At 73.0% G+C, this 46,190-nt stretch carries 39 protein-coding genes and 1 pseudogene; 3 read left to right on the top strand and 37 right to left on the bottom strand.

The features are described from left to right. The 33 genes from GVV75_RS08585 to GVV75_RS08425 form a co-directional block, all read right to left on the bottom strand. A partial coding sequence (locus GVV75_RS08585; RefSeq protein ID WP_159814341.1) for an acetyl-CoA carboxylase biotin carboxylase subunit occupies positions 1 to 1,623 on the bottom strand: 1,623 nt, incomplete at its 3' end. 452 nt (positions 1,624 to 2,075) lie between these two features. Continuing rightward, positions 2,076 to 2,753 (bottom strand): ribulose-phosphate 3-epimerase, encoded by a 678-nt coding sequence (gene rpe, locus GVV75_RS08580; protein WP_159625273.1) that lies wholly within the window; start codon positions 2,751 to 2,753, stop codon positions 2,076 to 2,078. A gap of 54 nt (positions 2,754 to 2,807) precedes the next feature. Beyond that, positions 2,808 to 4,439 (bottom strand): RsmB/NOP family class I SAM-dependent RNA methyltransferase, encoded by a 1,632-nt coding sequence (locus tag GVV75_RS08575; RefSeq protein WP_235905314.1) that lies wholly within the window; start codon positions 4,437 to 4,439, stop codon positions 2,808 to 2,810. Next, a complete protein-coding gene (gene fmt, locus GVV75_RS08570) occupies positions 4,439 to 5,422 on the bottom strand; it encodes a methionyl-tRNA formyltransferase (RefSeq protein WP_159523790.1) in 984 nt (327 codons plus the stop codon). The genes GVV75_RS08575 and fmt overlap by 1 nt, the downstream gene beginning before the upstream one ends. Before the next feature lie 10 nt (positions 5,423 to 5,432). Beyond that, positions 5,433 to 6,173 (bottom strand): HAD family hydrolase, encoded by a 741-nt coding sequence (locus GVV75_RS08565; RefSeq protein WP_328703545.1) that lies wholly within the window; start codon positions 6,171 to 6,173, stop codon positions 5,433 to 5,435. Between the two features lie 486 nt (positions 6,174 to 6,659). Continuing rightward, positions 6,660 to 7,235 carry an excalibur calcium-binding domain-containing protein gene (locus tag GVV75_RS10145; protein ID WP_236266113.1) on the bottom strand — a complete coding sequence of 192 codons (576 nt, stop codon included), beginning with the start codon at positions 7,233 to 7,235 and terminating at the stop codon, positions 6,660 to 6,662. A 120-nt stretch (positions 7,236 to 7,355) separates the two neighbouring features. Then, entirely contained in the window at positions 7,356 to 9,413 is a 2,058-nt protein-coding gene (locus GVV75_RS08555) for a primosomal protein N' (protein ID WP_159814337.1), read from the bottom strand. A gap of 39 nt (positions 9,414 to 9,452) precedes the next feature. Beyond that, the gene (gene metK / locus GVV75_RS08550) at positions 9,453 to 10,655 is read right to left on the bottom strand and encodes a methionine adenosyltransferase (RefSeq protein ID WP_159523794.1); all 1,203 of its coding nucleotides are present in this window, start codon (positions 10,653 to 10,655) and stop codon (positions 9,453 to 9,455) included. 97 nt (positions 10,656 to 10,752) lie between these two features. Continuing rightward, positions 10,753 to 12,138, bottom strand: coding sequence for a bifunctional phosphopantothenoylcysteine decarboxylase/phosphopantothenate--cysteine ligase CoaBC (gene coaBC / locus GVV75_RS08545; protein ID WP_159716878.1), 1,386 nt, complete (start codon positions 12,136 to 12,138; stop codon positions 10,753 to 10,755). 13 nt (positions 12,139 to 12,151) lie between these two features. Then, on the bottom strand, positions 12,152 to 12,553 hold the full coding sequence (rpoZ, locus tag GVV75_RS08540; RefSeq protein WP_159523798.1) for a DNA-directed RNA polymerase subunit omega: 402 nt from the start codon (positions 12,551 to 12,553) through the stop codon (positions 12,152 to 12,154). Between the two features lie 189 nt (positions 12,554 to 12,742). Next, positions 12,743 to 13,282, bottom strand: a complete 540-nt coding sequence (locus GVV75_RS08535; protein ID WP_159716881.1) for a rhodanese-like domain-containing protein — start codon at positions 13,280 to 13,282, stop codon at positions 12,743 to 12,745. Between the two features lie 9 nt (positions 13,283 to 13,291). Beyond that, positions 13,292 to 13,906 carry a guanylate kinase gene (gene gmk / locus GVV75_RS08530; protein ID WP_235905320.1) on the bottom strand — a complete coding sequence of 205 codons (615 nt, stop codon included), beginning with the start codon at positions 13,904 to 13,906 and terminating at the stop codon, positions 13,292 to 13,294. A 279-nt stretch (positions 13,907 to 14,185) separates the two neighbouring features. Further along, entirely contained in the window at positions 14,186 to 14,497 is a 312-nt protein-coding gene (mihF, locus tag GVV75_RS08525; protein ID WP_159523802.1) for an integration host factor, actinobacterial type, read from the bottom strand. A gap of 208 nt (positions 14,498 to 14,705) precedes the next feature. Beyond that, a complete protein-coding gene (gene pyrF / locus GVV75_RS08520; protein WP_159814335.1) occupies positions 14,706 to 15,656 on the bottom strand; it encodes an orotidine-5'-phosphate decarboxylase in 951 nt (316 codons plus the stop codon). A gap of 9 nt (positions 15,657 to 15,665) precedes the next feature. After that, positions 15,666 to 19,004: a carbamoyl-phosphate synthase large subunit gene (carB, locus tag GVV75_RS08515; protein ID WP_159814333.1), complete on the bottom strand. Its 3,339-nt coding sequence runs from the start codon at positions 19,002 to 19,004 to the stop codon at positions 15,666 to 15,668. 1 nt (position 19,005) lies between these two features. After that, positions 19,006 to 20,322, bottom strand: coding sequence for a glutamine-hydrolyzing carbamoyl-phosphate synthase small subunit (gene carA / locus GVV75_RS08510; protein WP_159523808.1), 1,317 nt, complete (start codon positions 20,320 to 20,322; stop codon positions 19,006 to 19,008). Between the two features lie 143 nt (positions 20,323 to 20,465). Beyond that, positions 20,466 to 21,770: a dihydroorotase gene (locus GVV75_RS08505; protein ID WP_159523810.1), complete on the bottom strand. Its 1,305-nt coding sequence runs from the start codon at positions 21,768 to 21,770 to the stop codon at positions 20,466 to 20,468. Further along, positions 21,767 to 22,771 carry an aspartate carbamoyltransferase catalytic subunit gene (locus GVV75_RS08500; RefSeq protein WP_159523812.1) on the bottom strand — a complete coding sequence of 335 codons (1,005 nt, stop codon included), beginning with the start codon at positions 22,769 to 22,771 and terminating at the stop codon, positions 21,767 to 21,769. Before GVV75_RS08500 ends, GVV75_RS08505 begins: the two co-directional genes overlap by 4 nt. Next, positions 22,768 to 23,403 (bottom strand): bifunctional pyr operon transcriptional regulator/uracil phosphoribosyltransferase PyrR, encoded by a 636-nt coding sequence (gene pyrR, locus GVV75_RS08495; protein ID WP_159523814.1) that lies wholly within the window; start codon positions 23,401 to 23,403, stop codon positions 22,768 to 22,770. Before pyrR ends, GVV75_RS08500 begins: the two co-directional genes overlap by 4 nt. A gap of 172 nt (positions 23,404 to 23,575) precedes the next feature. Further along, entirely contained in the window at positions 23,576 to 24,433 is an 858-nt protein-coding gene (locus GVV75_RS08490; RefSeq protein WP_159814331.1) for an SDR family oxidoreductase, read from the bottom strand. A gap of 55 nt (positions 24,434 to 24,488) precedes the next feature. Next, complete coding sequence (gene nusB, locus GVV75_RS08485) at positions 24,489 to 25,019, bottom strand: transcription antitermination factor NusB (protein ID WP_235905335.1); 531 nt, start codon at positions 25,017 to 25,019, stop codon at positions 24,489 to 24,491. 56 nt (positions 25,020 to 25,075) lie between these two features. Continuing rightward, positions 25,076 to 25,639: an elongation factor P gene (gene efp / locus GVV75_RS08480; RefSeq protein ID WP_159523818.1), complete on the bottom strand. Its 564-nt coding sequence runs from the start codon at positions 25,637 to 25,639 to the stop codon at positions 25,076 to 25,078. Between the two features lie 81 nt (positions 25,640 to 25,720). Further along, a complete protein-coding gene (locus tag GVV75_RS08475) occupies positions 25,721 to 26,401 on the bottom strand; it encodes an FMN-binding negative transcriptional regulator (protein WP_159625250.1) in 681 nt (226 codons plus the stop codon). A gap of 10 nt (positions 26,402 to 26,411) precedes the next feature. Then, positions 26,412 to 26,960, bottom strand: a complete 549-nt coding sequence (locus GVV75_RS08470) for a shikimate kinase (protein ID WP_159625248.1) — start codon at positions 26,958 to 26,960, stop codon at positions 26,412 to 26,414. Then, entirely contained in the window at positions 26,957 to 28,834 is a 1,878-nt protein-coding gene (aroB, locus tag GVV75_RS08465) for a 3-dehydroquinate synthase (RefSeq protein ID WP_159814329.1), read from the bottom strand. Before aroB ends, GVV75_RS08470 begins: the two co-directional genes overlap by 4 nt. A 64-nt stretch (positions 28,835 to 28,898) precedes the next feature. Beyond that, complete coding sequence (gene aroC, locus GVV75_RS08460; RefSeq protein ID WP_159814327.1) at positions 28,899 to 30,125, bottom strand: chorismate synthase; 1,227 nt, start codon at positions 30,123 to 30,125, stop codon at positions 28,899 to 28,901. Between the two features lie 37 nt (positions 30,126 to 30,162). Continuing rightward, on the bottom strand, positions 30,163 to 31,152 hold the full coding sequence (locus GVV75_RS08455; protein WP_159523828.1) for a shikimate dehydrogenase: 990 nt from the start codon (positions 31,150 to 31,152) through the stop codon (positions 30,163 to 30,165). Between the two features lie 51 nt (positions 31,153 to 31,203). Further along, positions 31,204 to 32,430, bottom strand: coding sequence for an endolytic transglycosylase MltG (gene mltG / locus GVV75_RS08450; RefSeq protein ID WP_159523830.1), 1,227 nt, complete (start codon positions 32,428 to 32,430; stop codon positions 31,204 to 31,206). Then, complete coding sequence (gene ruvX / locus GVV75_RS08445; protein ID WP_159523832.1) at positions 32,427 to 32,903, bottom strand: Holliday junction resolvase RuvX; 477 nt, start codon at positions 32,901 to 32,903, stop codon at positions 32,427 to 32,429. The genes mltG and ruvX overlap by 4 nt, the downstream gene beginning before the upstream one ends. 14 nt (positions 32,904 to 32,917) lie before the next feature. Beyond that, complete coding sequence (gene alaS / locus GVV75_RS08440; RefSeq protein ID WP_159523834.1) at positions 32,918 to 35,632, bottom strand: alanine--tRNA ligase; 2,715 nt, start codon at positions 35,630 to 35,632, stop codon at positions 32,918 to 32,920. A 217-nt stretch (positions 35,633 to 35,849) separates the two neighbouring features. Then, positions 35,850 to 36,473, bottom strand: a complete 624-nt coding sequence (rpsD, locus tag GVV75_RS08435; protein ID WP_159523836.1) for a 30S ribosomal protein S4 — start codon at positions 36,471 to 36,473, stop codon at positions 35,850 to 35,852. Between the two features lie 191 nt (positions 36,474 to 36,664). Continuing rightward, positions 36,665 to 37,495 (bottom strand): sulfite exporter TauE/SafE family protein, encoded by an 831-nt coding sequence (locus GVV75_RS08430; protein ID WP_159814325.1) that lies wholly within the window; start codon positions 37,493 to 37,495, stop codon positions 36,665 to 36,667. Then, positions 37,492 to 38,886: a replication-associated recombination protein A gene (locus GVV75_RS08425; RefSeq protein ID WP_159814323.1), complete on the bottom strand. Its 1,395-nt coding sequence runs from the start codon at positions 38,884 to 38,886 to the stop codon at positions 37,492 to 37,494. Before GVV75_RS08425 ends, GVV75_RS08430 begins: the two co-directional genes overlap by 4 nt. A 73-nt stretch (positions 38,887 to 38,959) precedes the next feature. On the opposite strand from GVV75_RS08425, the gene GVV75_RS08420 reads away from it, so the two are divergent. Beyond that, on the top strand, positions 38,960 to 41,371 hold the full coding sequence (locus GVV75_RS08420; RefSeq protein ID WP_159814321.1) for an MMPL family transporter: 2,412 nt from the start codon (positions 38,960 to 38,962) through the stop codon (positions 41,369 to 41,371). 43 nt (positions 41,372 to 41,414) lie between these two features. On the opposite strand, the gene GVV75_RS08415 is transcribed toward GVV75_RS08420, so the two are convergent. After that, the gene (locus tag GVV75_RS08415) at positions 41,415 to 42,032 is read right to left on the bottom strand and encodes an L-threonylcarbamoyladenylate synthase (RefSeq protein WP_159523844.1); all 618 of its coding nucleotides are present in this window, start codon (positions 42,030 to 42,032) and stop codon (positions 41,415 to 41,417) included. 115 nt (positions 42,033 to 42,147) lie between these two features. On the opposite strand from GVV75_RS08415, the gene GVV75_RS08410 reads away from it, so the two are divergent. Further along, positions 42,148 to 42,462: an ArsR/SmtB family transcription factor gene (locus GVV75_RS08410; RefSeq protein WP_159625229.1), complete on the top strand. Its 315-nt coding sequence runs from the start codon at positions 42,148 to 42,150 to the stop codon at positions 42,460 to 42,462. Further along, positions 42,446 to 42,769, top strand: a complete 324-nt coding sequence (locus GVV75_RS08405; protein WP_159523848.1) for a hypothetical protein — start codon at positions 42,446 to 42,448, stop codon at positions 42,767 to 42,769. Before GVV75_RS08410 ends, GVV75_RS08405 begins: the two co-directional genes overlap by 17 nt. A 93-nt stretch (positions 42,770 to 42,862) precedes the next feature. Here GVV75_RS08405 and aspS read toward each other — a convergent pair whose 3' ends face one another. The 3 genes and pseudogenes from aspS to GVV75_RS08390 form a co-directional block, all read right to left on the bottom strand. Continuing rightward, the gene (aspS, locus tag GVV75_RS08400) at positions 42,863 to 44,638 is read right to left on the bottom strand and encodes an aspartate--tRNA ligase (RefSeq protein ID WP_159625227.1); all 1,776 of its coding nucleotides are present in this window, start codon (positions 44,636 to 44,638) and stop codon (positions 42,863 to 42,865) included. Positions 44,639 to 44,741: 103 nt separating this feature from the next. Then, complete coding sequence (locus GVV75_RS08395; RefSeq protein ID WP_175994033.1) at positions 44,742 to 45,542, bottom strand: DNA-directed RNA polymerase II; 801 nt, start codon at positions 45,540 to 45,542, stop codon at positions 44,742 to 44,744. 11 nt (positions 45,543 to 45,553) lie between these two features. Beyond that, positions 45,554 to 46,190, bottom strand: a pseudogene (locus GVV75_RS08390) (hypothetical protein); the annotation flags it as partial.

The following is a 46,190-nucleotide window of genomic DNA, read 5'->3' as shown; positions in this document are numbered from 1 at the left end:
CTCCGCGCCGACGCGGGCGGCGCGCGCACCGCGGCCGCGCAGGGGCTGGCCCCGGTGGGCGCGGTGCGAGCCCCCGCCGGGGCCCGCCAGGCCCCCGCGGTGGCCGTGCCCGCCGAAAACGCCGTCGGGGATCGTCAGGGAGACCCGCTGGCCGTTGACCTCGATGATGTAGGTGGAGCGGGTGCGGGTGGAGGCCGCGGCCGGGGCGGGGGCCTGGCTGCCCGCGGCGACGGGGCCGGCGGTCGCGCTGCCGTCCCCCTGGGCGCCGGTGGCCAGTCCCGGCAGGACATCGTTCTCGATCCAGCGGGTGGTGACCCCGAGGAGGCCGGAGGCGTTCGGCTGGGTGAAGGCGGGCAGGCCCAGGACGGCCTCGTGCAGGGCCGTGCACACGGTGACGCCCTCGACGACCGTCTCGGCCAGGGCGCGGCGCGCGCGGGCGAGGGCCTGCTCGCGCGTGGCGCCGGTGACGACGATCTTGGCGAGCATGGGGTCGAACATGGGGGTGACGACGTCGCCCTCGACCACCCCGGACTCGATGCGGATGCCGGGGCCGGCGGGCCAGCGCAGGCGGGTGATCGTGCCGGTGGAGGGGGCGAGCCCGGCGGCGGGGTCCTCGCAGGTGATGCGCAGCTCGATGGAGTGCCCGCGCACCGGCGGGACCTCGCCGAGCTCGCCGCCGGCGGCGATGCGCAGCTGGGTCTCGACGAGGTCGGTGCCGGTGACCTCCTCGCTCACGCAGTGCTCGACCTGCAGGCGGGGGTTGACCTCGAGGAACCACAGGTCACCCTCGGGGGTGAGCAGGAACTCGCAGGTGGCCACGCCCACGTAACCGACGGTCTCCAGGAGGCGCCGGGAGGAGTCGACGAGGGCCTCATGGATGCCCTCGGGCAGGAAGGGGGCGGGCGCCTCCTCGAGGAGCTTCTGGTTGCGGCGCTGGAGGGTGCAGTCGCGGGTCGACACGACGGCGAAGTCGCCGTGGGAGTCGCGCGCGCACTGGGTCTCGATGTGGCGGGCCGCGGTGACGAAGCGCTCGAGGATGAGGGTGCCGCCCCCGGCGCTGGCCGACTCGAACGCGGGGGTGCTGCGGGCCTCGTCGTCGTTGGATAAAACCGTGATGCCGCGGCCGCCCCCGCCGTCGGTGCGCTTGAGGGCGACCGGGTAGCCGTGCTCGGCGGCGAAGCCGATGACGGTGGAGGCGGAGGTGACGGGCTCGGTGATCCCGGGCACGGGGGCGACGCCGGCGCGCTCGGCGGTGGCGCGGGCGCTCATCTTGTCCCCCAGGGCGTCCATGGCCTCGGGGCTGGGGCCGACCCAGGTGATGCCGGCGTCGACGACGGCGCGGGCGAATTCGGCGTTCTCGGACAGGAAGCCGTAGCCGGGGTGGATGGCATCGGCGCCGGTGGCGCGGGCCAGGGCGAGGATGGCGTCGGCGTGCGTGTAGCCGGATCCTTCGGGAAGGGCGTGGGCCTCGTCGGCGAGCTCGGCGGCGGGGCTCATGAGGTCCTCGGGCGTGTACGGCAGGATCGAGGTCCCTCCCAGGTCCCTGACGGTGCGGATGACTCTCAGGGCGATCTCGCCGCGATTGGCGATGAGGACGCGGGAGGGGTACTGACCGTGTGTCACCAATGGCTCCTTGGGGCCGTCGCTGGTCGGGCCGATCGCCGCCGCCCCTCCCCTGGTGGGCGCGGGAGGCGGCGGGCTCGGGCCGGGCTGCCGGCGGTGTCTGCGTCGCATCCCGGCGGGTGTCGGGCGCGGACCGCGCGGGAGGCCTGTCGAAACAGACAGCCCCTGCGGTCATGCCCCACGCTACGTCCCAGGCCCGCCGAGAACCGATTGTGGAATCCTCACAAACACGCTCGGAGGCCTTGAAGCAGCGTGATCGTCCCGAGACATTCCGCGCCAGGACAGGGAAAAGTCATCCTGAGACGCGCGTCTCACGGGCGGGGCGAGGCGCCCGTCACGGCGTGTCGGGCTGCGGCACCGGGCGGCCGCCTGAGAGGAATCCCCTACGAGAAGGGCTCTCGGGCCGATCTGCCCAGTCCCGCGCGACCACGCCGGGCATCCCCCGACGCGCCTCAGCGCATGTGGGCGGCGGCCAGCGCGCGCAGCTCGCCGATGGCGGCCAGCGCGTCGTCGGCGCCGTAGACGGCCGACCCGGCGACGAAGACATCGGCGCCCGCCTCGGCGGCGCGCTCGATCGTGGCCGCGGAGACCCCGCCGTCGATCTGGATGCTCACCTCCAGGCCGCGCTGGCCCACCAGGCGCCGGGCGCTCTGGATCTTGGGCAACATCGACTCGATGAAGGACTGACCGCCGAAACCGGGCTCGACGGTCATGATCAGGAGCATTTCGAAATCGCCGAGCACGTCGGCCACCGCCGCCAACGGGGTGGCCGGGCGCAGGGCGATGCCGGCGCGGGCCCCGAGGCGGTGCAGTTCCGCGGCCAGGCGGACAGGCGCCGTCGTGGCCTCGGCGTGAGCGGTGACGGTGGCGCACCCGGCCTCCGCGTAGGCGGGGGCCCAGCGGTCGGCGTCCTCGATCATGAGATGGGCGTCGATAGGCAGGCCCGTGCAGCCCAGGACGGCTTCGACCACCGGCAGCCCCCAGGACAGGTTGGGCACGAAGTGATTGTCCATGACATCGACATGGACGCCGTCGGCTCCCCCGGGCCCGCCGATGCGGGCGATCTCATCGGCCAGGCGCGAGACGTCGGCGTTGAGGATCGAGGGGTGGATCGCGGGCGTTGCGGTCATGACGGGGTCTCCTCAGTGAGGTATCAGGGCTGGTGGTGCGCGATCGGCCCGCTATCAGCGGTCGCGGCGCAGGAGGGCGCAGAACATGGCGTCGGTGCCGTCCAGGTGGGGCCAGAGCTGGAGCTGGGCGCGGTCCGCTCCGGCGGGCGGTCGCGGCGCGATGCGGGTGGCGGCGTCGCCGGCGTGGAGCGTCTCGATGCTCATGCCGCCGCGCGTGGCGCGGCTCAGGGCGTCCTTGACGACGAGGCTGGTCTCCAGGGCGTGGGGCGAGCAGGTCACATAGGCGACCAATCCCCCGCGCCGCACGGCGGCAAGGGCTGACAGGAGCAGCTCGCGCTGAAGGGCGGCGAGCTCGGTGACGTCCTTGGGATCGCGGCGCCAGCGGGCCTCTGGGCGGCGGCGCAGGGAGCCCAGGCCCGTGCAGGGCGCGTCGACGAGGACGCGGTCGTAGCGCCCGGGCTCGTCCCGCCCGATCTGGCGCCCGTCCCCGCAGCGGATCTCGACGACGCCGTCGGGGATGGCGCGCACGGCGGCCTCGACGAGCCTGGCGCGGTGGGGCGCGACCTCGTTGGCGACGAGGCGGGCGCCCCTCTGCGCGGCCCGGGCGCCCAGGAGCGCCGCCTTGCCGCCGGGGCCGGCGCACATGTCGAGCCAGCGCTCGTCGCGCCCGGTGATCGCCGGCTCGCTGGCCATGAGGGCGACGAGCTGGGAGCCCTCGTCCTCCACGCCCGCGCGGCTGTCGCGCACCGCGGGGATGCGGCCGGGGTCGCCTCCGGCCAGAACCACGGCGCAAGGGCTGGTGTCCCCCAGGCGCGGCTCGTCGCCGACGGCGCGGCGGGCCTCGGCGGCCAGTCGCTCGGTCTCGACGAGGCCGGGACGGGCGCAGAGCACCACCTCGGGATCGGCGTTGTCCGCAGCGAGGAGATCTTCGAGCTCACTGGGATCGCGCCCGCTCACCACGAGGGCCTGGCGCAGAGCCTTGACGATCCACACGGGGTGGGACTCGATGGCCGCCAAGGCGGCCAACTCATCGGGGGCGGCGGCCCGCAACTCGGCCAGCCAGGCATCGAGGTCCTTGGCGGAGACCTTCCGCAGGACGGCGTTGACGAAGCTGGAGGCGCCGCGCCCCGCGGCGTGGGCGGCGAGTTCCACCGTGGCCGACACGGCGGCGTGGGCGGGCACGCGCATGCCGAGGAGCTGGTGGGCGCCCAGGCGCAGCGCGTCGAGGACGACGCCGTCGAGTTGGGCCAGGGGGCGGTCGACGCACAGGGCGAGGATCGCGTCATAGCGGCCCGCCAGGCGCAGAGCCCCATAGGTCAGCGCGGTGGCGAAACCGGCGTCGCGGCGGTCGAGGCTCGCGGCGGCGAGGATTGGCGGGAGCACGAGGTTGGCATAGGCGCCGTCCTCGCGGACCCTCGTCAGGGCCTCAAGGGCCGCCAGGCGCGCGGCGTCGGGATTGGGGCGCGACCGCTGCGAGCCGCCGTCGTCCCGCGGGCCGCGCCCCCGCTGGGAGCCCTGGCGGGCCGGGTGATGGCGGCCGCCCTCGTTGCCGTGGCCGCGCTCGCGGCCCTGGCCTCGGCGCTGGGAGGCGGCATGGCCCCGCTGCTGGCCGCGACGGCCGCCTCCCCGGCCTTCTTGGCCGCTGCCGCTCCGTCCTTGGCCGCTGCCGCCCGCCCGCCCGGCCATCAGCGCTCGCCTCCCGGCATCGCCGTCGAGGCGGCCTGCTCGCCGAGGCGGGCGCCGGGAGCGGGCCTGGCGCCGCGGGCCCAGGCGGCCGCGTCCATCCAGTTCTTGCCGGCCGGCGCCACTTGTCCCAGGCGCAGCGTGCCGGCGCCCGTGCCCACGAGGACCTCCCGCTTGGTGACGCGCAGCTCACCGGGCGCGAGGGCGCCGGCGCCCGCATCGGAGGCCCCGGGAACGGGGGCGGCGGGCCCGAGGCGGAAACGGGCCCCACGATAGGTGCTGTAAGCGCCGGGCGCGGGGGTGACGCCGCGGATCTGGCGGTCGATCTCAGCGGCCGAGCGCTCCCAGTCGATGCGCCCGTCGTCGGGGGTGAGCATCGGGGCCAGGCTCACGCCCTCATCGGGCTGGGGGGCGGGCCGCGCGCCGCCGGCGGCGAGACGGGCGAGGACGTCGAGGACGAGGGGCGCTCCGGCGTGAGCGAGGCGGGCCAGGAGGTCCCCGGCGGTGTCAGTGGGGCCGATGGGCTCGGCCAGGCTCGCGTGGACGGGCCCGGTGTCCATGCCCGCCTCGAGGCGGAAGACGCAGGCGCCGGTGACGTCGTCGCCGTGGATGATCGCGTGCTGAACGGGGGCCGCTCCGCGCCAGGCGGGCAGGAGGGAGAAGTGGAGATTGAGCCAGCCGTGGGCGGGGACGTCCAGGAGGGCGGGAGGGACGAGCCGGCCGTAGGCGACGACGACGGCCGCGTCAACGCCCAGTTTGCGTACCCAGTCCTGGGTCTCGGGGTCCTTGAGGTTCACCGGGGTGCGCGTGTCAATGCCGGCCTCGCGAGCGACGGCTGCCACGGGCGAGGGGCGCAGGGCCCGGCCGCGGCCGGAGCGGGCGTCCGCCCGGGTGAGGACTCCGACGATCTCGTGCTCGGGAGAATCCATGAGTGCCCGCAGCACGGGGAGGGCCGGCTCGGGTGTCCCGGCGAAGAGTATGCGCATGGGCGCCAGTCTAGGGGCGGGTGGCGCGGGCCGGCAGAACGCCGCGCTCGACGAGCTCGGCGCGCAGGGCGCCGGCGCCTGTGAAGGTGTGAGTGAGGATGCCCATGGCGGCGGCACTGGCGGTGTTCGCCGGGGAGTCGTCGATGAAGAGGACGCGGGTGGGCTCGAGGCCGAAGCGCTCCAGGGTGAGGCGGAAGATGGCGGGATCGGGCTTGATGAGGTGCTCCTTGCCGGAGACGACGATCCCGGAGAAGCGGTCGAGCTGCGGGACCAGGTCGCGGGTGGCGTCGAAGGTGGGGCCGTCATAGTTGGTCAGGCAGTACAGCGGAAGCCCTGTGGCGAGGAACTCGTCAACGAGGTCCGCCATCCCCGGCACGGGGCCGGTGAGGGAATCGCGGAAGCAGGCCCGATAGGTGCGCAGGATGTCCGTCCAGTCGGGCCTCTCGGGGTGGGCGGCGGCGAGGTCGGCGACGATGACGTCGAAGTCTTCCCCGAGGTCGGAGCGGCGGTTGAGGGCGGTGAAGTCGGCACCCGCGCAGAACTCCTCCCAGGCGGGCAGGCTCACGCGCCCGGCGACGGCGGCGACGGCCTCCCAGGCGTAGAGCACGTTGCCCAGGTCGAGGATGATCGCGTCGACCCCGCCCATGGCGCCGGCGGCGCTCGCGCCGGCGGGGCCAGCGGTGCTCACGCCGGCGGGGCCGGCGGATCGCTGGGATGGCGGGCGCCGCGACCACGCGGGATCAGCGCTCATAGGAGTCATGGGGGGCATAGGACTCGTAGGGCTAATAGGACTCATGGGGGTCATACGGTTCTCAATGCTCATGACGTGACGGGGCGGGTGGGACGAGCCCGAGGCGCTTCCGGCGCTCACAGGCCTCGCGGTGATCACGGTTATCGCAGTGATCGCAGTGCTTACGCCCCGACTGTAGCGGCCGCCCTCAGCCCCGTCGTACGGTCTGAGCCCGCCGTTACCGTCTGAGCCCCGTCATACCGTCTCGGCCCGCCGATACCGTCTCAGCCCCGTCTTACGGTCTGAGCCCGCCGTTACCGTCTCAGCCCCCTCTTACGGTCTCAGCCCGCCGTTACCGTCTCATCCTCGCAGTATGAGGGCGCAGGAGCGGGACGAGACGGTATCTGCGGGCCGAGGGCGCAGGAGCGGGCCGAGACGGTATCTGCGGGCCGAGGCCGCAGGAGCGGGCCGAGACGGTATCTGCGGGCCGAGGCCGCAGGGGCGTCCTCACTTCTCGCAGGCGATGCCGTCACCGTCTCGATCGAGCTTGGACCGGTACCCAGGATCGCCTCGGTGGAGCGGTGCGGCTCCGGCGGCCTTGGCCTCCTTGCAACTGGAGTAGTAGGCGGGGCCGCCCTTGCTGGATGACGAGGAGCCGCCAGTGCCGGCGAGCGGGGCGATCCGCTGATCGGCCTTTCCCCGACCGGAGGACGGCTCCTGCTCCGATTGTTCAGTGGCCTCCGCTTGGCGTGCCTCCTCAGCCGCAGCCGCCACGCGGTCGGCCTCTTCCTTGGCGGCTCGACTCGCCTCGGCGGCTGCCTGGCTCGCCTCCGCCTGCCTCGTGGCCTCGGCAGCTGCCTGGCTCGCCTCCGCCTGCCTCGTGGCCTCGGCCTGCCGGGAGGCCTCAGCCTCAGCCGCGGCGCGACTCTCCTCCTCCGAGGCGACATGAGAATCGGTGGTCGAGACCGCTCTCGATGTCGGCCTCGTCGAGGAGGACTCGCGATCGGTGCCGCAGGCGCCGAGCATGGGAAGGATGAGCGCCGCGGACACGGCGATGGCAAGGGAACGGCGGGGGATCAGCACGATGGCTCCTTGGGGAGGCAGGGGCGCCGCGCGGGGCAGGGCGCCATGAGGGGGAGTGGATGGGCCCACCGTTGGAAAGTAGCACCGGGAACGAGGCGATCCGCCGCTGAGATCGAATCGCTACCAGAGTCGAGTCGGGTCGAGCTCGACCCGGATGGGGTCCTCGCGGCGGGCGGAGCGGTCCCGCAGGCGATGACGCAGCCACGCGGCAAGCTCGCGGCCCCGGGGCGCCGGCGCGCGCAGCAGTCCTCGGTGAGTCGCCTGGGAGGCCTGCGCGGAGTCCGTGGCCCGCCCGCCTCCCGCGCGCGGAGCCTCGACGGGCCCCAGCGCCTCGTAGCCCTCGTCCTGCCCCGCCATGAGCAGGTCCTCGACGGCGCGGCGGGGCCCGTCAAGGCAGGCGGTCCGCCATGCCGGCGGCAGGTGCAACTCCATGCGCTCGGCCAGCTCCCTGCGGGCGAAGCCCTCGTGGTCCCAGCGCAGGAAGTGCTGCGCGGCCACGGGCTCGGGGCCCCCCAGCACGATGACCCGCGCGCCGGGCGCCGCCAGCGCGGCCGCGTTCGTCCAACGGCGCACCGCCTCCACGGTGGCGCCCATGTCCACCCGTGAGGACAGGGCCCCGGCATCCATGAGGATGACCGCCCGGTAGCCCCCCTGGGCGACCGGCTCCGCCCCCGGGGTGGCCACGACGAGCCGAGGCGAGTCATCGACCTCGGCGATAACGCCGTGATCCTCCCTCGCCCCGGAGACAACGACGCCGACTCCGGGGAATGCCCGGCCCAGCTCCTCCCCCGTGCGCGCCGAGCCGACGGAGCGCATCCGCAGGCGCTCGGAGCCACAACTCTCGCAGCGCCATCCGTGAGGGGACCTCCCGCACCACCGGCAGGACGTCATTCCCCCGCGCTCCATGGTCATGGGCCCGCCGCAGGTGGCGCAGCGCGCCGGCGCCCGGCAGCGATCGCAGGCCACGAGCGGGGCGTAGCCCCCGCGTGGCACCTGGATGAGGACCGGCCCGGCCTCGACGGCCGCGCGCACCGCCCGGTGGGCGAAGGAGGGGAAACGGGCGGCCCCGGAGGCCCCCTCGGCCTCCAACTCCACGCCCGGAACCTCCACGCGCGGGGCCGCGGCGCGCACGACGCTCCTGGGGGCGGCCAGGCTCGCGGCCCACCCGCGCTCCACATAGGCCTGGGCCTCGACGCTGCGCGCGTGGGAGGCGATGAGCAGGCCGCAGCGCTCCAGGCTGGAGCGCAGGGCGAGCACGGTGCGAGCGTGCGCGTAGGGGGCGTGGCGCTCGGCGAGGCGGTCATCGCCATCATCCCAGATGACTGCCAGGCCGAGATCGGCCACAGGCGCGAAAGCGGCGCCGCGCGTGCCCACGACGACGCGGGCGCGGCCCAGGAGCAGGCGGGTGAAGGCCCGATAGCGCCGCGCGGGACCGCGGTCCGCCGCGAGGGTGACCACGGGCTCGCCCGGCAGGAGCGCCGTGAGAGCGCTCGCGAGATCCTCGGTCATCTCGGCGGTGGCGACAAGCACGAGCACGCCCCTGCCTGCGCTGAGCGCCGCCTGGGCGGCGTCAGCCAGGAGCTCGGGCCAGGACGCGGTCACGCCCTCCCGCCCGGGCAGCACGGTGACCACGCTCCGGGGGGCGCCGCCGTCGGCGAGCGAGCGCAGCATCTCCGCGCCGCCCTCATACGCCGCCCAGCCGCCGCTGCCGGGGGCGGGCCACCGGGGCAGGACGGGAGCGGGCCCCTCCCGCGCGGAGGCCTCGGCGCGGGCGTGACGTGGCGGAACGGCCACGCGCAGCACATCGGGGCGGGACCCCGCGCCGCGCTCGGCCACGGACTCGGCTAAGCGCATGGTGGCAGGCGTGAGGACCGGCAGATCGGAGATGACCCTGCGCACGGGTGTGAGCGCGCCCGGGTGGGTGGTGGTCGAGTCGCGCTCCCAGACCCATCCGTGCGCCTCCTGGCCGCCGAAGCGCACGGCCACGCGCGTGCCCACTCGGGCGTCGGCGTCGAGCGCGGCGGGGACGCGGTAGTCGAAGAGCCGGTCGAGGTGGGACACGGGGGTGTCCAGAAGCACCCTGGCCACCGGGTCGATGACGCCGTCGGGCGCGGTGATCGTGCGCTCGGGGCGCGCGGGCGCGGCGATGAGCTCGCCCTGCTGGGCGGTGCGTGTCATCGGCCCGTCATCGGCTCGCCCATCGCGCGTCCCCCGGGCTCAGATCGCCGCGCGCAGAGCCTCGACGCGATCCGTTGCCTCCCAGCTGAATCCCGGACGGCCGAAGTGGCCGTAGGCGCTCGTGCCCGCGTAGATGGGGCGCAGGAGGTCGAGGTCGCGGATGATGGCGGCGGGACGCAGGTCGAAGACCTCGTCGATGGCGGCTTGGATGCGATCGACGGGGACGGTGTGAGTGCCGAAGGTCTCCACGTAGAGGCCCACGGGGCGGGCGGCGCCGATGGCGTAGGCCACCTGGATCTCGCAGCGGGTGGCGAGCCCGGCGGCGACGACGTTCTTGGCCACCCAGCGCATGGCATAGGCGGCGGAGCGGTCCACCTTGGAGGGGTCCTTGCCGGAGAAGGCACCGCCCCCGTGGCGCGCCATGCCCCCGTAGGTGTCGACGATGATCTTGCGGCCGGTCAGGCCCGCGTCCCCGGTGGGCCCGCCGATGACGAACTGGCCGGAGGGGTTGATGAGCAGGTCGATGCCGCCGACCGCCACGTCCATCCCCGCCGCCTGCTCCGCCGCGATGACGGGCTCGATGACCTCGGCCGCCAGGGCATCGGTGAGCCATGCGCGGCTGCGGTCCTCATCATGCTGGGTGGAGATGACGACGCTCTCGATGCTCACGGCGCGATCGCCGTCGTAGCCGATGGTCACCTGGGTCTTGCCGTCGGGGCGCAGGCCGGGCACGATCCCCTGCTTGCGCACGGCCGCCAGGCGCTCGGCGAGCCGGTGGGCGAGGTGGATGGGCAGGGGCATAAGGGCGGCGGTGTCCGTGCAGGCGTAGCCGAACATGAGGCCCTGGTCCCCCGCGCCCTGGAAGTCGAGGGGGTCGAGGTCAGAGGAGTCATCGCGCACCTCGAGGGCCTTGACGACGCCGGCGTTGATATCCGGGGACTGCTGGCCGATAGAGATGGACACGCCGCAGGAGCGGCCGTCGAAGCAGACGTCCGAGGAGTCGTAGCCGATGCGCACGATCTCATCGCGCACGATCTGCGGGATCTCCACGTAGGCCGAAGTGGTGACCTCCCCCGCCACATGCACCAGCCCCGTGGTCACCATGGTCTCGACGGCCACATGCGCATCGGGGTCCTGGGCGAGGATGGCGTCGAGGATGGAGTCCGAGATGCGGTCGCAGACCTTGTCCGGGTGGCCCTCGGTGACCGACTCGGAGGTGAAGAGGCGCGGTTGGGAAGTCACGGCCGCATCTTAACCACGGCCCCCGACAGGAATGACCGCCCGTTCCGCCCTCGCGCCCCGCACCTATCCCCGCGGTACGCGCCAAGGAGGGCTCCGCTCAGCGGGGAAGCCGCTCGGCAATGAGGTCCAGGAGCAGCCCGGCGACCTCCGCCTTCGTGCCCTCGCCCCGGGCCACCTCAACGCCCTGGGGATCCAGCACGACGACGGCGTTGGGCACGTCCCCGAATCCCCTGCCGTCGCCGACGGCGTTGACGGCGAGCAGGTGCGCGCCCTTGCGGCGGGCCTTGGCCGCGCCATGCGCGAGGGCGTCGCCCTCCTCGTCCCCGGTCTCCGCGGCGAAGCCGACGATGAGCTGCCCCGGCCGGGGGGGATCGGCGACGAGGCCGGCGAGGATGTCGGGATTGGTCACCAACTCGATGGGCGCCGGCACCCGCGCGGGCCGGGCGCCCTCGTCCGCGCCGCCCGCGGCCGGGCCGGCACCGTCGGCCAGGCGTTGCTTCTTGATCTTGGAGATCCCGGGGTGGGCCGGCCGGAAGTCGGCGACGGCGGCCGCCATGACAACGGCGTCGGCGCTGGAGGCTTCCGAGCGGACGGCGGCCTCCATGTCCAGGGCCGTGGGGGCCTCGACGATCCGGGCGGTTCCGGAGCCCGGCGCGGCTGTCGCCCCTCCCAGGGGGGCGAGGACCTCGGGCGAGATGTTGGCGGCGATGAGGACGACGTCGGCGCCCCGCGCGGCGGCGGCGCTGGCGATGGCCACCCCCTGACGGCCGGAGGACCGGTTGCCGATGAAGCGCACGGGGTCGATGGGCTCTTGGGTGCCGCCCGCGGAGACGACGAGGCGCCGGCCGGACAGCGGACCAGGGGAGGCCGCCTCCTGGCCGCCGGCGCGACGCGCGGCGGCGGTCGCCCCGGTCAGCGCGGCCAGCGCCTCGGCGACGATCCGCTCCGGGGCGGGCAGGCGCCCCGCGCCGGAGTCCCCGCTCGTGAGGGGCCCGACATCGGGCTCGATGATGGTCAGCCCGCGGCGGCGCAGGGTGGCGACGTTCTCGACCGTCGCGGCGTTGGCCCACATCTGCGTGTGCATGGCCGGCGCGAGGACGACGGGCGCCGTGGTGGTCAGGATCGTGGCGGTGAGCAGGTCGTCCGCGCGGCCGGCCGCGACGCGGGCGAGCAGGTCGGCCGAGGCGGGGGCGACGAGGACGAGTTCGGCCCACTCCCCCAGCCCCACGTGCTCGACGGCGGCCGGGTCGTCGAAGACTCCCGCGCCCACCGGCCCGCCGCTGACGGCCGCCAGGGCGGAGGCGCCGATGAAGCGCAGGGCGGCCTGGGTCGCCACGGCGCGCGTCTCGTGGCCCTGGGCGCGCAGGAGCCGGATGACGGTGGGCGCCTTGTAGGCGGCGATGGAGCCTGCGACGCCGACGACGACGCGCCGCGGCCCCGCGGGGGGCGCGGCGCGATGAGCGGCCTCGCTGCGCTGCGGCACGGGCGTGCTCGTGTCAGAACTCGATGTTGTCGACGCCGGGGCCGGTCGTCTCGGTCTCGTCGAAGGTGACCGCGGTGTCCAGCGAGATGTCGGCGAACATGTCCTCCTCGGCGGCGCGGCGGGCGGCGTCAGCCTCGGCGCGGCGGGCGCGGGCCTCCTCACCGCTGATCACCTGGAGCTTGTCCTCGGCGATCTCACGCAGGGCGATGCCCAGGGGCTTCTCCTCTGGGGCCACCTCGACGAGCGGGCCGAAGTACTCGAACTGGTTGGACTCCAGCTGCTGGGTGTAGGTGTTGATCTGACGGGCGCGCTTGGCGGCCTCCACCACGAGCCCGTACTTCGAGTCGACCTTCTCCAGGAGGTCGTCGATCGGCGGGTTCGTGATGCCCTCGGGCTGGGGGGAGGTTCCGAGCATGAGCTCCTCTTTCGGATCGATCGGGTATCAACGGGCCCGGCAGGCCCCGCTCCGACGAGCGGGGGCGAGGGCCCGGATACGTCCGTGGTGCTGGCCGGTGCTGGCCAACGGGCCGAGCCAGGACATCCTAGCGCCTCAGGGGGCGGGGAATCACCACCCACCCGGCCCCGAGGCGCCGTGGTGCCCGTCTCAGCCCGTGACGACGGGGACGCCGAGCGCCAGTGAGGCCTGCTGGTAGCCGCCGAGGTCCCGCACGCTGGTGAACCCCTTGTCCCTCATAGCCCGGGCGGCCCTGGCCGAGCGGTCGCCCGAGCGGCAGTAGACGGCGTAGGCGGCACCGCGGTCGAGGCGATCGATGGCGGCATCGAAGTCGGCGGAGTCGGCATCGATGTTAATCGCGCCCTCGAGGTGCCCCTGGGCGTACTCCTCGCTGGAGCGCACGTCGATGACCGTGCCGCCTGGCGGAAGACTCGCTGAGACCGTGCCGCCCGGCGGGAGGCTCGCTGAGACCGTTCCGCCCGGGGTGAGGCCCGCCGACGGCTGGAGGGGGGCGGGCTGGGAGGGAGTCGTCGCCGAGACCCGGGAAGGGCTGGCCTCTAAGGAGCAGGCGGCGAGCAGGCCCGCCATCGCCGCGGCGGGAACGAGGCAAAGGACGCGGCGCCTGCCCGGATGAGCATCGGCGCCGCTGCTGGCCCCAGCCGGGCGCGGGCGGAGCGTGGGGAGAGCCATGAACCGATCCTAGGAGCGGGCGGGAAGCAGTCCGAGGAGGCGCTCGAGCTCGGCGGCGGCGCGCTCCACCGTGTCATTGACCACGACGACGTCGAACTCCTCGGCCGCCGCCATCTCGGTGCGGGCGGTGGCCAGGCGGCGCTCCCGCTCGGCGGCGCCCTCCGTGCCCCGGCCCACGAGCCTGTTGACGAGGGCCTCCCAACTGGGTGGGGCGATGAAGACGAAGAGGGCGCCTGGCATGGACTCGCGCACCTGCCGGGCCCCGGCGAGGTCGATCTCGAGGAGGGCGGGGCGCCCCTGGGCGAGGGCATCGGCCACCGGCCCCCGGGGGGTGCCGTAGCGGTGGGCCCCGTGGACGAGCGCCCACTCCAGCATGTCTCCCCGCTCGACCAGGGCGTCGAACTCGGCGTCGTCGACGAAGCGGTAGTGGAAGCCGTCCTCCTCGCCCGGGCGCGGCGCTCGGGTGGTGCAGGACACGGAGACGAAGAGCTCGGGGTGGCGGTCACGCAGCTCGGCGACGATCGTCCCCTTGCCGACGGCGGTCGGCCCGGCGACCACGGTGAGTCGGGCCGGCGGCCGCGCTGGCGGTGTCACTGGGGAGGGCGCGGGGATCGCGGGCATCATGGCCCCAATCATGGGCCATCCGGAGCCGTCTCCAGAAAATCCTGTGGGGGCGGGGATGTTGACAGGGAGTTCTCCGCTGGTCGTGGTCGTCCTCGACCGGGCCCGCCCTCCCCCGCGCGCCGCGCCGGCCCCCGCGCGGCGGGTGGGCGCTGGCGATCCCCGAGCGCGTCCACGATGCCCGCGAGGCCGACGCGGGGAAGAGGGCTCCCCGCGTCGCCGATGGCGATCGCGGGGAGCCTTCAGGGTGCTGAGTTCGTCAGGGAGGGAACCCGGGGAAGCTCAGTGGAAGCGGCGCAGGAGGGCAGCGCGCTGCTGCGCCCCCAGGCCTCGAACGCGGCGGGACTCGGAGATCCCGATCTCCTCGATGAGGTTGTGAGCCGTCGTCGAGCCAACACGAGGGAGCGACTGGAGAAGGTCGAGGACCTTCATCTTGCCGATAGCCTCGTCGGTCGCAGCGAGGTCGAAGAGCTCTGACAGGCTCATCGCACCACGCTTGAGTGCGATCTTCACCTCCGCGCGGCGGGTGCGCGCGACGGCGGCCTTAGCGAGGGCCTCGGCCCGCTGCTCGGGGGTGAGGGTGGGAAGCGCCATGACCTGTAATCTCCTTCATATCGGTCACTTTGTGCGGTGATGAAAGGTTATGACCCGAAACCCCCCATTACGGGCAGCTTTGCTAAGACGTTACGCGGTATCGTTCCGGACACCGTAACGCTCCGGATACCCGCGCAGGTCAGGGGCGTTACAACGTCACAACACCCTCACACAAGTGATGAGCGACACATGTCGATGGCGTGTCGTTTTACCTTCTCAGGGCCCTTCCGGCCTCCAAAACCGCTCGTCCGGCCGCCTCACGGAGGGCCTCCGGATCCGGGCCCGCGCCGAGCACGCCCCTCGACGTCGAGGCGAGGACCTGGGAGCGCGCCGGGCCGAAGACCCGCGCCAGTTCGGCCTCCCCGGCGCCCTGGGCGCCGACCCCGGGGGCGAGCAGGGGCGCGTTGGTCGCCGCAAGGTCGATTCCCAGATCCCGCGCCGCATCCCCGATCGTGGCGCCGACGACGAGGCCGATGCTCCCCAGGACGCCCTGGGCGCGCGCGGCCGCGTTGGAGGCGGCGGCGCCGTCGGCGATCATCGCGGCGACGGCCCGGCCCGAGGAGGCCGTGGCATGCTGCACAGTGGCGCCCTCCGGGTTGGAGGTCAGTCCCAGCACGAACAGGCCGCGCCCGGTGGCGCTGGCGGCCTCGAGCGCGGGGGCGAGCGAGCCGTAGCCGAGGTAGGGGGACACGGTGATCGCGTCGGCGGCCAGGGGGGCGGCGTCGAGGAGGTAGGCCTGGGCGTAGCCGTCCATGGTCGAGCCGATGTCCCCGCGCTTGACGTCGAGGATCGACAGGGATCCCACGTCCCTCAGCGCCGCCAGGGTCTCCTCCAGGACGGCGATGCCGGCGCTGCCGTGCCTCTCGAAGAAGGCGGACTGCGGCTTGACGGCGGCCACCCGGCCCCCGACGGCCTCGACGACGCGCAGGCTGAACTCGCGCAGGCCCGCGACGTCGTCGGTCAGGCCCCAGGACGCCAGGAGCGCGCTGTGCGGATCGATGCCCACGCACAGGGGGCCATGGTCGTCCATGGCGGCGGCCAGACGGGCGCCGAAGGGGAGGCGGCCGGAAAAGCCGTTCCCCTCGGCCTCCCGGGGGGCTCCCTCCGACCGGGCGGGGGCGCCGCTGGCAGTAGTGCCGGCGCTGGGATCGTGGCTCATCGTGTCTCCTCAGTCATCGTGATGCTCGGTGGCGGGGGCGCTGGCGGGGCTCGGGGCGCGCATCTCCTGGAGGCTGCGCACCCAGAAGGCGCCCCGCAGCTGCGCCTCAAGCGCCTGGACGGTGGCCTGCAACTGGTGGACGGTGGTGATGATCGGCTTGTCCGCGCTGGTGGTGGCCTCGCGGATCGCGTAGCCGTCGGCGCGGGCGCCCTGGCCCTGCGGGATGTTGACGACCATGTCGATGGCGCCGGCCTCGATGAGGCCGACGATCGTGTCCTCCCCGTGCTCGCCGACGCCCTCGCTGAGCTTGCGCACGGGCGTCGCGCTGATCCCGTTGCGCCGCAGTACCTGGGCGGTGCCGCTCGTGGCGTAGACCTGGAAGCCGAGCTCGGCGAGCCTGGCCACGGGCAGGATCATCGCCCTCTTGTCGCGGTCGGCCACGGAGACGAACAGCGCGCCCTCGGTGGGCAGGCCGCCGTAGGCCGCGGTCTGGGACTTGGCAAAGGCCTTGGGGAAGTCCACGTCGCAGCCCATGACCTCGCCGGTGGAGCGCATCTCGGGGCCCAGGATCGGGTCGACGACGCGTCCGGAGCGGGTTCGGAAGCGCTTGAAGGGCAGCACGGCCTCCTTGACGGCGATGACGCTGGGGATGCCGGGCGTCGAGGCGTCCTCGGCGGGCAGCGCCCCGCGCTCGCGCAACTGGGCGATCGACTCCCCCGCCATGAGCCGGGCGGCCGCCTTGGCCAGGGCGACGCCGGTGGCCTTGGAGACGAAGGGCACGGTGCGCGAAGCCCGCGGGTTGGCCTCGATGACGTAGAGCGCGCCGCCCATGAGGGCGAACTGGATGTTGATGAGGCCGCGCACGCCCACACCGGCGGCGATGGCCTCTGTGGCGGAGCGGATGCGGGCGATCTCGGCGTCGGACAGGGTCATCGGGGGGAGCACGCAGGAGGAGTCCCCGGAGTGGATACCGGCCTCCTCGATGTGCTCCATGACGCCGCCCAGGAACAGCTCCTCGCCGTCGTAGAGGGCGTCGACGTCGATCTCGATGGCATCGTCGAGGAAGCGGTCCACGAGCAGCGGGCCGGCGGAGTACACCGCCTCCGCTCCCCCGGCCTCCTGCTCCGCGCGGGCGAGGTAGTCGACCAGTCCGGAGCGCTCGTAGATGATCTCCATGCCGCGCCCGCCGAGCACGTAGCTGGGGCGCACGAGCACCGGGTAGCCGATCTCCTCGGCCACCGCCAGGGCGCGCTCGTGGGAGCGGGCGGTGCCGTGGGCGGGGGCGGCGAGGCCGGCCCGCTCGAGGACCCCGCCGAAGACCTGGCGGTCCTCCGCGGCATCGATCGCCTCGGGGCTGGTTCCCAGGATCGGCACGCCCGCGGCCTTGAGGCGGGCGGCCAGCGCCAGGGGCGTCTGCCCGCCGAGCTGAACGATGACGCCGGCGATGGGGCCCGCGGCGAGCTCGGCCTCGTAGACTTCCATGACGTCCTCGAAGGTGAGGGGCTCGAAGTAGAGGCGGTCGGAGATGTCGTAGTCAGTGGAGACCGTCTCGGGGTTGCAGTTGACCATGATGGTCTCGTAGCGCTCGGCCAGCGCCATGGTGGCGTGCACGCACGAGTAGTCGAACTCGATGCCCTGCCCGATGCGGTTGGGCCCCGAGCCCAGGATGATGACGGCCTCGCGCTCGCGGGGGGCCACCTCCGTGGACAGGTCGTAACTGGAGTACAGGTAGGGGGTGCGGGCGGCGAACTCGGCGGCGCAGGTGTCCACGGTCTTGTAGACGGGCCGCAGGCCGTAGGCGTGGCGGATCTCGCGCACGGTCCCCTCGCCCAGGCCCCGCAGGACGGCGATCTGCTGATCAGACAGGCCATGGCGCTTGGCCTCGCCCAGGAGCCCGGGGGTCAGGGCGGGCGCCTGGCGCACCGCCGCGGCAATCTCCTCCAGCGCCATGAGCTGGTCGAGGAACCAGGGGTCGATGCCGGTGGCCTCGTGGAGCTCCTCGATGGTGGCGCCGCCACGGATGGCCTGCTGGACCTCGATGAGCCGGCCCTCGGTGGGGGTGCGGATCGCCTTCAGGAGCGCGGCCGTGGCCTCGGCGTCGGGGGCGGGGCCCTCCCAGTGGAACACCGAGCCGCGCTTGTCAATCGATCGCATGGCCTTGAGCAGGGCTTCGGTGAAGCAGCGCCCAATGGCCATGGCCTCGCCGACGGACTTCATGGTGGTCGTCAGGGTCGGGTCGGCGCCCCGGAACTTCTCGAAGGCGAAGCGCGGCACCTTGACGACGACGTAGTCGATGGCCGGCTCGAAGGAGGCGGGCGTGGAGCCGGTGATGTCGTTGGGGATCTCGTCGAGCGTGTAGCCCACGGCTAGGCGCGCGGCGATCTTGGCGATCGGGAAGCCGGTGGCCTTGGAGGCCAGGGCGGAGGAGCGCGAGACCCTGGGGTTCATCTCGATGACGATGACGCGGCCGGTGGCCGGGTCGACGGCGAACTGGATGTTGCAGCCGCCGGTGTCCACGCCGACCTCACGGATGACGGCCATGCCGATGTCGCGCAGGCGCTGGAGCTCGCGGTCGGTCAGGGTCAGGGCGGGGGCGACGGTGATCGAGTCGCCGGTGTGGACGCCCACAGGATCAACGTTCTCGATGGAGCACACGACCACGACGTTGTCCGCGGTGTCGCGCATGAGCTCGAGCTCGTACTCCTTCCAGCCCAGGATCGATTCCTCCAGGAGCACCTCGGTGGTGCGCGAGGCGGCCAGGCCCGCGCCGGCGATGCGCTCAAGGTCCTCGGCACTGTGGGCCACGCCCGAGCCGAGCCCGCCCATGGTGAAGGAGGGGCGCACGACGACAGGGTAGCCGCCCAGGGCCTCGACCCCAGCGTGGCACTCGTCGAGCGTGTGGGCGATAACGCTGCGGGCCACCTCGGCGCCGCAGCGCTCGACGACGGCCTTGAAGGCGTCGCGGTCCTCGCCGGCGTTGATGGCCTCGGCACTGGCCCCGATGAGCTTGACGCCGTAGCGCTCCAGCACGCCGGCCTCGACGAGCGCCATGGCGGCGTTGAGGGCGGTCTGCCCGCCGAGCGTTGGCAGCAGGGCGTCGGGCCGCTCCCGAGCAATGATGGTGGTCAGGGCCTCAGTGGTGATGGGCTCGATGTAGGTGGCGTCAGCCATCCCCGGGTCGGTCATGATGGTGGCCGGATTGGAGTTGACCAGGATGACCCTGATGCCCTCGGCGCGCAGGACTCGGCAGGCCTGGGTGCCCGAGTAGTCGAACTCGCAGGCCTGCCCGATGACGATCGGGCCGGAACCGATGACGAGCACGGAGCGAATGTCGTCGCGCAATGGCATCTCAGGCCTCCTTGATGGGGTTGACGGGCATGACGGGGCCGCTCGGATGGGCGGGGGCCGCAGCTCCGGCGCCCGGGGCGCCGCGATGGGCGCGCATGAGGGCGATGAACCGGTCGAAGAGGTGCTCGCCGTCGTGGGGGCCGGCGGCGGCCTCGGGGTGGTACTGGACGGAGAAGGCGGGGATGTCGAGGGCGCGCAGGCCCTCGACGACGCCGTCGTTGAGTCCCACGTGGCTGACCTCGACGCGCCCGTAGCGCCCGGAGTCGAAGGGCGCCGTGGTGGGGGCGCCCGTGGGGGCGTCCACGGCGAACCCATGGTTGTGGGAGGTGATCTCCACTCTCCCGGTGGCGCGGTCGAGGACGGGTTGGTTGATGCCACGGTGCCCGTAGTCGAGCTTGTAGGTGCCGTAGCCCAGGGCCCGCCCGAGCAGCTGGTTGCCCAGGCAGATCCCGAAGAAGGGGATGCCGGCGTCCAGGACGCCGCGCAGGAGTTCGACCTCAGCGGTGGCGGTGGCGGGGTCGCCGGGGCCGTTGGAGAAGAAGACGCCGTCAGGGCCCAGGGCGAGGACCTCGGCCAGGGTGGTGGATTGCGGCAGGACGTGGACGCGCGCGCCGCGCTCGGCGAGTTGGGCGGGAGTGCGGCTCTTGATCCCCAGGTCGATGGCGGCCACGGTCACGACGGGCTCGCGCCCGGCGAAGGCACCGCTGGGCTCGACGACGTAGCCGGCCGACGTGGTGACCTCCCCGGCGAGGGCCCGGCCGGCCATGGTGGGGCTCCTGCGGACGATGTCCAGGCAGATGTCGATGGCGGCGGCCGAGCCCGGCCCCTCGTGGGCGGCGCCGATGGGCAGGGCGTCGCCGGAGAAGATGCCGGCGCGCATGGCGCCGCGCTCGCGCAGGTGGCGGGTGAGCGCCCGGGTGTCCACGTGGGATAGGCCGACGACACCGGAGTCGATGAGCGCGTCCTCTAGCTCGCCGCGCGAGCGCCAGCTCGAGGCCCGCCTGGCCGGGTCACGGACGATGAAACCGGCCGCCCAGATGCGCGAGGACTCGGAGTCCTCGTCGTTGATGCCCGTGTTGCCGATGTGCGGCGCGGTCATTGTGATGATCTGGCGGTGGTAGGAGGGGTCGGTGAGGGTCTCCTGGTAGCCGGTCATGCCGGTGTTGAAGACGATCTCGCCGAGCGCGCGGCCCTGAGCGCCGTAGGCGCGCCCGCGCAGGACGTAGCCGTCCTCCAGGACGAGGATCGCGGGGGGCCGGGCGGCGGCGCCCGTCGAGCCGGGGGCTGTGGCGGCCCCGGCGCTTCCATTGGTTGCCATGTGCGGCTCCTGAGGGGTGAGTGGTGGAGCGGGTGAGAGGGGCCCTGGGCCCAGGGAGCGTCCGGGGTGTGGGAGGGAGTGGGCAGGGCGCGCCGGACCGGCGGGCGGCGCGTGGGGGCGCCGCCCGCCGGAGGGGCGCTGGATCAGGCGGCCTCGACGGGCCTGCCGTCAAGGACCGTGGGGCGGCCGTGGAGGAAGGTGGCCATCACCTGGCCGGGCAGTTCCATGCCCGCGAAGGGGCTGTTGGCCGAGCGCGTCCACTGGGCGGCTGGGTCGACGACCCTCCTGACCGACGGGTCGACGAGGCAGAGGTTCGCGGGCGCTCCGGCATCGAGCCCCTGGCCCTGGTCCTCGGCGCGCCCGATGAGGGCAGGCGTGGTGGACAGGACGCGGGCGACGTCGCGCCAGGTCATGCGACCAGGCTCGACCATCGTGGCGATGATGATCGGCAGGGCCGTCTCCAGGCCCGTCATGCCGAAGGCGCCGGCGGCCCACTCGCAGTCCTTGTCCTCCACAGGGTGGGGGGCGTGGTCGGTGCCGACGACGTCGATGGTGCCATCGGCGAGCGCCTCGCGGACGGCCTCGACGTCCTCCGCTGTGCGCAGCGGCGGGTTGACCTTGTACAGCGGCGAGTAGGTGCGCGCCTTCTCATCGGTGAGCAGGAGGTGGTGCGGGGTGACCTCGGCGGTGACATTGATGCCCCGGGCCTTGGCCCAGCGGATGATGTCGACGCTGCCAGCGGTGGACAGGTGGCACACGTGCAGGCGCGAGCCCACGTGCTCGGCCAGGAGCACATCGCGAGCAATGATCGACTCCTCGGCGACCGCCGGCCAGCCGCGCAGGCCGAGCTCGGCCGAGACGGCGCCCTCGTGCATCTGGGAGCCCTCGGTCAGGCGCGGGTCCTGGGAGTGCTGGGCGATGACGCCGTCGAAGGACTTGACGTACTCCAGGGCCCGGCGCATGAGGACGGGGTCGTGGACGCACTTGCCGTCGTCGGAGAAGACGCGCACCTGGGCGGCGGAGGACGCCATGGCGCCCATCTCGCTCAGCTGCTCGCCCTTGAGGCCCCGGGAGACGGCGCCGACGGGGTGGACATCCACCCAGCCGGCGTCCTGGCCCAGGCGCAGGACCTGCTCGACGACGCCGGCGTTGTCCTGGACCGGGTTGGTGTTGGCCATGGCGAAGACGGCGGTGTAGCCGCCGACGGCGGCGGCGCGGGTGCCGGTGTAGACGGTCTCGGCCGACTCGCCGCCGGGCTCGCGCAGGTGGGTGTGGATGTCGACGAGGCCCGGCAGGGCGACGAGGCCGGTGGCGTCGTGGCGGGTGGCGCCGGCGGGCGCCTGGGCGGCGGCGTCGGGACCGATCGCGGCGATAACGCCATCGATGATGAGGATGTCCGCGGTGTCCTCGCCGTAGGGGCGGGCACCGGTGATGAGGTGGGCGGTCACAGCTGGTTCCCTTCGTCGGCGAGGAGGAGGTAGAGGGCGGCCATGCGCACGGAGACCCCGTTGCCGACCTGCTCGATGATGCGCGAGCGCGGGTCGTCCGCGGCCTCGGCGGTGATCTCCAGGCCGCGGTTCATGGGCCCGGGGTGCATGACGATGGCGTGCTCGGGCATGGCGGCCCGGCGCAGGGCGTCCAGGCCGTAGGCGCGCGAGTACTCGGCGGGGCTGGGGAAGAAGCCGCCGCCCGCGGCGCTCATGCGCTCGCGCTGGACGCGCAGCATCATGACGGCGTCGGGCTCGACGGAGGCGATGGCGTCGTCGAAGTCGTAGGAGACCTCGCAAGGCCAGTCCTCCATGCCCACGGGCAGGAGAGTCGGCGGGGCGACGAGGGTGACGGAGGCCCCCAGGTGGGTGAGCATGTCCACGTTGGAGCGGGCCACGCGCGAGTGGAGGACGTCCCCGACGATGATGACCCGGGCCCCGTCCAGGTCGCGGCCCCGGGGGGCGGGCGATCCGTCCGCGGCGCGCCCGGCCCCGCTGGCCGGCCCGCCGGGGGCGTACCAGCGGCGCAGGGTCATGGCGTCCAGGAGCGACTGGGTGGGGTGCTGGTGGGTGCCGTCGCCCGCGTTGAGCACGGGGACGTTGATCCAGCCGGCATGGGCCAGGAGGTGGGCGGCGCCCGAGGCGCTGTGGCGCACCACGACGGCGTCGGCGCCCATGGCCATAATCGTCTGGGCGGTGTCCTTGAGGGACTCGCCCTTGGACAGGGAGGAGCCCTTGGCGGAGAAGTTGATGACGTCGGCGCTCAGCCGCTTGGCGGCCGCCTCGAAGGAGAGCCGCGTGCGCGTGGAGTCCTCGAAGAAGAGGTTGACGACGGTCTTGCCGCGCAGGGTGGGGAGCTTCTTGACGGCGTGCTTCTGGGTGGCGGCCATCGCCTCGGCGGTGTCGAGGACCATGACGGTCTCGTCGTGGCCCAGGTCCTTGGCGCTCAGCAGGTGCTTCATCGGGTGGCCTCCTCGCTGGCCGGGATGGTCTCGATCGTGACGGCGTCCTGGGTGGCGCCCAGCTCGGTGAGGGCGACGACGACCTTCTCGGACCGGGAGGTGGGAAGGTTCTTGCCGACGTAGTCGGCGCGGATGGGCAGCTCGCGATGGCCCCGGTCCACGAGGACGGCCAGCTGCACGGAGGACGGGCGGCCGATGGCGCCGATGGCGTCCAGGGCGGCACGGATGGTGCGGCCCGAGTAGAGGACGTCGTCGACGAGGATGACGGTGCGCCCGTCGATGCCCCCGGCGGGGGTGGTGGTGGGCCGCGGCACGCGGATGGGGTGGCGGCCCAGGTCGTCGCGGTACATGGTGATGTCGAGGGTGCCGACCTCGATCGTGGGGCTCGCATTGGCGGCGGGGTCGATCGCGGTGTTGGTGCCCGCGGCGACGGCGAGGGCCTCGGCCAGCCGGTGCGCGAGGGGCACTCCCCCGCTGGGGATGCCCAGGAGGACCACGTCCTCCAATCCGCGGTTGCGCTCGACCACCTCGTGCGCGATACGCAGGAGGGAGCGCGCGATCTCGGCGTCGCCGAGGATCTTCTTCCCGCTCGTGGGTGCGCCGGCAGTGGCGCCTGACAGATTCATGGCCATGAAGGCCCCCTTCCCCGCCTCTCTGGACGGACTTAAAGGATGTCTGGCGCCCCGAGGTTAGCGCGTGGCGAGTCGCCCAGCCGCACGCGGACGCGTCATGGGCCTGTGAAACTGGCCACGTGACGCGCGGAGGCAAGCGGGCCTCGTGCCCCCGAGGCGGTGCCGGGGTCGCTCAGCCCCGCGTGGCGAGCAGGTCGACGAAGGACATCGGCTCCCGGCCGGTGAGGGCGCGCACGTCATCGGTGACGACGTCGAGGGCCCCGGAGGCGATGGAGGCGTAGGTGCTCACCCAGCCGTCCAACTCCCAGTCCGGCGCCCCGTACGCCTCGCGGCTGGCGTAGGCCTCCTCGATCGTCTCGGCGCGGTAGACGGTGGGGCTGCCGTGCTCGGTAAGGGCCTGGGCGATCTCGGCCAGGCTGAGGGCGGCCGGGCCGGTGAGCCGGTAGGTGGCGCTGTCGTGCGCCGAGACCGGGCGCTGCCCAGCACCCGCGAGGTCCAGGAGGACCGCGCCGGCGCAGCGGCCGACGTCCGCCCGGGCGACGGCGCCCACGCGCCCGTCCCCCGCCGGTCCCGCGATGACGCCGTCCACGGCGAACTCGGGGAAGTCGTCGGCGTAGAAGGAGTCCTGAAGGAAGGTCCATCCCATGCCGGAGGCCGCCAAGGCCCGCTCGGTGGACCAGTGGGTGCGCGCGTAAGTGAAGACGGCGTCGGGGGCAGCCGAAAGGAACGAGGTGTAAACGACATGGCCCACGCCGGCGTCACGCGCGGCCCCAATGAGGGCCAGGTGCTGCTCGAGCCGATCCTCGGCCTCATGCGCCGAGACCATGAGGAGGATGTCGATCCCCGCCAGGGCGGCCCGGCACGCCTCCTGGTCGCCGTAGGGCGCGACCGCGACGTCGTCAGCCCAGGAGGGGGCTCGCGACAGGTCCCTCACGAGGAGGCGGGCGGGCACGCCCCTGGCGTGGAGGATGTCGGCGGCAATGCCGCCTATGTGACCGGTCGCGCCGGTGAGGGCGATGCGGTTGCTCATGCGGCCAGCGTAGACGGTCGCGCCAGGGCTCCCTGCCCCGCGCCGGGCAGCGCGCTCAGCGCAGCGTGTCGGCGAGGTCGACGACGCGCCCGAGGAGGCCGCCGAGGTAGCGCGGGGAGTCGTCGGTGGACAGGATCCGGGCCAGGGTCATGGCCTCATCGACGGCCACGGGGCCGTCGACGTCATCGTTGTGGACGATCTCCCACACGGCAACGCGGGCGATGGCACGATCGACTGCGGGCATGCGGGCCAGCGCCCACTCCTGGGCGTATGCCTCGATGACGTCATCGACCTCGGCCAGGTGATCGGCCAGCCCGGCGAGGATTTCGCGGGCGTAGGCGGGCGCCTCGGTGTGGTTGGCGGAGTGGACGGCGCGCTCCACGGCCAGATCGCGCAGGCGCTCGGCCGCACCGGAGCGGTCCCCCTCGCGCGAAGGGCGCAGGAGGCCCTTCTGGTCCGCCTCGAACAAGATCTCGATGGCCCGCCGCCGCGCCTTCGTGCGGGCGGTAACGGCGTGCTTCGAGGCGACCCCCGAGGGGCTTGAGGAGCGCGGCGCCGACGCGGACTCGACGCCGGGCGCGGGGATCCCCTCGCGCGGGTCGGCCGCGGCGTCGTCAGCGGGCAGGGCTGGCACGGCGGGCCTCAGTCGTTGACGCGGGAGATGTAGGTGCCCGAGCGCGTGTCCACCTTCACCCTGTCACCGGTGTTGAGGAACAGCGGGACCTGGATCTCAGCGCCGGTCTCCACGGTCGCAGGCTTGGTGCCGGCGTTGGACCGGTCGCCCTGGAGGCCGGGCTCAGTGTGGGAGATGGTGAGCACCACGGAGGGGGGCATCTCGACGAAGAGCACGGAGGACTCGTGGAAGGCCACGATGACCTCCTGGTTCTCCAGAAGGAAGGTGGCGGCGCCGCCGACGACGTCGGAAGGCACGTTGGTCTGCTCGTAGGACTTGACGTCCATGAAGACGTAGTCGTCACCGTCCTTGTACAGGTACTGCATGTCGCGGCGGTCGACGGTGGCGGTCTCGATCTTGAGGCCGGCGTTGAAGGTCTTGTCCACGGTCTTGCCGGACAGGACGTTCTTGAGCTTGGTGCGCACGAAGGCCGGGCCCTTGCCGGGCTTGACGTGCTGGAACTCCACCACCTGCCACAGCTGGCCCTCCAGGTTGAGCACCAGGCCGTTCTTCAGGTCGTTCGTCGTTGCCACGAGTGGTTTCCTCTACTTCAAGTCGGGGGCCGGGCTCCCTGGGCTGCCCGCGGGGCCCGGCACGTCTAGGACGCGGTGAGTCTACCGTGCCAGGCCAGGGCCGGCGACAGCCCTGCGCGCGCCGCGCAGGCGGGTGATCGTCGCGAAGCGCTCCTCCGCGTAGGGCAGGGAGACTTCTCGCAGGTACCGGGCCAGGCGCTCCTCCCCTTGGGCCTCCATGGCGGCGATGAGGCCGCGCACATCATCAGGGTGGCGGTTCTGGCTCATCTTCGCCTTGCCGCGCACCGTCGTCGCCTCAACGCTCACGGCGACGATCGCCCGCGACATCCGCTGGAGCTTGTCCCGTCCGACGGCGCTCAGGGTGCCGCCATCGCCCATGGCCTCGGTGAGCCGCACGGCGGCCTCCAGGGCCGCGTCGGGACTGGGGTCAACGCGGACCCGCCCGCTGACGTGAAGCGTGATGTAGTCCCAGGTGGGGACGTTCGGCATGACCGCGTTGGTGGCGTACATGCTCGGGGAGACGTAGGCGTCGGCCTCGTCGAGGATGACGAGCCCGGTGGGTTGCGCGAGGGGCTCGGCGGCCTGGGGGTTGTTCCTCACCAGGTGGGTGACGAGGGCGCCCGCGGCGTCGTCGTAGTAAAAGGGGACGAGAGTGGCCTCAGGGCCGTGGTCGTGGACGGTGACGAGGTTGCCCCGGCGCGGCGAGGTCAGGAGCCGACGGGTGTAGTCCTCGGGCAGCTCGAAGTGCTGGGCGACGTACATGCGGCTCAGGCTAGGGACGGGGGGCGGGGGTGTCGAGGAGCGCCACGATCTGGTCCGCACAGTCCGCCGGCTCCCGCTCCGAGGTGTCGATGACGACGCCGGTAACCCGCCGGCAGCGCGCCTCGCGCTCGCGCAGCATCTGGGTGAACTCGTGGTGGATGGTGCCCAGGGCCACCGAGCGCGGGGCGTCGAGGCCGTTGCGGGTGGCCAGGCGCCGCACGGAGGCGGTCAGGCCGACGACGGCGCCCCCGTGCCCGGGCAGGGCGGCCAGGGCGGCCCTGACGCGCTCGGATCCCAGGCAGCCCGATCCCAGGGCGAGGATGCCGCCGGAGGCGCGGGCGGCCTCGATGAGCCCGAGGGCGACCGACTCCTCAACGCGCCGGTACTCGGCTTCCGGGGTGGCCACGAGCGCGAGCTCCTCCTCGGTGCCGAGCCGGGCGGCGGTCTGGGCGCCGAGGTCCAGGCAGGGCGCGCCCAGCAGCCCGGCGAGGGCGCGGGCGACGGTGGTGCAGCCGGCGCCGGGCGGGCCGATGAGGGCGATCGCCGTCGCGCCGCTCATGCGGCTCCCTCCGGGCTCGCGGTCACGGCGCGGTGGGCCGCCTCGAGCTCGCCCGGGGTGGGCTCGACGCCCCTGATGGGCCGCAGCGGACCGAAGCGGTCTTCGACGAGCACCATGCGCAGCCGTCCGGCGCGGTTCTTCTTGTCCGAGCGCATCGCCGCGCGCAGGTCGTCCCAGCGCTCAGCGCCGTCGGGGAAGGCCACCGGCAGGCCGACCGCCTCCAGGGCCTCGCGGTGGCGGGCGAGGCCCTTGCCGCTCAGCAGTCCCCTCCGGTGGGCGATCTCGGCGGCGAAGACGCATCCGACTGCCACGGCCTCGCCGTGGCGCCACGCGTAGTCGGTGATCCGCTCGATGGCGTGGCCGTAGGTGTGCCCGTAGTTGAGGATCTCGCGCAGCCCGGACTCGGTGAGGTCCTGGGCCACGACGGCGGCCTTGACCAGGACCGCCCGGCGCACGAGCTCGGCCAGGACGGGCGCGTCCGAGCGCAGGCAGGCGGCCGGGTCGGCCTCGACGAGCCGCAGGATCTCCTCGTCCTGGATGAGCCCGCATTTGATGACCTCACCGAGCCCGGCGCGCAGTTCGTCGAGCGGGAGGCCGGCCAGGATGCCGAGGTCGGCGACCACGGCGCTGGGCGTGTGGAAGGCCCCCACGAGGTTCTTGCCGGCGGCGGTGTCAATGCCGGTCTTCCCGCCAACGGCGGCGTCGACCATGGCCAGGAGGGTGGTGGGCGCCTGGACGACGGGGATGCCCCGCAGCCAGGTGGCCGCGGCGAAGCCGGCGAGGTCCGTGGTCGCCCCACCGCCAACGCCGATGAGGCAGCCGTCGCGGCCCAGCCCCGCCCGCCCGAGGTGCTCCCAGATGGAGGACAGCACGTCGGCGCGTTTGGAGGCCTCCCCGTCGGGGACCTCGATGAGGGCCGTCCGCAGGCCGGCCGCGTGGAGGTCCCCGGCCAGTCTCCCGGCGGCCTGGGCGAGGACGCCGGGGTGGATGATCCCGACGCCGCCCGCGCCCTGGCCCGGTGAGGCGAGGACCGCCCTCGTCACCCGAGGGGCGAGGAGCCCACGCCCGATGACGACGTCATAACCCCGCGCCCCGGGGACGTGGACGGTGGTGGCGCCCTCAGGGTCCTCGGTCACGCGGGGGCCGGCGGGCCGCCGAGGCTCGGGGCCGGCGGGCACCTCGGGCGACGGCTCCCGGCGAGCGGGCGCGTGAGAGAGGATGCCCGCATGGGCCAGTCCCCGGGCGGTGGCTGCCGGCGTCGCCCCGAGGGAGACGAGCACGAGGGCGGCCACCTGGGCCGGGCTGAGCCCATCGGTGGGTACGGTGACGGTGGCGATCTCCTCGTAAAGGGGACGGCGTTCGGCGTCGAGCGCCTCCATGCGCGCCAGCACGCCGGTCAGCGCCCCCTGGCAGGCCCGCACCGCGGTGAGGGCCGCGTCGGAGTCCGATCCGGGGCTGATGAGGGGGCGGCCCTCCCCGCTGCCGACGTGCTGGGCGGCGGTGGCGGGCCGGGCGGAGAGGTAGACGACGGTGTGGTGCCGCAGCATCTCGCGGTTCTCCGGGCGCAGGACGCCGCCGCCGCCCAAGGCGACGATCCCGTGGGCCGCGCCGAGGGACTCCAGGACTTCCCGCAGCGCGCGGGTCTCGCGGTCGCGGAAGCCCTCCTCGCCCTCAGCGGTGAAGATCTCGGGGATGGTCATGCGCGCCCGGCGCCGGATCTCGGCGTCGGTGTCGGTCACCTGAATGCCCAGGGCGGCGGCGAGGAGGCGGGCGACCGTCGTCTTGCCCGCGCCCGGCAGGCCGACCAGCACCAGCGGCAGGCGCTCCCGGTTGATGATCGCCGTGGCGGCGGGGTCCGTGCGGTTGTGGCTCATGCGGGTCTCCTCATCGGTGGTTCCCGGTGGCGCCGCCCGGCGCCCGCGGTGGATCGGTCGGGGCTCAGGCGGTCCAGTGGGTCCGCTCGGCGATACGCTCGGTGTAGGCGCGCAGGTTCCTGGCGCACTCGGTCACCGAGTCGCCACCCGTCTTGTCCAGGAGGGCCTGGGCGAGGACGAGGGCGGTGGCCGCCTGGGCGATGACGGCCCCGGGCACCACCGCAGTGGTGTCTGATCGCTGGTGGAGGCCGGTGGCGGGCTCCCCCGTGGCCAGGTCCACGCTGCGCAGGGCTCGGGGGACGGTGGAGATCGGCTTGTAGGCGGCCCGCACGCGGATCGGGGAGCCGTTGCTCATGCCGCCCTCGATGCCCCCGGCCCGGTTGGAGGCGCGGGTGACGGCGCCGTCGGCGAAGGCGAGGATCTCATCGTGGGCCCGGCTGCCGGGCAGCGCGGCGGTCTCGAAGCCGTCCCCGATCTCCACGCCCTTGACGGCCTGGATGCTCATGAGCTCGCCGGCGAGCCGGGCGTCGAGGCGTGATCCGGCGACGGTGTGCGTGCCCAGGCCGATGGGGACGCCGGTGGCGATGACCTCGACCACTCCCCCGAGGGTGTCCCCGTCCTTGCGCGCGGCGTCGATGCGCTCGACCATGGCCGCGCTCGTGGCCGGGTCGACGCAGCGCACGGGGTCGGCGTCGAGGCGCTCGGTGTCCTCGGGCGTGGGTGTGGGCGCGCCGGCCGGCAGACGGACCTCCCCGATGCGCACCACGTGGCTGACGAGCCTGATGCCGGCGATCTGCTCGAGGATGGCCTCGGCGACGGCGCCCAGCGCCACCCGCGCGGCGGTCTCGCGCGCTGAGGCCCTCTCCAGGACGGGCCGGGCGTCGGGGAGATCGTACTTGAGGGCGCCCGGGAGGTCGGCGTGCCCGGGGCGCGGGCGCGTCAGGGGCCGGTTGCGGGCGATCTCGCGCTCATCGCCGGTGCCGGCGTCGATGAGCAGGTCCTCGGCGGCGACGGGGTCGGCGCTCATGACGGTGCGCCACTTGGGCCACTCGGAGTTCCCGATCCGCAGGGCGATGGGGCTGCCGATGGTCACACCGTGGCGGATGCCCCCGATGACGCTCAGCTCATCGCGCTCGAAGCGCTGGCGGGCACCGCGGCCATGGCCGAGCCGGCGCCGGGCCAGAGCGGAGCCGATCCGCGCGCTGGTGATGGCCACGCCCGCGGGCGCGCCCTCCATGAGCGCGGTCAACGCCTCGCCGTGGGACTCGCCGGCAGTCATCCATCGCAGCATGGGTGGATCATCGCACAGGGTCGGCGCCGGCGCGCGGTCACCGAGTGCCAAGCGCGCCCATCAGGGCCCCGCGCATGGCGCTGGCATCCGGCGAGCGGCCGGTCATGAGACGGACCTGGGCCACCGCCTGGTGCAGGAGCATGAGCCAGCCGGGCGCGATCGCGCCTCCGGCTCCGCTCCAGGCGCGGGCCAGGGCGGTGGGCCAGGGCGCGTAGACGACGTCGAGGAGGACGGCCTCGCGCCGGGTGCCACCGCGGGCATCGAGCGCCTGGGCGAGCGGTTCAGCGAGGGTGTCTGACGCGCCCCGGGGCAGGGTGGAGACCACGAGATCGGCCCCGGCGGCGGCCTGGGCGACGACGGCGTCGGAGGCGGGCTCCCCGGGCCGCCAGGTGAGGGCCTGGATCTCCAGGCCCATGCGATGGGCGGCGACGAGCGCGCGGCCCGGGCCCGCGTGGCGGCGGGCGGCCACCGTGATGCCATGGGCGCCGAACTCGGGGAGCGCGGCGAGGGCAGAGCAGGCCGTGGCCCCCGAGCCGAGGACGAGCGCGGTGGGCGCCGGACGGCCCGCGCCCCTGGAGGGGGCCGCGGCGCGGGCCGCGCTCCCATGGTTTTCGCGCGCCTCCCTCAGCGCGCCGGAGATGCCGGCCACATCGGTGTTGAAGCCCGCCAGAAGGGCGGGACCGGAGCCGGAGCGCTGGGCGACGACGGTGTTGACCGCCCCGACCACCTGGGCGAGAGGATCGATGAGGTCGAGCATCGGCATGATGGCCTGCTTGTGGGGCATCGTCACCGACAGCCCCGCCCAGGCGGGCTCCACGCCCGCGGGGGCGCGCAGGGCGTCGACGAGGCCGGCCAACTCGCCGGGCGCTACCCGGAGCGCCTCATAGGACCAGTCGGCCAGGCCGAAGCCCTCATAGGCGGCGCGGTGGAGCGCGGGGGACAGCGAATGGGCGATGGGATCGCCGATGACTGCCGCCCGGTGGGCGGGCGCGGGCGGCGCGCCCGCGGGGCTGTCGATGCGTGTCATCGGGTCAGCGGCCCTCCTCATGCCCGCCCAGCGCCCACCTGGTGGCCCGGCTCAGCGGGCCGAAGCCGGCTTCGGGGTGGCGGTGGCGGAGCTGCCGTTGCACACATCCGGGTTGGCCTGGCAGAAGGCGGTGAGTTTCTTGGTGTTCTCATCCTGCTCTTGCTTCGTCTTGGCGAAGAGCGTCTCCCCAGTGTTGAGGTCAACGGTGACGAAGTAGAGCCAGCCGCCCTCCTCCGGACTGGCGACGGCCTTGAGGGCCGCCTCGCCGGGGCTGCCGATCGGGGTCGGGGGCAGGCCCGTGTTCCGGTAGGTGTTGTAGGGGTTGGAGGCGTCGGCGACCTCTTCCTTGGAGGGCACGCCGCCGGTGCGCCCGAGCCCGTAGAGGATGGTGGAGTCCATCTCAAGCCGGCCGCCGGTCTCGGCGTCGGTCTGCGTCAGGCGGTTCTCCACGACGCGGGCGACCTTCCTGAAGTTCTTCTGGCTTCCGGCCTCCCTCTCGACGATGGAGGCCTTGATGAGGGCGTCCTCGTACGTCGCGGGATCGAAGCCCAGCTTTTGGAGGCGAGCGGCCGTGGCGGTGACCATCCTGGCGAAGACCTGCGTGACGGTCTCGCCCTCCTTAAGGTCGTACGTGCCCGGGGCGAGCCAGCCCTCGACGTTCCCCTTCGCAACCTCGGGCAAGCCGATGCCCTTGAGATCCTTGTAGGCGGCGTCAACGTCTTCCGCGCTAACCCGCATGACGCTCATGACCTTCTCCTTGACCTGGTCCTTGGTGAATCCCTCGGGGATGGTCAGGGAGTGGTCGGCTCGGGAGGCCGGGTCGAGCAGGGCGGCCACGGCGGAAGCTCCGGACATCTTCTCCTTGAGCGTGTAGGTGCCGGGCTGGATGTTGGCAGACTCCGAGTTGGCCTTGAACGCGTCGATGAAGGCCTTCGGGGACGCGACGACGTCGTTCTTGTACAGCAGATCGGCGATGATCTGGCCCGAGGCGCCTTGGGGGATCTCTACGACCACCGAGCCCTCGCCCTCACCCGGGTAGTCCGTCGCGGCGGAGTTCTGCGCGTGAACTCCGTGCAGCACCCCGTATCCCCAGTAGGCGCCCGCGCCCGCGCCGGCCACGACAACGCTGAGGATAAGCGCGGTGAGCACACGACGGCGGAAGCGGCGCCTCTTGCGCGCCTTCTCGCGCCGGGCCTTGCCGCGCCTGGACGGTGGCTCGGCAGCCAGCGGGTCATCGGAGGTGATGCCGATCTGCTCGAAGAGGTCGTCCTGGCTCATCGCGAATCTCTCCTGGTCGGGGTGACGGTCTCACCGATCGGCGAGCCCGTGGAACGCTCGGCCTCCAGGGCCTGGTTGAGGATGACCACGGCGGCCGCCTGGTCGACGACGCCCCGGAAATCCTTCTCATGGCGCCCGCTGGCGTGGAGCGCCTGATGCGCCGACACCGTGGAGAGCCGCTCGTCGACGAGCCTGACCATCACAGGCGAGATGGCCCGCGCGAGAGCGCTCGCCCAGTCCCTCGCGTCACGCGTGGACGGGGTCCGCTTGCCCCCAAGGGAGACGGGCAAGCCCACAATAGCCTCAATGGCCCCGTGCTCGGCGACCAGTTCGGCCGCCTCATCAATGTCGCCGCCGTAACGATCCCGCTTGAGCGTGACCACCGGAATGGCCAGGATCGCCTCGGCGTCGCACCTGGCGACCCCGATCCTGGCCTTGCCGACGTCGAACGCCAGGCGGACTCCGCTGCGCATGGCTCCCCCTGGGCTCAGGCGCCCAGGGCCTGGGTGATGGCGGTCATCGCCTCGGGGATGGCGGCGACGTTCTGGCCACCGCCCTGGGCGAGGTCCGGCTTGCCGCCGCCTCCGCCACCGAGGGCCTTGGCGGCCGCCTTGACGAGGTCCCCCGCCCTGGCGCCGGCGTCACGGGCGGCGGCGTTGGTGGCCACAACGATGACGGGGCGCTCACCTGACACCCCGGCGGCCACGATCACCGTCGGCTCCGCCTCACCGAGGCGCTCGCGGGCGTCGAGGACGAGGGAGCGCAGGAGGTCGGCGTTGGACACCGCGCCGAGGTCGGCGGCGGCCAGGCGATAGGCGCCCACGCGCCGCGCACCGTTGATCACCTCGGCGGCCCGGGCCGCCATCGCGGCCTGCTCGGCGGCGGCCAGGCGCTTCTCGGCGTCCTTGAGGCGGCCCATGAGGGACTCGATGCGCTCGGGCAACTCCTCGGGACGCCCGCCGATCATGGTGGACAACTGGGAGACGAGCGCGTGCTCCTTGGCCTGGAATCCGTACGCACCATCCCCCACGAGGGCGTCGATGCGCCGCACGCCCGAGCCGATGGAGGACTCGCCCAGGATGGCGATGCGCCCGATGCGCCCGGTGGTGGGCACATGGGTGCCGCCGCACAGTTCGCGGTCGAAGTTGTCGCCGATGGTGACGACGCGGACCTCGGCGCCGTACTTCTCACCGAACAGGGCGATGGCGCCGGAGGCCTTGGCGTCCTCAAGGCTCATGGTCTCAGTGCGGACCAGGAGGTCCTCGGCGAGCTTCTCGTTGACGAGGGCCTCGATGTCATTGACCTGCCCGGTGGTCAGCGCCGTGTTGTGGGAGAAGTCGAAGCGCAGCCGGGAGGGCGAGTTCTCCGACCCGGCCTGCTCGGAGTCCGGGGCGACGGTGCGGCGCAGCCCGGCGTACACCATGTGGGTGGAGGTGTGGGCCCGGGCGATGGCCAGCCGCCGCTCGGCGTCGATCTCGGCGTAGGCCCTCTCCCCCACGGCGATGGTGCCCTCGGTGAGGGTGCCCCGGTGGACGAACAGGCCGCGGATGGGGGCCTGGACGTCGCCGACCTCAACGATGCCGCCACCGGCCAGGCGGATGACGCCGTGGTCGGCGAGCTGGCCGCCCATCTCGGCGTAGAAGGGGGTGCGGTCCAGGACCACCTCGACCTGCGCCGGGGCGGTGGCCACCACCTCGGGCCGGCCGTCGAGCAGGAGACCGGCGACGGTGGCCTCGGCGGAGGCCTCGGTGTAGCCGAGGAACTCCGATCCCCCTCCCATGGAGCGCTCGATGTCCTGGAAGAGGCGGACGTCGATGTGCCCGGTCTTCTTGGCGCGGGCGTCGGCGCGGGCGCGCTCCTTCTGCTCATCCATGAGCGAGCGGAAGGCGGCCTCATCGACATCGACGCCCTGCTCGGCGGCCATTTCCAGGGTCAGGTCGATGGGGAAGCCGTAGGTGTCGTGCAACTCGAAGGCGTCCTGCCCGCTCACCAGGGGCCGCGCGCCGGCCGTGGACGCTCGCTCGCGGGCCCGTCCGACGGCGGTGTCCAGGATGGTGGTTCCGGAGGTGAGGGTGCGGCGGAAGGCTTCCTCCTCGCCGTAGGCGACCTCCGAGATGGTCCCCCAGCGCTCCTCGAGCTCGGGGTAGGACAGCCTCATGACGTCCTTGGAGGCCGTCAGGAGGGTGGGCAGGGAGGCCTCGTCGACGCCGAGCAGGCGCATGGAGCGCACGGCGCGGCGGATGAGCCGGCGCAGGACATAACCACGGCCGTCGTTGCCGGGGCGCACGCCATCGCCGATGAGCATGAGGGCGCTGCGGACGTGGTCGGCCACAACACGCATGCGCACGTCGTCCAGGTAGGCCGCCCCGGCCTCCGGGCCGGCGGCTCCCCGGCCGTAAGCGCGCCCGCTCATCGCCTCAGCGGCGGCGATGACGGGGTAGACCTCGTCGATCTCGTACATGTTGGGCTTGTCCTGGAGGAGGAAGGCGATGCGCTCCAGCCCGGCGCCGGTGTCGATGGCGGTGGAGTCGAGCTCGCCGACAAGCTCGAAGTCATGACCCTCGCCCTCCCCACGGACGAACTCGTCGAAGACGAGGTTCCAGATCTCCAGGAAGCGGTCGCCGGCGGTGTCCGCCTCGGGGCCGCCGTCGGGGCCGTAGGCCGGGCCGCGGTCGTAGTGGATCTCGCAGCAGGCGCCGGCGGGGCCGGGCTGGCCCGTGGACCAGGAGATCTCCGCGAAGGGGAGTTTCTGCACGTGGAGGGGGTCAACGCCGATGGTCTTGGTGAGGTAATCCCAGGAGACCTCGTCCTTCTCCCAGATGGTCATCCACAGGCGGTCGCCGTCCAGGCCGTACCCCCCGGCGCTCGTAGGCGTGGTCAACAGCTCCCAGGCGTACTGGATCGCCCCCTCCTTGAAGTAGTCGCCGAAGGAGAAGTTGCCGTTCATCTGGAAGAACGTGCCGTGGCGAGTGGTTCGGCCGACGTTGTCGATGTCGTTGGTGCGGATGCACTTCTGCACGCTGGCGGCCCTGGGCCAGGGCGCCGGCTCGGTGCCCAGGATGTAGGGGATGAAGGGAACCATGCCCGCCACGGTGAACAGGATGGACGGGTCGGGCGAGATGAGGGGCACCGACGGCCGGATCTCGTGATCCTTGGAGGCGAAGAAGTCGAGCCAGCGGGAGCGGATCTCGGAGGTGCGCATAGGGGTCCTCGTGCTCGGGGGTGATCGGTGCCCCCGCGGGTAGGTGGAGCGGGGACGTGGTTGGTTCCGGCCTGACCGGCCCGGGCCCTTCGGCCGAGGGCGGTCGGAGGACCGGGTTGTGCCCAGGAGCGAGCCTACCCCTGGAACGCGGGGTGCCCCGCACCGGCAGTCCGGCGCGGGGCACCCCGCACTGGGCGGGCCAGCGGGCCCGATCGGCTCAGCGGGAGTAGTACTCGACGACCATCTGAACGTCGCAGGTCACCGGGACCTCGTCACGCTTGGGGCGGCGCACCAGGGTGGCGGAGAGCTTCTCGAGGTCCACCTTGAGGTACTCCGGGACAGTCGGGAGGACGTCACGGTGCACGCCGGCGGCGGCGGCCTGGAAGGGCACCATGACCTGGGAGCGGCTGCGGACCTGGATGGTCTGGCCGGGGCGCACGCGGTAGGAGGGCCGGTCCACGACCTTGCCGTCGACGACGATGTGGCGGTGCACGACGGCCTGGCGGGCCTGGGCGATCGTGCGGGCGATGCCGGCGCGCAGGACGAGGGCGTCCAGGCGCATCTCGAGCAACTCGACGAGGGACTCACCGGTCAGGCCCTTCTCGCGGCGGGCCTCCTCGAAGACGCGCTGGAGCTGAGCCTCGCGGATGCCGTACTGGGCGCGCAGGCGCTGCTTCTCCTTGAGGCGGACGGCGTAGTCAGACTCGGTGCGGCGGCGGGCGCGGCCGTGCTCGCCGGGGCCGTAGGGGCGCTTCTCGAAGTAGCGCACGGCCTTGGGGGTCAGCGGGATGCCGAGGGCGCGCGAGAGGCGCACCTGGCGGCGGGATCGGGAGGAGCTCATGCTCGTCTCTTCTTCCTGTCGGAGTGATCGCACGCCACGGGCGGGTGCTCGCGGCGCGGGGTCAGCCACGTGAGCGGGCCAGGACCCCAGGGGGTGCCGCGCACGGTACGCGCCCGCGCGACGGCGACCCAGGAACACTAGCGGTTGGCGCTCGCCGCGGCGAGCCATGACCGGCCCGTGTGACCGGTTCCTCAGGCTCCGCCGCGCTCCTGGCCCCCGGTGCGGTCCGCCTGCCGGCGCAGGCGCTCCTTGAGCAGCATGGTGAGCATGACGCACACGAGGAAGATGTTGAACAGGACGGTTCCGGCCGTGGGGCTCAGGGCGGCGGCCGCCCGGGCGCCCAGGGGTGCGGACACGACGGCTGCCGCGCCGACGAGCAGGCCCACGCGCAGGTCCACCACGGAGTGACGCAGGTTCGACCAGGTGCCGACCATCGCGGTGGGGATCATGATGAGCAGGGAGGTTCCGCGAGCCAGGAGGTCGCCGACGCCGACGACGAGCTGCAAGCCGGGCACGATGACACCGCCGCCTCCTACGCCGACCAGGCCGGCCAGGATCCCCGCCACCAGCCCGACGGCGACCAGGCCGATGGCGCCCACCGGGTCGAGGACGAGCGCGGCCTCGCGCACGGGAGAGCGCAACTGCTGGGAGATGATGACGCTGAGGGTGAATCCGACGAAGACCCACGGCAGGACCGCGCGGGGCAGGCGCCGCAGCAGCCATGTCCCCAGTCGCGCCCCGGCCAGTGAGCCCACGCTCACGATGGCGAAGGCCTCAAGGGAGACCTGGCCGCACTGGGCGTAGGAGACAGTGCCGACGGCGGCGGTGACGACGATGGCGGCCAGTGAGGTGGCGGCCGCGCGACGCTGGTCCATGTGCAGGACACTCATGAGCGCGGGCACGATGACGAGGCCGCCGCCGACGCCGAACAGGCCGGCGAGGAACCCGGACGCCAGGCCCGTGGCGAGCACGAGCAGCGCGACGCGCGCGGGCGGGCGGGCGGCGGGCACGCGGGCGCTCATCGGCCAGGCCCGTCGTCGCCGAGGATGCGGCGCACGGCCTCAAGGCGGGTCGCGATCTGCTTCTCGAAGCCGTTGCCCGTGGGCTCGTAGTAGCGCCTCCCGTCGAGATCGTCAGGCAGGTACTGCTGGGCGACGACGGCGTGCGGGAAGTCGTGGGGGTAGCGGTAGCCCTCGCCGTGCCCGAGCCCGGAGGCGCCCGCGTAGTGCGCGTCGCGCAAGTGGGCGGGCACGGCGCTGCCCTTGCCGGCGCGCACGTCCGCGATGGCGGAGTCGATGGCGGTGATGACCGCGTTGGACTTCGGCGCGGTGGCCACGGCGAGCGCCGCCTCGGCGAGGACGATGCGGGCCTCGGGCATCCCGATCATGGCGACCGCCTGCTGCGCCGCCACCGCGGTGGCCAGGACCCCGGGATCGGCCAGCCCGACGTCCTCCGCCGCGTGGATGACGATGCGCCGGGCGATGAAGCGCGGGTCCTCCCCCGCGGCGATCATGCGGGCCAGGTAGTGCAGGGCGGCGTCGGGATCCGATCCGCGCATGGACTTGATGAAGGCGCTGGTCACGTCGTAGTGCTGGTCGCCGGCGCGGTCGTAGCGCACGGCGGCGATGTCGGCGGCGCGCTCGACGTCGGCCAGCCCCACCACCGGCGGCCCACCATCCTCGGGGGCGCCGGCGCCCGGCGGCCGGGCCGCGAGGACGGCGCCGGCGGCCGCCTCAAGCACGGTGAGCGACTTGCGCGCGTCCGATCCGGCCATGCGCACGATCTGCTCCCGCGCGTCGTCGTCGAGCGCCACCGCCCCCGCGAGCCCCCGCTCATCGGTGACCGCCCGGGACACCAGGGCGCGGATGTCATGGGGCCCGAGCGGGTGGAGGGTCAGCAGCAGCGACCGGGACAGCAGCGGTGAGACCACGGAGAACGAGGGATTCTCAGTGGTGGCCGCCACGAGGGTCACCCATCGGTTCTCCACGCTGGGCAGCAGGGCGTCCTGCTGGGACTTGGAGAAGCGGTGGACCTCGTCGATGAAGAGCACCGTCTCCTCCCCCGAGGCCGCCAGGCGCCTCCTAGCATCGGCGACCACGGCGCGCACGTCCTTGACGCCGGCGGTGACCGCGGAGAGCTCGACGAAGCGCCGGCCAGAGCCGCGCGCCACGAGGTAGGCGAGCGTGGTCTTGCCCGTTCCCGGGGGGCCCCAGAGGATGACGCTCGACACGCCCGCGCCACCCGAGCCACCGGCCGGCTCGACGAGCCGGCGCAGCGGGGAGCCCGGACCGAGCAAGTGCCCCTGGCCCAGAACCTCGTTGAGATCGCGCGGCCTCATGCGCACGGCGAGCGGCGCGCGCGCGTCGGAGGGCAGGCCCGCCTCATCGGTGCCGGCAGCGTCGAACAGGTCCACGGGGTGACCCTATCCTCATCCGGGCCCCGCCCCCGGGCGCGCGAGCCGGTTCCATCGGTGGAACAATGCCGCCATGCTCTCCTGGCTCGCCCGCCGCATAGTCAAGGACGCCTGGTTCGTCGTCGCGACCTGGGCCGTCATCGCCTTCGTGCTGCTCACCCCCGCGCTCGGCGGTGCCGGCATCGATGGGCTCTTCAACCGCCTCGGACCCACCAAGACCTCCATCGACGGTTCCCAGAGCGCTCAGGGCCAGTCCATCTACTCCGCGCTCCAGGGCGACGGGGTGGCGGTCACTCTGCAGGTGAGGGGCCTCGACCTCGACACCCAGATCGACGCGGTCGCGACCGCCCTGGCACCGGTCCACGCCGACCTCAACGACCTCGTCGGCGAAGTGAACGTGGCCGACCCGTTCGTCGTGCCGGACCCCCTGGGGAACAAGGGGGTCCAGGCCTTCATCGCCCAGGACCACAGTGGCTTCCTGATGTTCGTGACCGTCAACCCCAACGGCCGCGAGATCGCCTCCCCCGATGACACCGCCTACGCCCGCAAACTCCAGCGCGATGTCCAACGCGTCACGGACCGTCTGCGCCGCGTGCCCGACGACCTGCGCCAGATCGCGCCGGGGGTCAGCGGCATCGTCACCACGGACGCCCTCGTGTCGGAGGCGGTCAACGACCAGGCCGCGGCCGATCTCGCGCGCGGGGAGGCCCTCGCCCTGCCCGCGGCGCTCATCCTCATGGTCCTGGTCTTCGGGGGCTTCCTCGTGGCGGGCATGCCGCTGCTCGGCGGGATCACCTCGATCGTCTCGAGCCTGGGCGTGCTCTGGCTCGCGAGCCTCATGGTGGATCTGGGAGGGCTGGAGGTCACGGTCATCACGATGATCGGCCTGGGCCTGTCGATCAACAACGCCCTGCTCATGACCGTCCGCTTCCGCGAGGAGCTCGGACTCGGGCGCGCCGATCCGCGGGCGACCGCGCCCCCCGCCGCCCGCAGCCGACGGCGCCGCACCGGGCGCCGCGACCCGCTCATCGCCGAGGCCATGGAGCGCACGATGCTCACGGCCGGGCGAACGGTGCTCGTGACCACCGCAGCGGTGGCGCTGCCGCTGGCGGCGCTGGTGTCCGTGGGCGCCCCCTCACTGCGGGTGACGGCGATCGCGGGGGCGGTCGTCGTGGCGCTGGCCGCACTGTCGGCGATCACGCTCGTCCCCGCCGCGCTCGTCCTGCTCCACGGATTCATGTCCAGGCCCCCATTGCTCAGCCGGGTGCCGGTGCTGCGCGCCCTCGTCCACCCGGTCGACGGCTCCTCCCGCGACGACGGCGCCTTCGCGGCGCTCGCGCGCGGGGCGCAGGCCCGCCCCTGGCCGGTCCTGGCAGCCTGTGCGGCCCTCCTGGCACTGCTGGCGTGGCCGCTGGCGCACTTGCACCCACTGGTCTCCGATCGCGAGCTCCTCCCCCCTAATGCCGACCAGCGGGTGTACCAGCGCGTCCTGGAGGAGCAGTACCCCAACCTCGCCGCCACCGATGCCGTGCTCATCATGCAGGCCACCGGGGATTCCGCGAAGTCGTTCATCGACGAGCAGGTGGCCCACGCGCCCGGGGTGTCCAGCGTGACGCAGACCAAGGCGGGCCAGTACACGGTGGCCTACCTCAGTTTGGAGGGCTCAGCATCATCGCTTTCCGCCGAGAGGGCCGTCGCGGCGGTCCGCGCGCTCAACCCGCCGGCGGACACATGGGTGACCGGCAAGGCGGCGACGCAGGTGGACTTCCGCTCCGCCCTCGTGGGCGCGCTGCCGATCATGATCGTCATCGGCATGGGCGCGGCCATGCTCCTCATGCTCCTCATGACGGGATCGCTCATCATCCCGTTGCTGGCGCTCCTGACCACGGCCCTGTCCCTGGCGGCCTCCCTGGGCGCGGCGACCCTCCTGATCCAGGACGGCCACCTGGCGGGCGCCCTGGGTGTGACGCCGATCGGCGGCGTGGAGGGCTACGCCGTCGCCACGGCGCTCGCCCTGGGGGCCGGGCTCGCCATGAGCCGGGAGCTCATCGTCCTGACGCGCATGAGGGACCGCAGGGCGCGCGGTGAGCGGGGCGACGCCGTGGTCGCGGCCGGCCTGCAGGGCACCGGGAGGATCCTCTCGGTGGCCGGAGCGGTCCTCCTGGTGGTCCTCGTCAGCTTCACCACCGGCAGGCTCATCGCGATCAAGGAGGTGAGCCTCATCCTGGCGCTCATGGTCGTCATCGACGCGGTGATCGTGCGCCTCCTCCTGTTCCCCGCGGCGATGAGCCTGCTGGGCCCGCGCGCCTGGTGGGCTCCGCCCTCCCTGCGGCGCTGGGCGGGCGTCAGGGCGGGCGGCGGCTCGTGGGCGCCGGAGCAGAGCGCTGACGCCCACGAGACCGAGGGCGCCGGGGCGACCGGGGATGCTCGAGAGCCCGGCGCCTGCGATGAGTCAGGGGCCGCCGAGTCAGGGGCCGCCGAGTAGGACGACGGCGCGGGAGCCGTCGCGGGGCGATTCGGCGCCCGCGTCAGATGAGGCCGGGGTCTCCCGAGCCCTGGCGCACGACCTCGGGGACATCCGACGTGAGGTCCACGACCGTCGTCGGCTCGACCGAGGCGACCTCGCCCTCGATGACGACGTCGATGAGGTGCCCGAGGCCCTCCTCGACCTCCCAGCCGTGCGACTCGGGAACGGTCCTGCCCGGCCGGATGAGGGTGGAGGAGAGGATCGGCGCGCCGAACTCGGCGACGAGGGCCTGGGCCACGGGGTGGTCGGGGATGCGCACGCCCAAGGTGTGCTTCTTGGCGTGGAGGGTCATCCGGGGCACCTCCTTGGTGCCCTTGAGGATGAAGGTCCAGGGGCCGGGGGTGAGCCGCTTGATAAGGCGGAACGCGTTGTTGCCGACGATCGCCAACGGGCCGACCTGGGCGAAGTCGGCGCACACGAAGGTGAAGTTGTGCTTGTCATCGAGCTGGCGGATGGCGCGGATCCGGTCCAGGCCCTCCTTGTTGCCGGGCGCGCAGGCCAGGGCGTAGCCGGAGTCGGTCGGATAGGCGACGAGGGCGCCGGAGCGGAGCCGCTCAACGACCTTCGTGATGAGACGGGCCTGGGGGTTGACCGGGTGCAACTCGATGTAGCGCGACATGTGACCATTGTGCTCCTCCCCCATCCGATCCGGGGCGGATCCGGGCGGGAGGAGCCGACGAAGCATCGCATGAATCGAATTGCATATACGCGCGGGTTGATATAAAATTCCTCGTATGCGGCAGGTTGTGGTGCTTGAGGAGGACTCAGCGGTCATCCGTCTGTTCAAGGCGCTGGCGAATCCCGTTCGGGCCACGATCATCCATCGCCTGACCCAGGGCAGCGCAGATGTCACCGAGCTCGTCGAGCTCACCGGCGTCTCCCAGCCCCTCGTCTCCCACCACCTGCGAGTCCTTCGCGAGGCGCATCTCGTCGAGGCGCGGCGCGACGGCAGGCGGCAGAGCTACTCGATCATCGATGAGCACGTCGCCCACATCGTTCTCGACGCCATCAAGCACACCAAGGAGCATGACCATGACTGCCACCATTGAGCACCGTCCCGCTGAGGCCCACAACCACACCCACGGCCCCGACTGCGGCCACCTCGCCGTCATCCACGGGGACCACGTCGACTACATCCACGACGGCCACGCCCACCGCGAGGACGGCGGCCACTACGACGAGTGCGCCGCGTGCCAGTGCGAGCACTGCTCGGATGCCTGCGCCGTGTGCGAGTGCGCGGACTGCGCCTGCCCCACCTGCAACCACAACACCTGCCAGTGCGAGCACTGCTCGGACTCCTGCTCCTCGTGCGCCTGCGCGGACTGCGCCTGCCCCACCTGCGCCCACGCGGCCTGAGGACGGCTTCTCGCCCACCGCATGTCAAACCGCGGCGGGCGGCGCGAATTCGCGCCGCCCGCCGCGGTTCTCCGCGTGGGGATCCTCCTCAGGTCAGTCCTTGTCGCCGGGGACGGCGTCGACACCGGCCTCCTTGCGCTGCTCTGCGGTAATCGGCGCGGGGGCCTCGGTCAGGGGGTCGTAGCCGCCCCCGGACTTGGGGAAGGCGATGACATCGCGGATCGACTCGGCCTTGGTGAGCAGGGAGACGATGCGGTCCCAGCCGAAGGCGATACCGCCGTGCGGCGGGGCGCCGAACTTGAACGCGTCGAGCAGGAAGCCGAACTTCTCGTGGGCCTCCGCCTCCCCGATGCCCATGACCTTGAAGACCCGCTCCTGGACGTCGGGGCGGTGGATACGGATGGACCCGCCGCCGATCTCGTTGCCGTTGCACACGATGTCATAGGCGTAGGCCAGGGCGTTGCCCGGGTCGGTGTCGAAGGTGTCGAGGCACTCAGGCTTGGGCGAGGTGAAGGCGTGGTGGACGGCGGTCCAGGCCGAGGCGCCCAGCGCGACATCACCCTCGGCGCGGGCCTCCGCGCTCGGCTTGAACAGCGGGGCATCGACGACCCACACGAAGGACCAGGCGTCGGGATCGATGAGCCCGCAGCGCTTGCCGATCTCGACGCGGGCGGCGCCCAGGAGCGCGCGCGAGGAGTCGACGGGGCCGGCGGCGAAGAAGATGCAGTCACCGGGGGCCGCGCCGGCGGCCCGGGCGAGGCCGGCGCGCTCGGCGTCGGTGATGTTCTTGGCGACGGGCCCGCCGAGCTCGCCGTCATCGCCCACGGTGACGTAGGCCAGGCCCTTGGCGCCGCGCTGCTTGGCCCAGTCCTGCCAGGCGTCGAAGGTGCGGCGCGACTGGGAGGCGCCCCCGGGCATGACGACGGCGCCCACGTAGGGGTTCTGGAACACGCGGAAGGTGGTGTCCTTGAAGTAGTCGGTGAGCTCGACGAGTTCAAGGCCGAAGCGGAGGTCGGGCTTGTCGGTGCCGTAGCGCTCCATGGCATCGGCGTAGGTCATGTGCGGGATGGGGGTGGCCAGCTCGTGGCCGATGAGGGCCCACACCTCCTTGAGCACGTCCTCCGCGACCTCCATGACATCGCCCTGCTCGACGAAGGACATCTCAATGTCGAGCTGGGTGAACTCGGGCTGGCGGTCCGCCCGGAAGTCCTCGTCGCGGTAGCAGCGGGCGATCTGGTAGTAGCGCTCCATGCCGGCCACCATGAGCAGCTGCTTGAACAGCTGGGGGGACTGCGGCAGGGCGTACCAGGAGCCGGGGGCCAGGCGGGCGGGTACCAGGAAGTCGCGGGCGCCCTCGGGCGTGGAGCGGGTGAGCGTGGGGGTCTCGATCTCGACGAAGTCATGGCGGGCCAGGACTGCGCGCGCGGCCTGGGACACCTTCGAGCGCAGGCGGATGGCGCGCTGCATGGGCGTGCGGCGCAGGTCGAGGTACCGGTGCTTCAGGCGCGCCTCCTCACCGACCTGCCCGGCGTCCTCGGCGTGGTCGGAGACCTGGAAGGGCAGGGGGGCGGCGGCGTTGAGGACCTCGACGTCGGTGACGACGACCTCGATCTCACCGGTGGGGAGGTTGGGGTTGGCATTGCCCTCGGGGCGGGCGCTCACTTCGCCTGTGACGGCCAGGACGTACTCGGCGCGCAGGTCGTGGGCGATGTCCTCGCGGATGACGACCTGGGCGATGCCCGAGGCATCGCGCAGGTCGATGAAGGCGACGCCCCCATGGTCCCGGCGGCGGTCCACCCATCCGGCGAGGGTGACCGTGGTGCCGATGTCGGAGGCGCGCAGTGAGCCCGCGGTGTGGGTTCGCAGCATGGAACTGGGTTCCTTCCCATTCGGGGCACTGAGACCGGTGCCCGTCGGGGCGCACCGCGAGACGGGCGGGCGCCGGGGGCAAGCCTACCCAGCCGGCGGGGCGTCAGTACTCAGGGATGGCGGAGTCGTTGCGACGGCGCTGCCTGGCCAGGATCCAGCGGTTGGTCCCCACGGTGGCGGCGAGGATGACCAGGAGGACGGACAGGCCCAGGACGCAGGCCCCCACCACGGGGAAGGAATCCTCCTTGACCTCGACCGGCGAGGTGTCGCCGGGGTCGCCGGGGTCGCTGCTCGGCTCGGCGATGGCTGGCGCGGTCGTCCCGGGGGCCCCGGTGGGGCTGCTCGTGGCCCCGGGGCTGTGGGACTCTCCTGGTGAGGCGGACGCCGCCGGCGCGGTGGGGGCCTCACCGCCGATCACGGTGACGGCGCCGACCGTGAAGTACGGGCTCTTGTTGGTGTAGTCCGCGGTGCGGACCGTGGAGGTCGGCACGTCCGGGCCGCCGATGACGCGGAACCGCAGCCAGTGGGTGCCCGGCGGGACGTAGGCGGGGAGCTCGAAGGCGCCGGAGTACGTGCCGTCTGGCTGGACGGTGAACTGGGCGACCGCGCCTCCCGACGGCGAGCCGGTGCTCGCGGCGGGGCTCTGCTCGGGCCCGACGGCGCCGTCGTCGATGAGTATCTGCACGATGGCCCCGGGTGGGAATCCGGAGAGGGTGTAACTCAGCGAACCGCCCGAGGCGATCGTCGAGGGGCTGACGGTCGATGCCGTGCCTGTGGTTGATTCTCCGCCGATGAAGTCCGCGGCAGCCGCCGGAGGGGCGGTGGTGGCGCCCACGGCCGCGGCCGCGCCCAGGGAGAGCATCACCGCCAGTGCGACGGCGCTCCCCAGGCGAGGCCTTCCCATTCGCCCTGTGCTCACTGGACTGGGCGCCTCGCGCGCGGACGGGCCAGGAACATGTAGGCGGCCGCGCCCGCGGTGAGGATCCCGGCGGCGCTGATGAGCATCCAGTCGTCACCGCCGAGGACGGCCTCCTTGACCGGGGCTCCGTTCGCCTTGTCCATGAGATCGGTGTTGACCGTGTCCGTGCGGGCGATCTCCAACTGGACCCATCCCAGGAGCTGGGAATCGCGGCCCGCGATCGCAAGCTTGTGGGATCCGGCGTCGATGTTGGAGATGTCAACCTTGACGGAGTTGGAGTGGTCGACCTGGACCCACCCGGCGCTCTTGCCACCCGGGTAGAGGAAGACCGCGACCCAGTCGCCCTCCTTCGCCTTGTCCTTCGGCAGAACGAGGCTGACGCGGTCGCCCTGGCGCCCGCCGGACAGGGAGCCGGCGTTGTCGGCGGTCAACTGGCTGCCGTCGGCCACGGGGCTGCGGGGCGGGTCCGAGGGCTTGGGCTCAGTGGGCTGAGCGGACGGGCTCGCGCTCGGCGAGGCCTCGGGCTGCGCGGGGGCGGGCTCCTGCCCGGGCGCGGCGGGCAGGGTGGCGGTGATGGTGGGCGGCGCCACGGGGGCCGCAGGCTCGGCCGCGGGCCCCTCCGGGCGGGCGCCC

The organism is Actinomyces sp. zg328, assembly GCF_009829635.1.
Lineage (GTDB): Bacteria > Actinomycetota > Actinomycetes > Actinomycetales > Actinomycetaceae > Actinomyces > Actinomyces marmotae.
The sequence above is the reverse complement of the archived record's forward strand: the minus strand, read 5'-3'. Positions and strand labels throughout refer to the sequence as shown.

Bases quoted from the DNA above. Each gene is read 5' to 3' on its own strand.
- GVV75_RS08410 (WP_159625229.1), top strand. From the start codon at position 42,148: ATGCGGCAGGTTGTGGTGCTTGAGGAGGACTCAGCGGTCATCCGTCTG.
- GVV75_RS08535 (WP_159716881.1), bottom strand. From the start codon at position 13,282: ATGGCTCTCCCCACGCTCCGCCCGCGCCCGGCTGGGGCCAGCAGCGGC.
- GVV75_RS08470 (WP_159625248.1), bottom strand. From the start codon at position 26,960: ATGAGCGGCGCGACGGCGATCGCCCTCATCGGCCCGCCCGGCGCCGGC.
- GVV75_RS08430 (WP_159814325.1), bottom strand. From the start codon at position 37,495: ATGAGCGCCCGCGTGCCCGCCGCCCGCCCGCCCGCGCGCGTCGCGCTG.
- alaS (WP_159523834.1), bottom strand. From the start codon at position 35,632: ATGCGCACCTCCGAGATCCGCTCCCGCTGGCTCGACTTCTTCGCCTCC.
- GVV75_RS08565 (WP_328703545.1), bottom strand. From the start codon at position 6,173: ATGAGCGCTGATCCCGCGTGGTCGCGGCGCCCGCCATCCCAGCGATCC.
- ruvX (WP_159523832.1), bottom strand. From the start codon at position 32,903: ATGCGCAGCGGAGTCCGCCTGGCGTTCGACGTCGGCAAGGCCAGGATC.
- mihF (WP_159523802.1), bottom strand. From the start codon at position 14,497: ATGGCGCTTCCCACCCTCACCCCCGAGCAGCGGGCCGAGGCCCTCGCT.
- gmk (WP_235905320.1), bottom strand. From the start codon at position 13,906: ATGATGCCCGCGATCCCCGCGCCCTCCCCAGTGACACCGCCAGCGCGG.
- GVV75_RS08500 (WP_159523812.1), bottom strand. From the start codon at position 22,771: ATGAAGCACCTGCTGAGCGCCAAGGACCTGGGCCACGACGAGACCGTC.
- rpe (WP_159625273.1), bottom strand. From the start codon at position 2,753: ATGACCGCAACGCCCGCGATCCACCCCTCGATCCTCAACGCCGACGTC.
- GVV75_RS08455 (WP_159523828.1), bottom strand. From the start codon at position 31,152: ATGACACGCATCGACAGCCCCGCGGGCGCGCCGCCCGCGCCCGCCCAC.
- fmt (WP_159523790.1), bottom strand. From the start codon at position 5,422: ATGCGCATACTCTTCGCCGGGACACCCGAGCCGGCCCTCCCCGTGCTG.
- GVV75_RS08405 (WP_159523848.1), top strand. From the start codon at position 42,446: ATGACTGCCACCATTGAGCACCGTCCCGCTGAGGCCCACAACCACACC.
- rpoZ (WP_159523798.1), bottom strand. From the start codon at position 12,553: ATGCTCGGAACCTCCCCCCAGCCCGAGGGCATCACGAACCCGCCGATC.
- aroB (WP_159814329.1), bottom strand. From the start codon at position 28,834: ATGAGCCACAACCGCACGGACCCCGCCGCCACGGCGATCATCAACCGG.
- carB (WP_159814333.1), bottom strand. From the start codon at position 19,004: ATGCCATTGCGCGACGACATTCGCTCCGTGCTCGTCATCGGTTCCGGC.
- GVV75_RS08395 (WP_175994033.1), bottom strand. From the start codon at position 45,542: ATGGGAAGGCCTCGCCTGGGGAGCGCCGTCGCACTGGCGGTGATGCTC.
- rpsD (WP_159523836.1), bottom strand. From the start codon at position 36,473: ATGAGCTCCTCCCGATCCCGCCGCCAGGTGCGCCTCTCGCGCGCCCTC.
- GVV75_RS08575 (WP_235905314.1), bottom strand. From the start codon at position 4,439: ATGGCCGGGCGGGCGGGCGGCAGCGGCCAAGGACGGAGCGGCAGCGGC.
- aspS (WP_159625227.1), bottom strand. From the start codon at position 44,638: ATGCTGCGAACCCACACCGCGGGCTCACTGCGCGCCTCCGACATCGGC.
- GVV75_RS08555 (WP_159814337.1), bottom strand. From the start codon at position 9,413: ATGACACGCACCGCCCAGCAGGGCGAGCTCATCGCCGCGCCCGCGCGC.
- carA (WP_159523808.1), bottom strand. From the start codon at position 20,322: ATGGCAACCAATGGAAGCGCCGGGGCCGCCACAGCCCCCGGCTCGACG.
- GVV75_RS08420 (WP_159814321.1), top strand. From the start codon at position 38,960: ATGCTCTCCTGGCTCGCCCGCCGCATAGTCAAGGACGCCTGGTTCGTC.
- GVV75_RS08490 (WP_159814331.1), bottom strand. From the start codon at position 24,433: ATGAGCAACCGCATCGCCCTCACCGGCGCGACCGGTCACATAGGCGGC.
- pyrR (WP_159523814.1), bottom strand. From the start codon at position 23,403: ATGGCCATGAATCTGTCAGGCGCCACTGCCGGCGCACCCACGAGCGGG.
- GVV75_RS08475 (WP_159625250.1), bottom strand. From the start codon at position 26,401: ATGTACGTCGCCCAGCACTTCGAGCTGCCCGAGGACTACACCCGTCGG.
- aroC (WP_159814327.1), bottom strand. From the start codon at position 30,125: ATGCTGCGATGGATGACTGCCGGCGAGTCCCACGGCGAGGCGTTGACC.
- GVV75_RS08415 (WP_159523844.1), bottom strand. From the start codon at position 42,032: ATGTCGCGCTACATCGAGTTGCACCCGGTCAACCCCCAGGCCCGTCTC.
- mltG (WP_159523830.1), bottom strand. From the start codon at position 32,430: ATGAGCCAGGACGACCTCTTCGAGCAGATCGGCATCACCTCCGATGAC.
- pyrF (WP_159814335.1), bottom strand. From the start codon at position 15,656: ATGAGCCACGATCCCAGCGCCGGCACTACTGCCAGCGGCGCCCCCGCC.